This window comes from Streptomyces sp. NBC_00341 (assembly GCF_041435055.1).
Classification (GTDB): domain Bacteria; phylum Actinomycetota; class Actinomycetes; order Streptomycetales; family Streptomycetaceae; genus Streptomyces.
Map to the genome: position 1 here is coordinate 5,079,758 of NZ_CP108002.1, position 55,848 is coordinate 5,135,605.

General features: G+C 70.8%; 54 protein-coding genes (1 of these 54 running past the window's edge). 25 read left to right on the forward strand and 29 right to left on the reverse strand.

The window, feature by feature from the left end; all coding sequences use genetic code 11:
• Positions 1 to 158: 158 nt before the first annotated feature.
• From OG892_RS22870 to OG892_RS22880, 3 genes are all read left to right on the forward strand, one after another.
• Complete coding sequence (locus OG892_RS22870; RefSeq protein ID WP_079193148.1) at positions 159 to 1,085, forward strand: DUF3027 domain-containing protein; 927 nt, start codon at positions 159 to 161, stop codon at positions 1,083 to 1,085.
• A 278-nt stretch (positions 1,086 to 1,363) separates the two neighbouring features.
• On the forward strand, positions 1,364 to 4,570 hold the full coding sequence (locus tag OG892_RS22875; protein WP_371630146.1) for a sacsin N-terminal ATP-binding-like domain-containing protein: 3,207 nt from the start codon (positions 1,364 to 1,366) through the stop codon (positions 4,568 to 4,570).
• A gap of 190 nt (positions 4,571 to 4,760) precedes the next feature.
• On the forward strand, positions 4,761 to 5,504 hold the full coding sequence (locus OG892_RS22880; RefSeq protein WP_371630147.1) for a calcium-binding protein: 744 nt from the start codon (positions 4,761 to 4,763) through the stop codon (positions 5,502 to 5,504).
• A 27-nt stretch (positions 5,505 to 5,531) separates the two neighbouring features.
• Here OG892_RS22880 and OG892_RS22885 read toward each other — a convergent pair whose 3' ends face one another.
• Positions 5,532 to 8,015, reverse strand: coding sequence for a cation-translocating P-type ATPase (locus OG892_RS22885; protein WP_371630148.1), 2,484 nt, complete (start codon positions 8,013 to 8,015; stop codon positions 5,532 to 5,534).
• Positions 8,016 to 8,110: 95 nt separating this feature from the next.
• The gene (locus OG892_RS22890; RefSeq protein WP_073732902.1) at positions 8,111 to 8,389 is read right to left on the reverse strand and encodes a DUF2530 domain-containing protein; all 279 of its coding nucleotides are present in this window, start codon (positions 8,387 to 8,389) and stop codon (positions 8,111 to 8,113) included.
• A gap of 185 nt (positions 8,390 to 8,574) precedes the next feature.
• Between OG892_RS22890 and OG892_RS22895 the strand changes: the two genes are divergently transcribed.
• A complete protein-coding gene (locus OG892_RS22895; RefSeq protein WP_371630149.1) occupies positions 8,575 to 10,029 on the forward strand; it encodes an NCS2 family permease in 1,455 nt (484 codons plus the stop codon).
• A 31-nt stretch (positions 10,030 to 10,060) separates the two neighbouring features.
• On the opposite strand, the gene OG892_RS22900 is transcribed toward OG892_RS22895, so the two are convergent.
• A complete protein-coding gene (locus tag OG892_RS22900; protein ID WP_199884281.1) occupies positions 10,061 to 10,267 on the reverse strand; it encodes a ribbon-helix-helix protein, CopG family in 207 nt (68 codons plus the stop codon).
• A 145-nt stretch (positions 10,268 to 10,412) separates the two neighbouring features.
• Between OG892_RS22900 and OG892_RS22905 the strand changes: the two genes are divergently transcribed.
• The 3 genes from OG892_RS22905 to OG892_RS22915 all read left to right on the forward strand — a co-directional run bounded on the left by OG892_RS22905 (position 10,413) and on the right by OG892_RS22915 (position 12,492).
• Complete coding sequence (locus OG892_RS22905; protein WP_024491321.1) at positions 10,413 to 10,853, forward strand: MarR family winged helix-turn-helix transcriptional regulator; 441 nt, start codon at positions 10,413 to 10,415, stop codon at positions 10,851 to 10,853.
• 96 nt (positions 10,854 to 10,949) lie between these two features.
• Positions 10,950 to 12,284, forward strand: coding sequence for an MFS transporter (locus OG892_RS22910; protein WP_073732900.1), 1,335 nt, complete (start codon positions 10,950 to 10,952; stop codon positions 12,282 to 12,284).
• A 64-nt stretch (positions 12,285 to 12,348) separates the two neighbouring features.
• Complete coding sequence (locus tag OG892_RS22915) at positions 12,349 to 12,492, forward strand: hypothetical protein (RefSeq protein WP_199884280.1); 144 nt, start codon at positions 12,349 to 12,351, stop codon at positions 12,490 to 12,492.
• 35 nt (positions 12,493 to 12,527) lie between these two features.
• On the opposite strand, the gene OG892_RS22920 is transcribed toward OG892_RS22915, so the two are convergent.
• The 3 genes from OG892_RS22920 to pip form a co-directional block, all read right to left on the reverse strand.
• Positions 12,528 to 13,523: an aldo/keto reductase gene (locus OG892_RS22920; RefSeq protein ID WP_073732899.1), complete on the reverse strand. Its 996-nt coding sequence runs from the start codon at positions 13,521 to 13,523 to the stop codon at positions 12,528 to 12,530.
• A gap of 63 nt (positions 13,524 to 13,586) precedes the next feature.
• On the reverse strand, positions 13,587 to 15,353 hold the full coding sequence (locus OG892_RS22925; protein WP_371630150.1) for a protein kinase: 1,767 nt from the start codon (positions 15,351 to 15,353) through the stop codon (positions 13,587 to 13,589).
• Between the two features lie 224 nt (positions 15,354 to 15,577).
• Positions 15,578 to 16,555 carry a prolyl aminopeptidase gene (gene pip / locus OG892_RS22930; protein WP_371630151.1) on the reverse strand — a complete coding sequence of 326 codons (978 nt, stop codon included), beginning with the start codon at positions 16,553 to 16,555 and terminating at the stop codon, positions 15,578 to 15,580.
• 102 nt (positions 16,556 to 16,657) lie between these two features.
• On the opposite strand from pip, the gene OG892_RS22935 reads away from it, so the two are divergent.
• From OG892_RS22935 to OG892_RS22945, 3 genes are all read left to right on the forward strand, one after another.
• Positions 16,658 to 17,149: a hypothetical protein gene (locus tag OG892_RS22935; RefSeq protein WP_328865924.1), complete on the forward strand. Its 492-nt coding sequence runs from the start codon at positions 16,658 to 16,660 to the stop codon at positions 17,147 to 17,149.
• Positions 17,150 to 17,191: 42 nt separating this feature from the next.
• Positions 17,192 to 17,725: a GNAT family N-acetyltransferase gene (locus tag OG892_RS22940; RefSeq protein ID WP_371630152.1), complete on the forward strand. Its 534-nt coding sequence runs from the start codon at positions 17,192 to 17,194 to the stop codon at positions 17,723 to 17,725.
• A gap of 257 nt (positions 17,726 to 17,982) precedes the next feature.
• Positions 17,983 to 18,873 carry an NmrA/HSCARG family protein gene (locus tag OG892_RS22945; protein ID WP_371630153.1) on the forward strand — a complete coding sequence of 297 codons (891 nt, stop codon included), beginning with the start codon at positions 17,983 to 17,985 and terminating at the stop codon, positions 18,871 to 18,873.
• 4 nt (positions 18,874 to 18,877) lie between these two features.
• On the opposite strand, the gene OG892_RS22950 is transcribed toward OG892_RS22945, so the two are convergent.
• Positions 18,878 to 19,834, reverse strand: a complete 957-nt coding sequence (locus OG892_RS22950) for an aldo/keto reductase (protein ID WP_328865921.1) — start codon at positions 19,832 to 19,834, stop codon at positions 18,878 to 18,880.
• 95 nt (positions 19,835 to 19,929) lie between these two features.
• On the opposite strand from OG892_RS22950, the gene OG892_RS22955 reads away from it, so the two are divergent.
• Complete coding sequence (locus OG892_RS22955; RefSeq protein WP_079193147.1) at positions 19,930 to 20,598, forward strand: TetR/AcrR family transcriptional regulator; 669 nt, start codon at positions 19,930 to 19,932, stop codon at positions 20,596 to 20,598.
• 15 nt (positions 20,599 to 20,613) lie between these two features.
• Here the strand turns inward: OG892_RS22955 and OG892_RS22960 are convergent, their stop codons facing one another.
• Positions 20,614 to 21,684 (reverse strand): aldo/keto reductase, encoded by a 1,071-nt coding sequence (locus OG892_RS22960; protein WP_371630154.1) that lies wholly within the window; start codon positions 21,682 to 21,684, stop codon positions 20,614 to 20,616.
• Positions 21,685 to 21,840: 156 nt separating this feature from the next.
• Between OG892_RS22960 and OG892_RS22965 the strand changes: the two genes are divergently transcribed.
• Positions 21,841 to 22,470, forward strand: coding sequence for an ABATE domain-containing protein (locus tag OG892_RS22965; protein ID WP_371630155.1), 630 nt, complete (start codon positions 21,841 to 21,843; stop codon positions 22,468 to 22,470).
• 36 nt (positions 22,471 to 22,506) lie between these two features.
• On the opposite strand, the gene OG892_RS22970 is transcribed toward OG892_RS22965, so the two are convergent.
• Positions 22,507 to 22,944 carry a hypothetical protein gene (locus OG892_RS22970; RefSeq protein WP_371630156.1) on the reverse strand — a complete coding sequence of 146 codons (438 nt, stop codon included), beginning with the start codon at positions 22,942 to 22,944 and terminating at the stop codon, positions 22,507 to 22,509.
• Between the two features lie 79 nt (positions 22,945 to 23,023).
• Here OG892_RS22970 and OG892_RS22975 point away from each other — a divergent pair, with 79 nt between their 5' ends.
• Positions 23,024 to 24,019 (forward strand): endonuclease/exonuclease/phosphatase family protein, encoded by a 996-nt coding sequence (locus tag OG892_RS22975; RefSeq protein WP_371630157.1) that lies wholly within the window; start codon positions 23,024 to 23,026, stop codon positions 24,017 to 24,019.
• 68 nt (positions 24,020 to 24,087) lie between these two features.
• Here OG892_RS22975 and OG892_RS22980 read toward each other — a convergent pair whose 3' ends face one another.
• Positions 24,088 to 24,813, reverse strand: coding sequence for a FadR/GntR family transcriptional regulator (locus OG892_RS22980; protein WP_073732890.1), 726 nt, complete (start codon positions 24,811 to 24,813; stop codon positions 24,088 to 24,090).
• A gap of 579 nt (positions 24,814 to 25,392) precedes the next feature.
• Here OG892_RS22980 and OG892_RS22985 point away from each other — a divergent pair.
• The 3 genes from OG892_RS22985 (at position 25,393) to OG892_RS22995 (ending at position 29,678) form a co-directional block, all read left to right on the forward strand.
• Entirely contained in the window at positions 25,393 to 27,960 is a 2,568-nt protein-coding gene (locus OG892_RS22985; RefSeq protein ID WP_371630158.1) for an RICIN domain-containing protein, read from the forward strand.
• Between the two features lie 192 nt (positions 27,961 to 28,152).
• Positions 28,153 to 28,797: a LysE family translocator gene (locus tag OG892_RS22990; protein WP_199884291.1), complete on the forward strand. Its 645-nt coding sequence runs from the start codon at positions 28,153 to 28,155 to the stop codon at positions 28,795 to 28,797.
• Positions 28,798 to 28,970: 173 nt separating this feature from the next.
• Entirely contained in the window at positions 28,971 to 29,678 is a 708-nt protein-coding gene (locus OG892_RS22995) for a DUF4232 domain-containing protein (RefSeq protein ID WP_371630159.1), read from the forward strand.
• A gap of 7 nt (positions 29,679 to 29,685) precedes the next feature.
• On the opposite strand, the gene OG892_RS23000 is transcribed toward OG892_RS22995, so the two are convergent.
• The 3 genes from OG892_RS23000 to OG892_RS23010 are packed head-to-tail and all read right to left on the reverse strand — an operon-like array spanning position 29,686 to position 31,260.
• Positions 29,686 to 30,303, reverse strand: coding sequence for a hypothetical protein (locus OG892_RS23000; RefSeq protein WP_371630160.1), 618 nt, complete (start codon positions 30,301 to 30,303; stop codon positions 29,686 to 29,688).
• A 4-nt stretch (positions 30,304 to 30,307) separates the two neighbouring features.
• Positions 30,308 to 30,487, reverse strand: coding sequence for a DUF397 domain-containing protein (locus OG892_RS23005; protein WP_371630161.1), 180 nt, complete (start codon positions 30,485 to 30,487; stop codon positions 30,308 to 30,310).
• A complete protein-coding gene (locus tag OG892_RS23010; protein WP_371630162.1) occupies positions 30,484 to 31,260 on the reverse strand; it encodes a helix-turn-helix domain-containing protein in 777 nt (258 codons plus the stop codon). The genes OG892_RS23005 and OG892_RS23010 overlap by 4 nt, the downstream gene beginning before the upstream one ends.
• 117 nt (positions 31,261 to 31,377) lie before the next feature.
• On the opposite strand from OG892_RS23010, the gene OG892_RS23015 reads away from it, so the two are divergent.
• The 4 genes from OG892_RS23015 to OG892_RS23030 all read left to right on the forward strand — a co-directional run bounded on the left by OG892_RS23015 (position 31,378) and on the right by OG892_RS23030 (position 34,438).
• Entirely contained in the window at positions 31,378 to 31,803 is a 426-nt protein-coding gene (locus OG892_RS23015) for a hypothetical protein (RefSeq protein ID WP_328696016.1), read from the forward strand.
• Between the two features lie 107 nt (positions 31,804 to 31,910).
• Positions 31,911 to 32,960, forward strand: a complete 1,050-nt coding sequence (locus OG892_RS23020) for a hypothetical protein (protein WP_371630163.1) — start codon at positions 31,911 to 31,913, stop codon at positions 32,958 to 32,960.
• A gap of 94 nt (positions 32,961 to 33,054) precedes the next feature.
• Positions 33,055 to 33,723 (forward strand): TetR/AcrR family transcriptional regulator, encoded by a 669-nt coding sequence (locus OG892_RS23025; protein WP_073732882.1) that lies wholly within the window; start codon positions 33,055 to 33,057, stop codon positions 33,721 to 33,723.
• Between the two features lie 43 nt (positions 33,724 to 33,766).
• Complete coding sequence (locus OG892_RS23030) at positions 33,767 to 34,438, forward strand: helix-turn-helix domain-containing protein (RefSeq protein WP_371630164.1); 672 nt, start codon at positions 33,767 to 33,769, stop codon at positions 34,436 to 34,438.
• A gap of 48 nt (positions 34,439 to 34,486) precedes the next feature.
• Here OG892_RS23030 and OG892_RS23035 read toward each other — a convergent pair whose 3' ends face one another.
• A complete protein-coding gene (locus OG892_RS23035) occupies positions 34,487 to 35,248 on the reverse strand; it encodes a hypothetical protein (RefSeq protein ID WP_371630165.1) in 762 nt (253 codons plus the stop codon).
• Between the two features lie 199 nt (positions 35,249 to 35,447).
• On the reverse strand, positions 35,448 to 36,272 hold the full coding sequence (locus OG892_RS23040; RefSeq protein WP_371630166.1) for a GDSL-type esterase/lipase family protein: 825 nt from the start codon (positions 36,270 to 36,272) through the stop codon (positions 35,448 to 35,450).
• On the opposite strand from OG892_RS23040, the gene OG892_RS23045 reads away from it, so the two are divergent.
• Entirely contained in the window at positions 36,271 to 37,263 is a 993-nt protein-coding gene (locus OG892_RS23045) for a hypothetical protein (RefSeq protein WP_073732879.1), read from the forward strand. The two genes, OG892_RS23040 and OG892_RS23045, sit on opposite strands and share 2 nt — an antisense overlap.
• A gap of 15 nt (positions 37,264 to 37,278) precedes the next feature.
• Here OG892_RS23045 and OG892_RS23050 read toward each other — a convergent pair whose 3' ends face one another.
• Positions 37,279 to 37,674 (reverse strand): PPOX class F420-dependent oxidoreductase, encoded by a 396-nt coding sequence (locus tag OG892_RS23050; RefSeq protein WP_073732878.1) that lies wholly within the window; start codon positions 37,672 to 37,674, stop codon positions 37,279 to 37,281.
• Positions 37,675 to 37,787: 113 nt separating this feature from the next.
• On the opposite strand from OG892_RS23050, the gene OG892_RS23055 reads away from it, so the two are divergent.
• Positions 37,788 to 38,303, forward strand: coding sequence for a GNAT family N-acetyltransferase (locus tag OG892_RS23055; RefSeq protein WP_371630167.1), 516 nt, complete (start codon positions 37,788 to 37,790; stop codon positions 38,301 to 38,303).
• 65 nt (positions 38,304 to 38,368) lie between these two features.
• Here OG892_RS23055 and OG892_RS23060 read toward each other — a convergent pair whose 3' ends face one another.
• The 3 genes from OG892_RS23060 to OG892_RS23070 all read right to left on the reverse strand — a co-directional run bounded on the left by OG892_RS23060 (position 38,369) and on the right by OG892_RS23070 (position 40,933).
• On the reverse strand, positions 38,369 to 39,082 hold the full coding sequence (locus OG892_RS23060; RefSeq protein WP_371630168.1) for a Uma2 family endonuclease: 714 nt from the start codon (positions 39,080 to 39,082) through the stop codon (positions 38,369 to 38,371).
• A gap of 160 nt (positions 39,083 to 39,242) precedes the next feature.
• A complete protein-coding gene (gene serC, locus OG892_RS23065; protein ID WP_073732875.1) occupies positions 39,243 to 40,361 on the reverse strand; it encodes a phosphoserine transaminase in 1,119 nt (372 codons plus the stop codon).
• A 125-nt stretch (positions 40,362 to 40,486) separates the two neighbouring features.
• Positions 40,487 to 40,933 carry an anthrone oxygenase family protein gene (locus OG892_RS23070; RefSeq protein ID WP_371630169.1) on the reverse strand — a complete coding sequence of 149 codons (447 nt, stop codon included), beginning with the start codon at positions 40,931 to 40,933 and terminating at the stop codon, positions 40,487 to 40,489.
• Positions 40,934 to 41,025: 92 nt separating this feature from the next.
• Between OG892_RS23070 and OG892_RS23075 the strand changes: the two genes are divergently transcribed.
• A complete protein-coding gene (locus OG892_RS23075) occupies positions 41,026 to 41,604 on the forward strand; it encodes a TetR/AcrR family transcriptional regulator (protein WP_328696012.1) in 579 nt (192 codons plus the stop codon).
• 64 nt (positions 41,605 to 41,668) lie between these two features.
• On the opposite strand, the gene OG892_RS23080 is transcribed toward OG892_RS23075, so the two are convergent.
• From OG892_RS23080 to OG892_RS23125, 10 genes are all read right to left on the reverse strand, one after another.
• Positions 41,669 to 43,495, reverse strand: a complete 1,827-nt coding sequence (locus OG892_RS23080) for a tetratricopeptide repeat protein (RefSeq protein WP_371630170.1) — start codon at positions 43,493 to 43,495, stop codon at positions 41,669 to 41,671.
• Positions 43,492 to 43,848: a hypothetical protein gene (locus OG892_RS23085; protein ID WP_079193145.1), complete on the reverse strand. Its 357-nt coding sequence runs from the start codon at positions 43,846 to 43,848 to the stop codon at positions 43,492 to 43,494. Before OG892_RS23085 ends, OG892_RS23080 begins: the two co-directional genes overlap by 4 nt.
• Positions 43,849 to 43,903: 55 nt before the next feature.
• Positions 43,904 to 45,154 carry a cytochrome P450 gene (locus OG892_RS23090; protein WP_371630171.1) on the reverse strand — a complete coding sequence of 417 codons (1,251 nt, stop codon included), beginning with the start codon at positions 45,152 to 45,154 and terminating at the stop codon, positions 43,904 to 43,906.
• Positions 45,151 to 46,404 (reverse strand): cytochrome P450, encoded by a 1,254-nt coding sequence (locus OG892_RS23095; RefSeq protein WP_371630172.1) that lies wholly within the window; start codon positions 46,402 to 46,404, stop codon positions 45,151 to 45,153. Before OG892_RS23095 ends, OG892_RS23090 begins: the two co-directional genes overlap by 4 nt.
• Entirely contained in the window at positions 46,401 to 47,066 is a 666-nt protein-coding gene (locus tag OG892_RS23100) for an ATP/GTP-binding protein (RefSeq protein WP_073732869.1), read from the reverse strand. The genes OG892_RS23095 and OG892_RS23100 overlap by 4 nt, the downstream gene beginning before the upstream one ends.
• Entirely contained in the window at positions 47,047 to 47,412 is a 366-nt protein-coding gene (locus OG892_RS23105) for a DUF742 domain-containing protein (RefSeq protein ID WP_073732868.1), read from the reverse strand. The genes OG892_RS23100 and OG892_RS23105 overlap by 20 nt, the downstream gene beginning before the upstream one ends.
• The gene (locus OG892_RS23110; protein WP_073732867.1) at positions 47,409 to 47,855 is read right to left on the reverse strand and encodes a roadblock/LC7 domain-containing protein; all 447 of its coding nucleotides are present in this window, start codon (positions 47,853 to 47,855) and stop codon (positions 47,409 to 47,411) included. Before OG892_RS23110 ends, OG892_RS23105 begins: the two co-directional genes overlap by 4 nt.
• On the reverse strand, positions 47,852 to 49,408 hold the full coding sequence (locus tag OG892_RS23115; protein WP_371630173.1) for a sensor histidine kinase: 1,557 nt from the start codon (positions 49,406 to 49,408) through the stop codon (positions 47,852 to 47,854). The genes OG892_RS23110 and OG892_RS23115 overlap by 4 nt, the downstream gene beginning before the upstream one ends.
• A gap of 296 nt (positions 49,409 to 49,704) precedes the next feature.
• A complete protein-coding gene (locus OG892_RS23120; RefSeq protein WP_073732865.1) occupies positions 49,705 to 50,643 on the reverse strand; it encodes a MerR family transcriptional regulator in 939 nt (312 codons plus the stop codon).
• A 152-nt stretch (positions 50,644 to 50,795) separates the two neighbouring features.
• A complete protein-coding gene (locus tag OG892_RS23125) occupies positions 50,796 to 52,247 on the reverse strand; it encodes an amidase (protein WP_073732864.1) in 1,452 nt (483 codons plus the stop codon).
• A gap of 122 nt (positions 52,248 to 52,369) precedes the next feature.
• Here OG892_RS23125 and OG892_RS23130 point away from each other — a divergent pair, with 122 nt between their 5' ends.
• A complete protein-coding gene (locus OG892_RS23130) occupies positions 52,370 to 52,993 on the forward strand; it encodes a TetR/AcrR family transcriptional regulator (RefSeq protein WP_073732863.1) in 624 nt (207 codons plus the stop codon).
• 229 nt (positions 52,994 to 53,222) lie between these two features.
• Positions 53,223 to 55,848, forward strand: the 5' portion of a protein-coding gene (locus tag OG892_RS23135) for an FAD-binding and (Fe-S)-binding domain-containing protein (RefSeq protein WP_371630174.1). 275 nt of this gene lie beyond the right edge of the window; 2,626 of the gene's 2,901 nt are visible here — the first part of the coding sequence; its start codon is at positions 53,223 to 53,225; its stop codon lies beyond the right edge, outside the window.

The following is a 55,848-nucleotide window of genomic DNA, read 5'->3' on the forward strand; positions in this document are numbered from 1 at the left end:
ATCCCGCAGAATGGATTGCAGAAGGTGCGCCCGAGGCAGGCACAACGGGTGTGGACGTCGACGCGGCCCCCAGGTCCGCTCCGCCCGCAACCGAATGGCTGAAATCGATGGATGTGCTGGCGCGCTCGTGAGACTGGCGTAGGAGAGAAGCGAGACCTGTGAGTGCTGCGACGACGAGAAGCCGTACGGCCCGTACCCCTGTTCCCGACCGTTTGTGCGCCGAGGCCGTAGACCTCGCCCGCGCGGCGGCCGAGGAGGCAGCCGCGCCAGGGGTCGTGGGTGAGCATGTGGCCGTGGTCCCCGAGGGGGACCGGGTCGTCACGCACTACTTCGAGTGCAAGGACCCTGCCTACCGGGGCTGGCGCTGGGCGGTGACGGTCGCCAGGGCCTCCCGGGCGAAGAACGTCACGCTGGACGAAACGGTGCTGCTGCCGGGCGACGAGGCGCTGCTCGCGCCGGAGTGGGTGCCGTGGAGCGAGCGGCTGCGGCCGGGCGACATGGGGCCGGGCGACCTGCTGCCCACCGAGGCGGACGATCTCCGGCTGGAGCCCGGTTACACCGGTGACGACGAGCCGCCGCCCAACTCCCCGGTCTCCGGTGAGCTGGCCGAGCTCGTCGAGTCGGAGGACGCGGAGCTGACGACGCGCCCGGGGACCCCGCGGCGGGGTTCGATCGCGTCCGTGGCGGACGAGCTCGGGATGCGGCGTGCGCGGGTGCTGTCGCGGTACGGGCTGTACGCGGCGGCCGACCGCTGGGACGAGGGGTTCGGCGCGAAGACGCCGATGGCCCAGGCGGCTCCGGCCACCTGTGTGTCCTGCGCCTTCCTGGTGCCGCTGGCGGGTTCGCTGAAGCAGGCCTTCGGGGTGTGCGCGAACGAGTTCGGTCCGGCGGACGGGCATGTGGTGTCCCTGTCGTACGGCTGCGGTGGGCATTCGGAGGCCGCGGTGATGCCGAAGCCGCCGAAGCCGGCGCCGCACGCGCTGGACACGATGCAGGTGGACGAGTATCCGCTGCGTCCGGCGCGGGATTCCGGCTCCGTGCCGGCGGAACCGGACGAGCCGTCGGAGGACCTCGGCCACTCGTAGGCGGTGGCCGGCGCGCGGTTCCCTGCGGGCGCGGGCTGCCCCGGAGCAACGGTTCCGTCCTCAATCGCCGGACGGGCTTGATCTGGCCGGACGGGCTTCGTCTGTGCGGCCCGCTCCGGCGCAGCGCCTTGTCCTCAATCGCCGGACGGGCTTGATTTGGGCACCCCCAGCCCGTCCGGCGATTGAGGACAAGGCCCCACCCCCGGGGACCCGGTAGCTTCGGGACGCACACTTGGCGGCACGGGGACCCGTAACCGGAAGAGGGAGTCAGCGTGAGCATGAATGCGACCGAGGGGGCCGACCCGTTCGGCACCGCACGGCTGCGGCGCCGCGTGCTCGACGCCTGGGGCGCCGGCCCCGCCCGCTTCCGGGAGGACGCCAACGCCGAGGAGGACCTCGCGCTCGGCGGCTACCGCGACCGCCTCGTCGTCGAGCTCGCCCAGAACGCCGCCGACGCCGCCGCCCGCGCCCAGGCCCCCGGCCGGCTCCGGCTCACCCTGCACCCGGCGACCGCGACCGCCCCGGCGGTCCTCGCCGCCGCGAACACCGGCGCGCCGCTGGACGCTACCGGGGTGGAGTCGCTGTCCACGCTGCGGGCGTCCGCCAAGCGCGAGGGCCACGAGGGGGCCGTCGGCAGGTTCGGCGTCGGGTTCGCCGCCGTGCTCGCGGTGAGCGACGAGCCCGCCGTCATCGGCCGGCACGGCGGCGTGCGCTGGTCCCTGGCCGAGGCCCGTGACCTCGCCCGGGACGCCGCCGTCGGCAGCCCCGGGCTGGGCGACGAGTTGCGCCGCCGCGACGGACACGTACCGCTGCTCCGGCTCCCGCTGCCCGCGGAGGGCACCGCGCCGGACGGCTACGACACCGTCGTCGTGCTGCCGCTGCGCGACGGCGTCGCGGAGGACCTGGTGGGCCGGCTGCTCGCCGCCGTGGACGACGCGCTGCTGCTCACACTGAGCGGACTCGACGAGATCGTCATCGAAACCCCGGACGCCGTAAGGACGTTGAGCCGCTCCCAGCAGGGCCCGTACGTCAACGTCGACGACTCGGCGCACGGTACGAACCGCTGGCGCACCGTCGCCCGGCACGGCCCCGTGGAGCCCGCCCTGCTCGTCGGCCGCCCGCTGGAGGAACGGCTGCGCCCGCACTGGTCGGTGACCTGGGCCGTCCCGGTGGACGCGGAGGGCGCCCCGGTGCGCCCCCGTACCGCACCCGTCGTGCACGCGCCGACGCCCACCGACGAACCGCTCGGCGTCCCCGCGCTGCTCATCGCGTCGCTGCCGCTCGACACCACCCGCCGCCACCCCGCGCCGGGCCCGCTCACCGACTTCCTGGTGCAGCGCGCGGCCGACGCGTACGCCGAACTGCTCGCCGACTGGCAGCCGGTCTCCACCGCCACCATCGCGCTCGTGCCCGGACCGCTCGGCAAGGGCGAGCTGGACGGTGCGCTGCGCGCCGCGATCCTGGAGCGGCTGCCGCGCGTCGCGTTCCTGGAGCCCGCCGCGCCGCGCGACCCGGCGGCCGAGCCCGACCGCTGGGACAGCTGGGACGCCGGGACCGAGGAGGGCCGAAAGGCCACCACCGCGCTGCGGCCGCTGGAGGCCGAGGTGCTGGAGGGGGTCGGCGCCGGGACCGTCGCGGTGCTGGCGGAGGTGCTGCCCTGCCTGCTGCCCGCCGGTCTGGAGCGCCGCGTCGAGCTGCGCACGCTCGGCGTCGCCCGGGTGCCGCTGACCGAGGCCATCGACCGGCTCGCCGGTCTGGAGCGCGACCCGGTCTGGTGGCGGCGGCTCTACGACAGCCTGTCCGGCATCGACCCGGACCGGCTCTCCGGGCTGCCGGTGCCGCTCGCCGGTACGGAATCCCGGGGCGGGGACCCCGACGCCCCGGCCGTCCCCCGCACCACCATCGGCCCCCGGCAGATCCTGCTGCCGCTCCCGGACGCGCTGACCGGGCCGGTCCTGGACCGGCTCGCCCGGCTCGGGCTGAAGGTCGCCCACCCGGACGCCGCGCATCCGCTGCTGGAGAAGCTGGGCGCCCTGCCCGCCACCCCGCGCGCCGTGCTGACGACCCCGCAGGTGCGGGCCGCCGTCGCCGGTTCGCTGGACGCGGGCGAGATCTGGGACGAGGACGCGCTGGACGGCGAAGAGCTGGTGGACACCGTCCTCACGCTCGTCCGGGACGCGGACCTGGTGCCCGGCGACGAGCCCTGGCTCGGCGCGCTGGCCCTGCCCGACGAGGACGGCGAGCCCGCCCCCGCCGGTGAACTCGTGCTGCCCGGAAGCCCGTTCGCCACCGTCATGCGCGAGGGCGAACTCGCCCTGTGCGACGAGGAGCTGGCAGAGCGCTGGGGCGAGCAGCCGCTCACCGCCTGCGGGGTGCTGGCCACGTTCGCACTGGTGCGGGCCACCGATGTGGTGCTGGACCCGGACGAACTGGAGCCCCGCGACGGCGACTTCGCGGAGTCCGACGACGCCGGGCTGCTCGACGCCGTGGACGTCTGGTGCGAGGACATCCTCGACCAGCTCCCGGACACCGTGGTGCCGCCCGTCGCCACCGAGCTCGTCGCCGTCCGCGACCTCGACCTGGTCGACGACGACGCCTGGCCCCAGGCGCTCGCGATGCTGGCCCGCCCCCCGCTGCGCGACGCCCTGACCCAGCCGGTGCGGGTGCTCCTGCCGGACGGCACCACGCAGTCCGTGCGCCCGTACACCGCCTGGTGGCTGCGGGACCATCCGGTGCTGGACGGCCGCCGCCCGGCGGGCCTGCGCGCCGACGGGGGCGATCCCCGGCTGGCGGGCCTGTACGACCCCGCCGACGCCACCGGCTTCGACGACGCCCAGGTGCTGCGCGCCCTCGGGGTGCGGACCTCGGTCGCCGCCCTGCTGGACGAGCCCGGCGGTGCGGCCGAACTCCTGGGCCGGCTCGCGGACGCGGACCGCCAGGTCGGGCCCGTACAACTGCACTCCCTGTACACCGCCCTGGCCGAGCTGGACCCGGAGCAGGTCACGCTGCCGGACGAGCTCCGGGCCGTGGTCGACGGCGAGGTGCGGGTGGTCGACGCGGCGGACGCGGTGATCGCGGACGCCCCCGATCTGCTCCCGCTGACCGGGGGGCTGCCGCTGCTGCCGGTCGCCCCGGCGAACGCGGCGGAGCTGGCCGAGCTGTTCCAGGTGCGGCGGCTCGGCGAGAGCGTCGAGGCGGAGGTGACGTCCGAGGGCGAGGAGCACCGGGTCCCGGAGTCGGTGCGTGTCCTGCTGGGCCCCGGCACCCCGGACACGTACGTCGAGCACGGCGAACTGCGCGCGGGCGGCGTCGAGCTGGACTGGCGCCGCACCCCGGACGGCACCGTGCACGCCGCCACCCTGGAGGGCGTCGCGGCGGGCCTGGCCTGGGCGGCGGGCCAGTGGCCGCGCCGCTTCGAGGTCGCGGCGCTGCTGGAGGACCCGTCCCGCACCGCGGAACTGGCCCGGGACCGCTGGTTCGACTGACCGCCCCGGTCCCGGTCCCGGCTCCCGCCCAAGCCCCGCGATTTCGGGGGCCTTCGCAGAATCTTCATATTCGCAGGCAACCCTTCACATACGTCGGCTGTCTGGTCTGTTGAGCCACTCCGGCTCAACAGACCGATCGGCCCCGCCGGTGCGCCTGCGCGCCAGGGGCCCCTTTCCCACAGGGAAAAACATGCGTATGCGTACCTCTGCGACCGTCGCCGTCGGTGCTCTGGCCCTGCTGGCCCTCGCCGTACCGGCCGCCCAGGCCAACGGCCACTACGGCGACACCGCCATCACCAAGGTGACGGTCAACGGTGGCAAGAACGTGGTGGTCGGCACCAGCGCCGTCAAGAAGTTCACCGTCGCGGTGACCGGCAAGGACAACTCCGGCATCAAGGGGATGGAAATAGAGCTGGTGGGCCCCGGGTTCGGCTACCTGACGCCGGACAGCACCAAGTGCTCCGGGAGCACCTGCACCGCCACGTTCACCGTCGCTCCCAAGGTCGACCTGCCGTACTCCAACGACGTAGCCGGTACCTGGTACGTCGACGCGTGGGTGGACGCCAAGGACGGCGACTACAACTGGAAGGAAAAGGCCGGCACCTTCAAGTTCCAGCGGGCGGCCACGCAGACCGTCGACGCCGCCCCCGAGCCGGTGAAGAAGGGGAAGACCATCACGGTCACCGGCAAGCTGGCGCGGGCCAACTGGGACGACTTCAAGTACCACGGCTACACCAGCCAGTCGGTCAAGCTGCAGTTCCTCAAGAAGGGCAGCAAGACCTGGGGCACGGTGAAGACCGTCAAGACGAACAGCACCGGCACCCTGAAGACCACGGTGAAGGCCTCGGTCGACGGTTACTGGCGCTACAGCTTCGCGGGTACGACCTCCACTCCGGCCGTCAACTCCACGGGTGACTTCGTCGACGTGAAGTAGCCGGCCCGGTGGGCCGCCGCTTCCCCGCTACACCGGGAAGTGGCGGCTCACCAGGCGCCAGGCGTACTCCAGGGCGGCGGAGGCGATCACGGCGATCCCCACCGCCGTCCACGGCATCTGCGCGCCGACCAGCTTCAGCGCGAAGAAGTCCTGGAGCCAGGGCACCACGAGCACGATCAGGAACGCCGCCCCCATCGCCGCGACCAGGCAGATCCGCCACCAGGTGTAGGGGCGGGCGATGATCGCCAGGACCCACATCGAGACCAGGAACAGCGTGAGGGTGGCCGCGCTGGTCTCCGCGTCCAGCGAGCCGGGGCCGGTGTAGACGTGCCGGGCGATCAGGTACGTGGCGAAGGTGGCCGCGGCCGCGATGGTGCCGGACGGGACCGCGTACCGCATGACGCGTCGCACGAAGTGGGGGTGCGCGCGTTCCTTGTTGGGGGCCAGGGCGAGGAAGAACGCCGGGATGCCGATCGTCAGCGTCGACAGCAGGGTCAGGTGCCGGGGCAGGAACGGGTACTCGACCTGGAAGCAGACCACCAGGACGGCCAGCAGCACCGAGTAGACGGTCTTCGTCAGGAACAGGGTGGCGACCCGGGTGATGTTGCCGATGACCCGGCGGCCCTCGGCCACGACGGACGGCAGCGTCGCGAAGCTGTTGTTGAGCAGCACGATCTGGGCGACCGCGCGGGTGGCCTCCGAGCCGGAGCCCATCGAGACGCCGATGTCGGCGTCCTTGAGGGCCAGCACGTCGTTGACGCCGTCGCCCGTCATCGCGACGGTGTGGCCGCGGGACTGGAGGGCGGCGACCATCTCCCGCTTCTGCTGCGGGGTGACGCGGCCGAAGACCGTGTTCTCCTCCATGGCGGTGGCCATCGCGTCCGGGTCTGTGGGCAGCTTGCGCGCGTCCATGGTGTGCTCTGCGCCCGGCAGCCCGAGCTTCGCGGCGACGGCGCCGACCGAGACGGCGTTGTCGCCGGAGATCACCTTGGTGGCGACCCGCTGCTCTGCGAAGTAGGCGAGCGTCTCCCGGGCGTCGGGCCGCAGCCGCTGCTCCAGGACGATCAGGGCGCTCGGGTCCGCCCCGGTCGCGGTCGCCGGGTCGTCGAGCGGCCCGTCCACCCGGGCCAGCAGCAGGACGCGCAGGCCCTGCTGGTTGAGCTGTTCGATCTCGCCGAGCGCCGGGTCGTCCTCGGGCAACAGCACGTCGGGGGCGCCGAGGAGCCAGCCGGAGGGCTGCCCCTGCGCCTCCTCGAAGGCGGCGCCGCTGTACTTGCGGGCCGAGGAGAACGGCAGCGCCTGGGTGACGCGCCAGCCCTCGCCGTCCGGGACCGGGTAGGCGTCGATGATCGCCTGGAGGCTGGCGTTGGGCCGCGGGTCCGAGGCGCCGAAGGCGGCCAGTACGCGGCGCAGGTAGGGCTCGTCGGTGCCGTTCAGCGCGCGGACCTCGGTGACGTCCATACCGCCCTCCGTGAGGGTGCCGGTCTTGTCCAGGCAGACGACGTCGACCCGGGCCAGGCCCTCGATGGCGGGGAGTTCCTGGACCAGGCACTGCTTGCGGCCCAGCCGGACGACGCCGATCGCGAAGGCGACCGAGGTGAGCAGGACCAGTCCCTCCGGGATCATCGGGACGATGCCGCCGACGGTCCTGGCGATGGAGTCCTTGAAGTTGTGGTCCTTCACGACGAGCTGGCTGAGGATCAGCCCGATCGCGGTCGGGATCATCATCCAGGTGACGTACTTGAGGATGGTCGAGATGCCGCTGCGCAGCTCGGACTGGACGAGCGTGAAGCGGGAGGCCTCCTCCGCGAGCTGTGCGGCGTAGGCCTCGCGGCCGACCTTGGTCGCGGCGAAGGCGCCGCCGCCCGCGACGACGAAGCTGCCGGACATCACCGGATCGCCGGCGCGCTTGAGGACCGGGTCCGCCTCGCCGGTGAGCAGGGATTCGTCGATCTCCAGGCTGTCGGCCTCCGCGACCGTGCCGTCCACCACGACCTTGTCGCCGGGGCCGAGCTCGACGAGGTCGCCCAGGACGATCTCGGACGTGGAGATCTCGGCGGCGACCCCGTCCCGCCGCACGGTGGGTTTGGCCTCACCGATGACCGCGAGGCTGTCCAGGGTCTTCTTGGCCCGCCACTCCTGCACGATGCCGATGCCGGTGTTGGCGATGATCACGAAGCCGAAGAGGCTGTCCTGGATCGGCGCGACGAACAGCATGATCACCCAGAGCACGCCGATGATCAGGTTGAACCGGGTGAAGACGTTGGCGCGGACGATCTCGCGAACGGACCGGGACGAGCGGACCGGGACGTCGTTGACCTCGCCCCGGGCGATCCGCTCCGCGACCTCTGCCGCGGTCAGCCCGCGCCCGCCGCCGGGCGCCGGGAGCCCGACCGGGTGTACCGGGTCGAGCTCGCTGCCGGCGTCGATCATCACCGGCCGGTCGGTGCCGGAAGGCACGGAGGATCTGTTCGGCTCATCCCCGGAGGGGCCGACTGCCCGCTGAGTCATGGTTCAGACGGTACGGGTGGAACGTCCGGTTCACCCATCGGGTGGTCCGAAGATCAGACCGGGGGAGGACGGAAATCGTCCCGTGGTTGTACGGATCAGCCGGAGGCAGGCCCCTGACCAGCAGTCTCGGCCGCGGCGGCCCGCTTGAGCGCGGCGTCGCGGCCCCGTACGTACCAGATGCCGATCAGGCCGAGGGCGCCGCCGGCCAGGCACGTCCACACCCACCACAGGTGCCCGTGGTCGTCGAACCAGCCGTAGAACGGGAGCTGGACGAGGAAGAGGACGAACCAGAGGATCGTGCCGCCCGTGATGGTGGCGACGACGGGCCCCTCCAGGGGCTCGGGTGCCTCGTGTGTCGGTGTCCACTTCGCCATGCACTCAGTGTATGCGGCGCGTATATAAGAGCGGACAGGCCAGTCGGCCCAAGGGTCTACGCGCGGAGATAGCGATCTTCGCCTTATGTATTCATACTGAATCTGCTTACGGCTGTCTCGAATTAATCGTGTGAACATCCAAAGCTGACCATATTGAGCCCCTCTAGGTACGACTGAGGTCATACATGCCCCCCTCGGCCCCCGCCCCGGTCGACGCCGTGCCGCCCCCGGCTCCCCAGCCCTCCGGCGGCCTGGACCGTTTCTTCAAGATCTCCGAGCGGGGCTCTTCGGTCGCGCGTGAGGTCCGTGGCGGATTCGCCACCTTCTTCGCGATGGCGTACATCATCGTGCTGAACCCGATCATCCTGGGCAGCGCGAAGGACATGTACGGGCATCAGCTCGACAGCGGCCAGCTGGTCACCGCGACGGTGCTGGTCGCCGCGTTCTCCACGCTCCTCATGGGCGTCATCGGCAATGTGCCGATCGCGCTGGCGGCGGGCCTCGGCGTCAACACCGTCGTCGCCCTCCAGCTCGCCCCCCGGATGAGCTGGCCCGACGCGATGGGCATGGTCGTCCTCGCGGGCATCGTGGTCATGCTGCTGGTCGCGACCGGGCTGCGGGAACGCGTGATGAACGCCGTACCGACCTCGCTCCGCAAGGGCATCGCGATCGGCATCGGCCTCTTCATCCTGCTGATCGGCCTGGTCGACTCGGGCTTCGTCTCCCGCATCCCGGACGTCGCGCACACCACCGTCCCGCTGCAGCTCGGCGGCGACGGCCACCTCAACGGCTGGCCGGTCCTGGTCTTCGTGCTCGGCGCGCTGCTCACCCTCGCGCTGATCGTCCGCAAGGTGCCGGGCGCGATCCTGATCTCCATCGTCGCGATGACGGTGGTCGCGCTGATCATCGACGCGGTCGCGGACCTGCCGGGCGAGGCCTGGGGGCTGACCGTTCCGGAGTGGCCGGGCAATCCGGTCGCCTCGCCGGACTTCGGGCTGATCGGCAAGGTCAGCCTGTTCGGCGGCTTCGACAAGGTCGGTGTGCTCACCGGCGTCCTGTTCGTCTTCACCGTGCTGCTGTCCTGCTTCTTCGACGCGATGGGCACCATCCTCGGCGTCGGCGACGAGGCCAAGCTGATGGACAAGGACGGCAACTTCCCCGGCATCAACAAGGTGCTGTTCGTCGACGGCATCGCGGTCGCGGCGGGCGGCGCGGGCTCCGCCTCGGCGGGCACCTGCTTCGTGGAGTCCACGGCGGGCGTCGGCGAGGGGGCCCGCACCGGCTTCGCGAGCATCGTGACGGGTCTGCTGTTCACGGCGGCGCTGTTCCTGACACCACTGGCGACCATGGTCCCCTCGCAGGCGGCCACTCCGGCCCTGCTGGCGGTGGGCTTCCTGATCATCGCGGGCTCGGTGCGGGACATCGACTGGAGCGACTACACGCTCTCGATGCCGGCCTTCCTCGCCATGGTGATGATGCCGTTCACGTACTCGATCACCAACGGCATCGGCATCGGCTTCATCGCGTTCTGCGTGCTGCGGCTGGCCGCCGGGCGCGGTCGCTCGGTGCCGGTGGCCATGTACGTGGTCTCCGCGGTCTTCGTCTTCTACTACGCGATGCCGGCGCTCGGCCTCACGTAGCCCATTACGGGCGGACGGGCGGCCGAGGGGGTCAGGTGACCTCCTCGGCCGCCCGTCCGTCCGCTCCGTAGAACTTCTCCGTCTCGTCGACGGCCGCCTGGAAGCGTTCGTCGAAGTCATCGCGAATGAGCGTCCGGACCACGTAGTCCTGGACGCTCATTCCGCGTCTGGCGGCGTGCTGTTTGAGCCGGTCGAGCAGCTCACCGTCTATCCGCAGGCTGAGCACTGTCGATCCCATGCCAAGCAGGGTTACGTTTCCCGGGCCCGACACGCGTGACTTTCCGGAACTGACTCACTCGTTTGGGTGATCGATTGGTGATTCGGGTCTCGCGCGTGTACCACCGAGTGGTCTTTAGGGTAGGTAATGAGTTACGCTAACAAACATGCCTGACCTGATCCACGACGGCGACAGTGCCGCCGCCGTGAGCTCCCTTCGTTCCGCCGTCATGCTGCTCGGCCGGCGCCTCAAGCACCAGCGCGTCGACGAGTCGCTGAGCCCCACCGAGATGTCGGTGCTCGGCACGCTCGCCCGCTGCGGTTCGGCCACCCCCGGTGAGCTGGCCCGCAAGGAGCATGTGCAGCCGCCGTCGATGACCCGCATCGTCGCGCTGCTGGAAGCGAAGGGACTTGTCAGACTGGAACCGCACCCCGATGACCGTCGACAGAAGATGGTCAGCCAGACCGAGCAGGCCGAGGCCATGCTCGCCGAGAGCCGCAACAAGCGGAACGCCTGGCTGACCACCCTCGCCGAAGGCCTGGACGAGGACGAGTGGGAGACGCTTCGCAACGCGGCCCCCGTGCTGGAGAAGCTCGCCCACCTGTAGCGGAGCGGGCCGCGCCGGACCATCACCGGCGCACCGCCCCCACCGCCGCATCCCCGTCAGTCAGCACCATGTCCACGCCCGAGGAGGCGAACCCTTTTGAGTACGGGATCCGGAGCAGACTCCGCCCCCGCACCGACTTCCACCCACGAGAGCAAGCCCGGCGGGACCTTCTCGTCGCTGAAGATCCGTAACTACCGCCTGTTCGCAACCGGCGCCGTGATCTCCAACACCGGTACCTGGATGTCCCGCATCACGCAGGACTGGCTCGTCCTGAGCCTCACCGGGTCCGCCACCGCCGTCGGTATCACCACGGCACTGCAGTTCCTCCCCATGCTGCTCTTCGGCCTCTACGGCGGCGTCATCGCCGACCGGCTCCCGAAGCGCAAGCTCCTTCTCTTCAGCCAGGCCGCGCTGGGCCTGTGCGGTGTCGCGCTCGCGGTGCTCACGCTCTCCGGCGTGGTCCAGGTGTGGCACGTCTACCTGATCGCGTTCCTGCTCGGCATGGTCACGGTCGTGGACAACCCGGCCCGCCAGTCGTTCGTCTCCGAGATGGTCGGCCCCGCCCAGCTGCGGAACGCGGTCAGCCTGAACTCGGCGAACTTCCAGTCCGCCCGGCTCATCGGTCCCGCCGTCGCGGGTGTGCTGATCACCTCGGTCGGCAGCGGCTGGGCGTTCATGTTCAACGGCCTGTCGTTCCTCGCGCCGCTCGTCGGCCTGATGATGATGCGCACGAGCGAGCTGCACAAGGCCGTGGTCGTACCGCGCGCCAAGGGCCAGCTGCGCGAAGGGCTGCGTTACGTCTCCGGCCGCCCGGAGCTGGTCTGGCCGATCGTCCTGGTCGGCTTCGTCGGCACGTTCGGGTTCAACTTCCCGATCTGGCTGACGGCCTTCGCGGACGAGGTCTTCCACGGCGGCGCCGGGATGTACTCGTTCTTCAACATCCTGATGGCGGCCGGCTCCCTCGCCGGCGCCCTCCTCGCCGCCCGACGCCGCTCCTCGCGGCTGCGGATGCTGGTGGCGGCGGGTACGTTGTTCGGCGTGCTGGAGGTCATCGCCTCCATGTCGCCGTCCGTCTGGATGTTCTCGATTCTGCTGGTCCCGATCGGCATGATCGGTCTGACGACCAACATCAGCGCGAACACCAGCGTCCAGATGGCCGCGGACCCGGCCATGCGCGGCCGGGTGATGAGCCTGTACATGATGGTCTTCGCCGGCGGTACGCCGGTGGGCGCCCCGATCGTCGGCTGGATCAGCGACACGTACGGCGTCCGGACCGGAATGGCGGTCGGCGGCGCGTTCTCGCTGGTGGCCGCGCTCGGCGTCGGCTTCATGTTGGCCCGCGTCGGCGGCCTGCGCCTCAAGGTCGACCTGCGACCGGGCCGCCCGCACGTACGGTTCGTCCCGCGCGAGCAGCTGGCCACGGCGGCCTGAGGCTCGTCCGTCCACACACGATCACGGCCCCGACCGGGGAGACCCGGTACCGGGGCCGTATCGCGTGGGACGCACGGAGGCCGGGACACGGGGCGACGAGCGGGGCGGTTACGCTCGTCGGGTGGACCCCAAGACCCGAAACCGCATCATGGCGGCCGTGCTCGTGCTCATGTTCGTCGTCGTCGCAGCGGCGGCCGCCCTCGGCTGATGAGCCCGTGAGGACGGCCGCGCCGACGCCGGTTCCTACCAGGCGAAGTTCTCCGGCGACGGGCCCGGACCCGGGAAGATCTCGTCCAGGGCCGTCAGCACCTCGTCCGACAGTTCCAGCTCCACCGCGCGCAGCGCGGAGTCGAGCTGCTCCCGGGTGCGCGGGCCCGAGATCGGGCCGGTGACGCCGGGCCGGGTCAGCAGCCAGGCCAGACCGGCCTCGCCGGGCTCCAGGCCGTGCTTCTCCAGCAGGTCCTCGTACGCCTGGACCTGCGCCCGCACCTTCGGGTCCGCGAGCGCCTCGCCGGAGCGGCCGGAGGTGGACCGGGCGCCGCCGCCGTCGCGCTCCTTGCGGATCGCGCCGCCGAGCAGGCCGCCGTGCAGCGGCGACCACGGGATGACGCCGAGGCCGTACTCCTGGGCGGCCGGGATGACCTCCATCTCGGCCCCCCGCTCCATCAGGTTGTAGATGCACTGCTCGCTGACCAGCCCGTAGCTGCCGCGCTGCTTGGCGACCTCGTTGGCCTGCGCGATCTTGTAACCGGCGAAGTTGGACGAGCCCGCGTAGAGGATCTTGCCCTGCTGGATCAGTACGTCGATGGCCTGCCAGATCTCCTCGATCGGGGTGGACCGGTCGACGTGGTGGAACTGGTACAGGTCGATGTGGTCGGTCTGCAGCCGCTTGAGGCTGGCGTCCACGGCCCGGCGGATGTTGAGCGCCGAGAGCTTGTCGTGGTTGGGCCAGGCCTCGCCCTCTGCGGCCATGTTGCCGTAGACCTTGGTGGCGAGGACGACCTTGTCGCGGCGGCCGCCGCCCTGGGCGAACCAGGTGCCGAGGATCTCCTCGGTGCGGCCCTTGTTCTCGCCCCAGCCGTAGACGTTCGCGGTGTCGAAGAAATTGACACCCGCGTCCAGGGCGGCGTCCATGAGTGCGTGGCTGTCGCTCTCGTTGGTCTGGGGGCCGAAGTTCATCGTCCCCAGGACGAGGCGGCTGACTTTGAGTCCGGTGCGTCCGAGCTGCGTGTACTTCATGGAGCCAAGCCAACGCCTTGGAGTCCGCTCGAAGCAAGGGCGGATCTCGCGGGCCCGGCGTTCTCACCCGGTCCGCGGCGCCGCAGGTGCCATGAGCCGGCCCAGGGCCAGTGCGGTGAGGAGCCAGATGCCGCAGGCGACCGGCAGCGCGCCGGTCTCCTGAAGGGGGCTGGCGTGGGCCAGCACCGCCCAGGTGACGATGCCGTTGGTCCAGCCGCTCATCGAGATGAGCAGGGACGCGCGCGCCGGGACGCGGAACCGGGCGATGACCTGGTTGGCGATGAGCACCCCCGCGGTCAGCGCGGCGGCGCAGGCGCCGAGCGCGTACAGGAAGTACGCGGCGGTGGGTTCGTTCCCGGTGGTCGAGGAGTTGATCCCCGTCCCGGCCGCGCCGAGGGCGATCGTGAAGATGATCACCGAGCCGATCCGGTTGGAGAGGGACTTGCTCAGCGGGTCGAAGACGTTGGTGAACCCCTGGGCGCACGCCATCCCCACCAGGCAGGCGGCGACGCAGAAGATCAGTAACCCCTGCACGGTGACCGGGGTACAGAGGAGGAGCAGCACACCCGTCAGCAGCGCGGTGCCCGCACCGGCCAGCCAGGTGGTGGCGACGGTACGGGTGGCGGCAGCGCCGTAGCGCGTCGCCCGCGCGATGCGCAGCCGCTCCGGCGGGAGGGACGGTGCCGGGTAGGGGTGGACGCCCGGCTGGAACGGCGCGGTGGGCGTGGGCACGGGGGCGGAGGCCGACGGGCCGGCCGGGGGCCGGGGAGCGCCGGTGTGCGGGGCCGGGCCCAGGGCCGTGGCGGCGGCGGGGTCACCGGGGGTGCCGGGAGCGGGCGGCGCGGACGTCGGAGTCGGAGGCGGTGTTGATGTGGATCCGGATGCGAATGAGTGCGTGGGCGTGGGCACAGGTGCGGGCGTTGGTGTCGGCGGCTTCGGGGCGTCGGCCGGTACGACGGCCCCGGCGTGCCCCGCCCCCCTCCCCGTCGCGGCACGCAGCAGCGCGGCCACCTCCGCCGCGTCCTTGGGGCGCTCGTCCGGCTCCTTGGCCAGTAGTCGCAGGACCAGTGCGTCGAGCCCGGGAAGGTCCGCGAGCTCCGGCCGGCGGGCGCTCGGCGGTTCGGGGACGTTGCCGAGGTGCTGGGCCAGCACCGTCGTACCGACGCCGTTGAACGGGGGGACACCGGTGAGCAGCGTGTGGAGCAGGCAGCCGAGGGAGTACAGATCGCTACGGCTGTCCAGCTCGTCGGGCGCCCGGATCTGCTCCGGCGACATGTAGAGCGGGGTGCCGATCACGAACCCGACGGCGGTCAGGTCGGTACGGGTCATCGAGGCGGCCGGGGCCAGCATCCGGGCGATGCCGAAGTCGAGGATCTTTATCGTCCCGGCCGCCGTGAGCAGGATGTTGGCCGGCTTGATGTCGCGGTGCACGATCCCCGCCCGGTGCGCCGTCCCCAGACCCGCACAGATCTCGACGGCCCACGCGATCACCTCGGCGGGCGAGGGCAGTCCGGGACGCCGGCTCTCCAGCACGGCCCCCAGGTCGCGCCCCTGGAGGTGCTCCATGACCAGGTACAGGATGCGTTCCCCCGCCACCCGCGCCTCGCCGAAGTCGTGCAGGGTGACGATGTGCGGGCTCGACAGCCCGCCCACGACCCGGGCCTCGCGCGTGAAACGGGACGTGGAGGTGTCCTCGTCGACGCGGGGCAGGACCTTGACCGCGACTTTGCGGCCGATCCGCTCGTCCTCGGCCCGCCAGACCCGGCCCATACCGCCCGAACCGATCGGTTCGGTCAGCCGGTATCTGCCGTCGAGAATCTCATCACGCATCAGGAAGCCCCCCGCTCCACTCAGTTGCCATGCCCGCTATATGCCTGCCCAAGCGTCGTTTCCCGGCCCTTGGCCGACGGAAACGACGGAACCGCTACCGCAGCCGTCCGTGGCTGAACCGAACCCGTACCGCACTGTCCGCGGACAACCGGCCGTCAGCTCTCCGCAGACAACTGCCCCCCAGTTGTACGTCAGTTGTCCGTTGGCTGCCCGTTAGCTGCCCGTTAGCTGCTCGCGAACCGGTCCAGCGCCGCCAGTACCGCCCGGCTCGTCGCCGCCCCGCCGAGGTGTCCCGCGTCGTCGATCACGGTCAGTTCCGCGTCCGGCCACGCCTTCGTCAGCTCCCACGCGGTGATCAGCGGGCCGCCCAGGTCGAACCGGCCGTGCACCAGGACGCCCGGGATTCCCGCCAGCCGCCCGGCGTCCCGGATCAGCTGCCCCTCCTCCAGCCAGGCGCCGTGCGAGAAGTAGTGCGCGCAGATCCGTACGAGCGCCTGCTGCGCGCGTGCGGGCCGGCCGCTGTATGGGGGCGGTCCGGAGTACGCCTCCTGGGAGAGCACCACGTCCTCCCAGGCGCACCAGTCGGCGGTGGCTCGCGCCCGTACCTCCGGGTCGGGGCTCTCCGTGCGCCGGGCGTAGGCGGCGAGCACGTCGGGTGTCGCGTCGCTCGCGGCCTCCGGGACACCGGCCCGGAAGACGTCCCATGCCTCGGGGAAGATGTTGCCCACGCCCCGGTAGAGCCAGTCGATCTCGGAGCGGCGGGTCGTGGTGACGGCCGGGATCACGATCTCGCTGACCCGCTCCGGGTGCTGCTCGGCGTACGCGAGGATCAGTGTCGAGCCCCAGGAGCCGCCGTACAGCAGCCAGTTGTCGATGCCCAGGCGGACGCGCAGCCGTTCCATGTCCGCGATCAGCCGGTCCGTCGTGTTGAACCGCAGGTCTGTGGCCGGGTCGCTCGCGTGCGGGGTGGAGCGGCCGCAGCCGCGCTGGTCGAAGAGGATCACCCGGTAGCGGTCCGGGTCGAAGTACTGCCGGGGCCGCTCCGTGCACCCCGAGCCCGGTCCGCCGTGCACGACGACGGCGGGCTTGCCGGCCGGGTTGCCGCACGCCTCCCAGTAGATGAGATTGCCCTCCCCGACGTCGAGCATCCCGTGTTCGTACGGCTCGATCGGCGGGTACTTCTCGTCCGGGCGGCGGTGCATGAAGGCGTCTCCCTCGGTCCGGCGGCGTGCGAAGGGGTGCACCGCCTCGAATCCGGAATTCTCACACGGAGGTGGTTCGCGGGCCGGGGTTAGCGTAGGGACGTGAACGCGACTCCCGAGGTACTGGCCGTACTGGATGACCTGCTCGCCGGCGCCGCCCCGGAGGACCGGGGCGCCCTCTGGCAACTGGACCGGCAGGGAAGGGAGCTGGACGCCAACCTGGTGCGTCTGCCGCCGGGCGCGGAGGTCGGGGAGCACCAGGAGGACGTGCTCGACGTCCTCCTGGTGGTCCTCGCGGGCAGCGGCCTGCTCACCCCGGCGGGCGGCGGCGCCCCGCTCCCGCTGACCCCGACCACGGTCACCTGGCTTCCCCGCACCTCGCGGCGCGCGCTGGCCGCGGGCCCGGACGGTCTCGCCTACCTCACGGTCCACCGCCGCCGTCCCGGCCTGGCCATCAAGCCGGCGGTGCCCGCGCACGAGGGCGGCGAGGCGCCGTGCTCCCTGGACCGGGTGTGCCCGGAGTGCGGCCGGATGTCCCAGGAGTCGGCGCCGAAGTACTGCGGCGAGTGCGGGGAGCGCTTCCCGGAGCGCTGAACGGGCTGCTGGGGCCCGGTCCGCCCGTGCGACGATCGGGCGATGGATCGACTGAACCTTCGCCTCGCCACCGACGGCGACCTCACCGCCGTCGCCCGCCTCCGTGACGATGCCGCCCGCTGGATGCTCGGGCAGGGCATCACGGGTCAGTGGCGGCCGGGGGAGCTGACCGAGGAGCACTTCCGCCTGGCCGTGAAGCGCGGCGGCGAGGTGTGGATCGCCGAGAGCGGTGAACGGATGCTCGGGGCCTGGGAGGTGTGGTGGGAGGACGAGGCCGCCTGGGGGCCGCAGCCGCCGGTGGCCGGCTACGTGCACCGGCTGATGGTCGACCGCGAGACGGCCCCGCCCGGGACCGGCCGGCTGCTGCTGCATGCCGCGGAACGCCGGATCGCCTCCGTGGGGCGGGAGTTCGTCCGTCTGGACTGCCTGGCCGACAACGCGCGCCTGAACTCCTACTACCTGGACGAGGGTTACCGGGCCGTGGGGCGGATAGCCGGCAAGCCGCAGCCGGGCGGTGTGCCCAAGTCGTTCACGCTGCTGGAGAAGGCGGTGCGCGAGACCGTCCGGAGCCGCTGAGGCCTGACCCACGGTCACCGGCTCGTGCTCGTGCTCGTGCCCGTGCCCGCGCCCGCGCCTGCGGCCTCGTCCTCGTCCGTCGGCCTCTGCCGGTTCGCGGCCGTCAGCCGCCGATACGAGGGCGGGCTCTGTGATGCGACCTGTGATGTGGGCCATATGCACTGGACCTCAAGCGCAGTTGAGCAAGCAGGCTTGCGCGTATCGCGGGACGGCCCGAGGCGGGCCGGCCCGGAATCCGCACAGTCGAGGAGCCGGCGATGTCTGAGAACCGTGTTGTCGTGGTCACCGGTGCGACCGGCCGGCAGGGCGGTGCCGCCGCTCGTGCGCTGTTGTCCCGGGGCTGGGCGGTGCGCGCCCTGGTCCGTGACCCCGACAAGGGCGAGGCGCTGGCGCTGAAGGAGGCCGGCGCGGTTCTGTTCCGGGGCGATCTCGACGACGACGCCTCGCTGGACGTGGCCCTGGCGGGGGCGTACGGCGTGTTCAGCGTCCAGACGTTCACCGGTCCGGACGGCCTGGTCGGTGAGGTGCGCCAGGGCAAGGCGGTCGCGGAGGCGGCGGCCCGTGCCGGTGTCGCGCACTTCGTCTACAGCTCCGTCGGCGGCGCGGACCGGCCCGGCGAGGTGCGGCACTTCGCGACGAAGGGCGAGGTGGAACGGCACATCGAAGCGCTCGGTCTGCCCGCCACGATTCTGCGGCCCACCTTCTTCATCACCAACTTCGAGGGCCTGGGCCCGCAGTGGGCCCAGGGCTCGCTCGTACTCACGATGGCGGTGCTGGAGCAGACGCGGCTCCAGATGATCACCCCCGCCGACATCGGGAACATCGCGGCCGAGGCCTTCGGCGCTCCGGCCGACTACCTGGGGCGCGTCATCGAGATCGCCGGGGACGAACTGACCGGCCCGCAGATGGCCGAGGTCTTCTCCCGGGCCGCGGGCCGACCGGTGCGCTTCGACTCCCAGCCGATCGAGCAGGTCCGCGCGTTCAGCGAGGAGATGGCCGCGATGTTCGACTGGTTCAACACGGTGGGCTTCGTGGCCGACCTCGCCACCCTGCGCGACCGCCACCCCTACCTGACGACCCTGGAGGGCTGGGTGCGCGACCACTGGTCGGTGCCGGCGGAGCCCGCGTCACCGGCGCCGGGTGAGTGACCGGTCAGCCGAAGGAGATCTCGGCGAGCGGCCGTGACTCGACGCCGTCCAGCGCGGCCATCGCGGCGCCGTCGAGCTCGACCGCCCCGGTGGCGACGTTCGCCTCCAGGTGACCGATGTCCGCCGTGCCCGGGATGAGCAGCGTGTTCGGCGCGTGGTGGAGCAGCCAGGCGAGGCCGACCTGTGCGGGGGTGTGGCCGAGGGTCTCCGCGAGGGCGGTGACGGCCGGCTCCTCCGTCACCTTCGGCAGCCCGGGGAAGGCGCCGCCGAGCGGGAAGAACGGCACCCAGGCGATCTGCTCCTCGGTGCAGAGCCGCAGCATCTCCTCGTCGTCGCGCGTCACCAGGCTGTACAGGTTCTGGACGCAGACGATCCCGGCGGGCAGGGCCCGGCGCACCCCGTCCAACGTGACGGCGCTCAGGCCGATCGCGCCGATCTTGCCCTCGTCCCGCAGCGCGGTCATCTCGGCGAGCTGGTCGTCGAGGTCCACCACCTGGTCGCCCTCGGCCCGCAGCCCCGGCTGGGTGTCCAGTCGGCGCAGGTTCACCACCGGGATGCGGTCGAGGCCGAGGGAGGTGAGGTTGTCCTCGACGCTGGCCCGCAGCTGCTCGGGCCGCTGGGCGGCACGCATCGGGAAGGGGCCGTCCGGGTCGGGGTCCGCGCCGACCTTGCTGACGACCACGACGCCGTCCTCGGGGCGGAGCGCGTCGCGGATGACCCCGTTGACGAATCCGTTGCCGTAGAACTGGGCGGTGTCGACGTGATCGACGCCGAGCTCGACCACGCGGCGCAGGAGTGCGATCGCCGCGTCCCGGTCGTCACGCAGGCGCTCCAGCTGCATCGCGCCGTACCCGATGCGGGAGACGGTGAGGTCCCCGAGCGGTCCGGCGCCTCCGGCGCGCGGGGCGCCGGTGGCCGTGAGCTGCGGGGAGGGGGAGGAGGGGGCGTTGTTCGCAGTCATGGGAGATTCCGTCCTCATGAGACGATGGAGAAGCGGGGAACCGGAGGGGCCTCCGCCTAATCGACTGTAGCACTCTTATCGGAGGGGCCTCCGTTTTGACGTCCACCGACCCGGCATCCCCAAGCCCGACACCTCCCGGCCCCGGCCCCGGGAAGAAGCCGCGTACCCCCCGCGCCGACGCGCTGCGCAACCGGGACAAGCTCGTCCGGGTCGCCGGGGCGGCCTTCGCGGCGGCCGAGGGCCCGGTGTCGCTCGAAGGCATCGCCCGTGATGCCGGGGTCGGCATCGGCACGCTGTACCGCCACTTCCCGACCCGCGAGGCCCTGGTCGAGGCCGTGTACGCGGCCGAACTCGACGATGTCGCCGCCAGCGCCCCCGCCCTGCTCCGGGAGCTCCCGCCGGACGCGGCGCTCCGGGCCTGGATCGAGCGGTACGCCGCGTTCATCGCGACGAAGCGCGGCATGGCGGACACGCTCCGCGCGGGCTGGGCCTCCGGACGGATAGCCACGCCCGCCACCGGTGAGCGCGTCACCGCCGCCATCGCCACGATCCTCGCGGCTGGAGCGGAGGCCGGTGCGGAAGCCGAAGCGGAGGCCGGAGCCGAGGCCGGGGCCGGTGCGCTGCGCGCCGACGTCGAGCCGGGGGACGTCACGGTGATGCTGCTGGGGATCTTCCTCGTGAGCGCCGCCGCCCCCACCTCCGAGCAGACCGGGCGGCTGATCGACCTCGTCATGGACGCCCTGCGGCCGTATCCGCCGCGCTGACCGGCGAGGACGCCTTCAGCTCGCGTAGTAACCGGGGCGCTTGTTCCGCACCTCCGCGTTCAGCCGGGACTGGAGCGAGTCCATGAAGGCGTACGGCACGGCGCGCGGCGGGGCGCTGACCTCGTCCAGCCGGGCGCGGAGCTCGTCGGGCAGGGTGAAGTCGAGCGCGTCCAGGTTGGACCGGATCTGCCCGGCCTTGCTCGCCCCGAGGATCACCGAGCCCACGGCGGGCCGGTTGGCCACCCAGTTCAGCGCGACCTGTGCGGGGGTCCGGCCGATCTCCTGCGCCACCTTGCCCAGTTCGGTGACGATGCGCCAGTTCTGCTCGCTGCGGTTGTCCGCCATGGTCCCGGTGGTGGCGGCGACCTTGAGGCGACCTTCCGGCAGCTCTGCGGCCGTCGCGGCGTCGGCGGAGTACTTGCCGGACAGCAGGCCCTTGGCGAGCGGCCCCCAGGTCATCAGCCCCATACCCAACTCCTGTGCCAGGGAAGGGAATTCGTACTCCAGCCCGCGTTCGGCGAGCGAGTACTCCAACTGGAGCGCGACCAGTGGTTCGTAGCCGCGCCACTCGGCGAGCGTCTGCGCGCGTGCCGCGTACCAGGCCGGTACGTCGGAGAGCGCGACGTAGCGCACCTTCCCGGACGAGACCAGGTCGTCCAGTCCCCGCATGACCTCCTCGGCCGGGGTGAGCGCGTCCCACGCGTGCACGATGTACAGGTCCACGTAATCCGTACCGAGCCTGCGCAGCGAGCCCTCCAGTGAACGCAGCATCGCCTTGCGCCCGTTGCCGCCCGCGTTGGGGTCGCCCGGACGGCCCCCGAGGGTGAACTTGGTGGACAGCACGGTGCGGTCGCGGGCGCCGCGCTCCGCCAGGAGCCTGCCGACGAGCTCCTCACTGGCGCCCTGGCCATAGATGTCGGCGGTGTCGACGAAGTTGCCGCCCGCGTCGAGGTAGGCGTCCAGGATCTCCCCGGAGGTCCGGGCGTCGGAACCCCACTCGGGCTGGCCGAAGGTCATGGTGCCGAGTGCGAGCGGGCTGACCCGCAGTCCGGACCGGCCGAGCGTGTAGTAGGCGTCGAGCGTCATGTGTCCCCGTCTCTGAAGCGACTGCACGAGTGATGGCCGTAGCGGGAACGAACATAACGGCAGGCGGACATGACCAGTCAAGGGTTATCTGCAAAGCGAGTTAAGAAATAATTCCCGGTATGGCGCACACCGCCGCCGTGAGATAGATTTCCCGCCATGGACACGAGCACGGGTACGAGTGCGAGCACGGCCAGGGGTACGAGCACGGGCGTGGCCCCCTCGGAACCGTGCGAGAGCTCCGCCGTGCTCCTCGGATTCGTGAACACGACGCCCCACGGCAGCGGCCCGGTGGAACTGCTGGGCGACAGCGAGAGCCTCGCCGCCTGGCTGACCGGGGCAGGGCTGATGGCGGCCGATACGGCGGTGACCCGGGCCGACGTCGTGGCCGCGCACGAGCTGCGGGCCGCGCTCTGCACGGTCTTCCTCTCCCGCTCCGGCTGCGAGGGCAGCGCGGACCGGCTGCCGGAGGCCGAGCAGTACCTGGCGCGCATCGCGGAGCGCTATCCGCTCACCCTCAGGGTCACCGCGCAGGGCTGCCGCCCGGTGCCCGCGCAGACCGGCGTACTCGGCGCGTTCGCCGGACTCCTCGCCGCCGCGGCGGACCTGGCCGCGCGCGGCGCCTGGCTGCGGATGAAGATCTGCAAGAACCCCACCTGCTACTCGGGCTTCTACGACCGGACCCGCAACACCTCCGGTCTGTACTGCGGCACGGCGTGCGGTTCGCAGGCGGCGCAGCGCGCCTACCGCAACCGCATCAAGGACGCGTCCTGCGCACAGGCGTCCTGACGGCCTCGTGCCAGCCGCCCAAGTGTCGGGTCGGGTTCAGCGCCCAGCCCCGAGGAGCCCGCGCGCTTCCTCCCTGACGCCGGCATCCGGGTCCGAGACCAGAGCCGCGGCCAGTTCCGCGAGGTGCTCGATGTCCTCCTGCGACTGCTCACACATGTTGACGATCGCGCATTGGATCTGGTCGCCGGTTTCAGCGTCCGCCGTGGCGAGCGCGGCCAGGACCAGGCGCAGACCGGGCACGTCCCCGCGCAGGAGCAGCGCTTCCGCCGTCTCCTGGGTGACGAAGGTGTCGTGCGCGTCCAGCAGCAACCGGCTCAGAACGGCGGCCACTTCGGGTACCTCCGCGTCGGCCGCCAGCCGCCGTCCGGCGGCCGCCCGGACGGACCAGGAGTCCGAGGCGGCGTCCCGCACGCTCGCGGACCGGTCGGAGCCGGTGCGATCCGTGCGCGGTCCCGTCCCCACGTCGCTCGTCATGCCCGCACTGTACGGGCGCGCTGAAACTGATGAGGCCGTCCGCTCGTCCTGAAAGGCAGGACCGAGCGGACGGGAACACATGGTGGAGCGGGTGGACAGCGGCAGGACGCCGACGGCGACGGGGGAGGAGACAGCATCCCGGCTGCCGCCCCTCCCGGCGCGCGGGCGGGTGCTCGCCGTGCTCGCGGTGCTGACGGGCGGCCTGCTGGCGTTCCACGGGGCGGTGCCCAACTCCCCCGGACACCTGGGGAGTCTGCTGGAGGCGTTCCTGCCCTGGCTCGGCGTGGTCGTCGTCCTCCTGCTCGTACTGGCGCTGCTGCGCCGCTCCGCCACCGCCCTGCTGGCGCTGCTCCTGCCGGTCGCCGTCTGGACGTACCTCTTCGGCGGGCTGCTCGGGCCCGGGGCGCAGGCCGGTGCGCGGGGTCTGGTGGTGGTGCAGCACAACGTCAGCGACGAGAACGCCGACCCGGCGGGCACGGCACGGACCCTGGCCGGTGCCGGACCCGATCTCATCGCGCTGGAGGAGCTGGTTCCGGCCGCGCTGCCGGAGTACGAGAAGGCCCTCGCCCCGGACTACCCGTTCCACGCGGTCCGGGGCACCGTCGGGCTCTGGTCGAAGTACCCGCTCTCCGGCACCCGGCTGGTGGACATCAGGCCCGACGGGATCGAGGCGGGCTGGAACCGGGGACTGCGCACGGTCGCCCGCACCCCGCACGGTGACGTCGCGGCGTACGTCGCGCACCTGCCCTCGGTCCGCATCCGGACGAGCGGACTGGCCTCCTCCCTGCGGGACGAGAGCGCCGCGCTGCTGGGCCGCGCCCTGGCCGCCGAGAAGACCGAGAAGGTGGTCCTGATGGGAGACCTCAACGGCACGGTCGAGGACCGGGGCCTGTCCCCGCTGACCTCACGGCTGAACGTGGCCGAGCGCGGGTTCGCCTTCAGTTTCCCCGCGTCCCTGCCCATGGCCCGGATCGATCAGGTCATGGCCCGCTCGGCGACGGTCGACGCGATCCGCACCCTGCCGTCCACCGGCAGCGACCATCTGCCGGTGGCCGCACGGATCAGGCTGGACTGAACGGGCGGACTATGAGGCCGTGGTCGGCGAGCTCGGTGCGACGAGAAGCGTCTCCAGGAGCGCGATCTTCATCCGGTGTCCCCTCGGCGTGGACCGGGTGTGCCGTGCTTCAGGCCGTCGAGATCGGCGGCGGCCTGGTCGAGCAGCCGGCGCACGGCCTGCTCGGCCGTCTCGGGGTCGCGGTCGCGTACGGCATCGAGCACGGCCCGGTGTGCTGGTACAGGGTCCGCACACCCCTCGCCGCTGTGGACGAGGTGGTCGCGGACCTGCAACCCGGCCTCGATCACCACCTCCATGCACGTCAGTAGCTCGTTGTGCGCCGCCCCCAACAAGGCTCGGTGGAACGACAGGTCGGCCTCCACGGACGCCTGGGTGTCGCCGCCGGCTTCTGCCATGAGCGCCAATGCCTCGGTCAGGGCCACGAGATCGGCTTCATCGCGGCGTCGTGCAGCGAGTCGCGCGGCGGCGGGTTCCACGATGGAGCGGACCTCGCCGAGGTTCGTCAGGAAGGTGTCGTCGACCGCGCCCGCTCCCTGCCATCGGAGTAGATCGCTGTCCAGGAGATTCCAGTCCGAGCGGGGACGGACGAAGGTGCCGCGTTTCTGCCGGGAGCCGATCAGGCCTTTTGAGGCGAGTACCCGCAGCGCTTCGCGGAGCACGGTCTTGCTGACGCCGAGTTCTTGCTCCATCCGGTCCGGGTAGAGCGACGATCCCGGCTCGTGCGTACCGGTGACGATGCGCTCGCCGATGATGTCGAGAACCTGGCGGTGCAGGTTACGTGTTGGTCGGTTCACGGTCGGCCTCCCCTTCCGGCACCCCTGGCCGAAGGCCGGCGGGGCGAATCGTTGGCCTCAGTCTCGCCCACACCGTATCTAGGCATTAATTATGCAAACATCTTGACAGTAGGCTCCCTCGATCGCAGGATCATCGCCCAGGACCACGAAGAGAAGGCTCGGAGCCGCAGCAGCACACTGCCACCCACCGCGCCTTCAGATCTCCCGGAAACGGTCGGAGTGACGCCAGTGTCCGGACTGATCGAGGTACCGACCGCGCCTGCGGAACACCGCGCCAGGCAGGTACGGCTCGCCCTTCATCCGCTCCCGCGAACATCCGCCCCCTCTGGAGCCGCAATGCCCAGCACCCCCCGCCCCCGCGCAGCGGCCGTCCCTACCGACGTCAACAAGCCGATCGGCGAGGAGGGAATCTCCGTTCGGACCGGCTGCGCACTCCACATATTGTCATGAACGCGACTATTACCTTCATAGGAGATCTTCGTGCAGACCCGTTTCGTGTCGCGGGACAGCGACGTTCCACCGGTACCTGCCCCCACCAGATCACTTCCGCCCAAGAAGGGCGTTCGCAGCCGGGCGTGGATGGCGCTCCTGGCAGCGGCCGTGGGCGTCCTGCTCGCCGCACCGCTGCCCGCAGAGGCCCGGTCCGCCGAGACGGTCGTCGATGTCACGACGTTCGGCGCCGACCCGACAGGCAAGAACGACAGCGCCGCAGCCGTGGCGAAGGCGCTGCGGCAGGCGAAGACTGTGAAGGGGCCGGTGCGGGTGCTGTTCCCGCACGGGACCTACCAGATCTATCCGGAGCAGGCCGAGACGCGGGAGCTGTACCTCTCCAACACCGTCGGTGCCGACCAGAGATACCGGGACAAGCGGATCGGTATCCTCGTCGAGGACATGCATGACGTCACGATCGACGGCGGCGGTTCGCATCTGCAGTTCCACGGACTGATGACCACGTTCGCGGCCATCCGCTCCCAGAACGTGTCCGTCCGCGATTTCAGCTTCGACGTCACCGCCCCCAAGGTCGTTGATGCCGCCGTCAGCGAGACGGGTGTGTCGGACGGCCATGGGTACCGGGTGCTGAGCATCCCGCCCGGCAACGGCTTCACCGTGGCGGACAACCAGGTGACCTGGCTGGGGGAGAAGAGCCCCGCGACCGGTGAGCCGTATTGGTCCGGCGTCAACGGCATGCGCTACACACAGGTTCACGACCCGGCGGCGAAGCGCACCTGGCGCGGCGGCAATCCGCTGTTCACGAATGTCGCCTCGATGACGGACCTCGGCGGCAACAAACTGCGCATCGACTACTCGACCGGAGCAGCGCCGGCCGACCGAGGCCTCGTCTATCAGATGCGTGAGGACACCCGGGACACCGCTTCCGCGTTCTTCTGGGAGTCGAAGGATGTCGTCGTACAGGGCCTGAAGGCCCGCTACCTCCACGGATTCGGCTTCCTCGGCCAGATGAGCGAGAACATCACCCTGGAAGGCAACGAGTTCCGCACCGACCCCGCCACTGGGCGCAGCACGGCAGGTTTCGCGGACTTCGTACAGATGTCCGGCGTCAAGGGTGCGGTGAACATCAGGAACAACATCTTCGACGGCGCCCACGACGACGCGATCAACATCCACGGCACCTACGTCGAGGTCACCGGCCACCCCACGGACAAGACGCTCACCCTCGCGTACAAGCACCCCCAGACCGCCGGCTTCCCCCAGTTCCATCCCGGCAACACCGTGGAGATCGTGGACAAGCGGACCATGGCGCCGGTCCCCGGCATCACCGCCAAGGTCGTCTCGGTGGACGGGCCGACGGGCCGGGACCACGACAAGTCGCTGACCACCATGACGGTCACCTTCGACCAGGCCATCGCTGACTCGGTCACCGCCGGGAACTTCGTCGTGGAGAACACCACCTACACACCCACGGTCGACATCAGCGGCAACACCTTCGTCAACATCCCCACCCGCGGCATCCTGGTCACCACCCGCAAGCCCGTCGTCATCAAGAACAACGTGTTCGACGGCAATCAGATGGCCAGCATCTTCATCTCCTCCGACGCGTACCAGTGGTACGAGTCGGGCCCCGTCCAGGACGTCCTGATCAGCAACAACACCTTCCTGCGCCCCGTCAGCCCGGTGATCTTCATCGAGCCCACCAACCAGGTACTCGACGCCGCCGCGCCCGTGCACCGCAACATCCGCATCCAGGACAACGACTTCAGGATCGGCAACGTCCGGCTCCTCGACGCCAAGAGCGTCAGCGGCATCACCTTCGAGCGCAACGACGTCTCCCGCCTCGACCGCAACACCGCCTTCACCGCCCACGCCGACAGCACCTGCGTCGCCCCGGGTGACACCACCAACGTCCGTACGGCCACCAGCGCGGCACCTTACTCCACCGCCCTGTTCTCCTATCGCGGGTCGACGGGCGCTGTCATCAAGGACAACAACTTCGACAACGGCCTGAACCTCCGCGCCGACCTCGACTCCACCGACCCCGCACAGGTCACGACCGACGAGATCACCACTGACGGCACCGACAAGATCCTGCCGCTGCTGCCCTCGGTCACCTACACGAGCAGCAATCCGGCCGTCGCCACCGTCGACCAGAACGGCAAGGTGACGGCCAAGGCCGCAGGCTCCACCACCATCACGCCCGTCACCACCAGCCAGCACGGACCGACCAAGGGCACACCCGCCACGATCCGCGTCGACTGCCCGGTGGTGCCGGTACCGACCGGCTACCGACGGGTGACCGTCGCCGGGACCAACGACGTGATCGACGTCAGCGGTGGCAGCCTGGCGGACCACGCTCCGGCCATCCGCTGGCCGAGCGGCAACGGTTCGAACCAGCGCTTCGAGTTCAAGTCACTCGGAGACGGCTACGTGCGCATCGTCAACCAGAACAGCGGCAAGGACCTGGTCGTGAGCGACGCGTCCCGGGCTGCGGGAGCGAAGGTCATCCAGTACTCCTACGCCCCTGGCACGTACACCAACGACGAGTGGCTCCTGGAAGACGCCGGTAACGACCGGGTCCGCCTCGCCAACCGCTACAGCGGGCTCTATCTCACCGCGGGCGCCACCCAGGGCAGCCAGTTCGAACAAAGGCCTTACGACGGCGGCAACAGCCAGACGTTCACCATCTCCTAGCACACCACGAGCATGTGCTGTCCGACCTGCGAGTTTCGCGAAACGGTCGGAGTGCAGTGACCACGGAGCACTTGAGGGGCGGTCTCACGGGGCCGCCCCTCGGCTACCGAGGCTGAACTCCTGCACTGCCGCCGCCGGGCGGAGTCTGCGGAGTGCAGGGGCCGCGTCGCATCTGGCATGGTGGCCGATGTGATGATCTCAGCGGCGGCAGCCGGCGGAATGGCCCTGGTCGAACTGGGAATGGCGCTGACGCCGGGCCCGAACATGGTGTACCTGGTGTCCCGGAGCATCAGCCAGGGCCGCACGGCCGGTCTTGTCTCCCTCATCGGCACCGCGTTGGGCTTCCTGGTGTACATGACCTTGGCCAACCTTGGCCTGGCGGTGGTCTTCGTCGCCGTCCCGTGGCTGTACATCGGATTCAAGGCCGCAGGCGCGGCCTACCTCGCCTACCTCGCCTGGCAGACGCTCAAGCCGGGCGGCCGAGGCCTGTTCGAGCCGCGCGGCCTCCAGCGCGACTCGCACGGGAAGCTGCTGCGGATGGGCCTGGTCACCAACCTGCTCAACCCGAAGGTCGCCATCCTGTACCTCGCGCTCATCCCGCAGTTCATCGACCCCGAACGCGGCCACACCACGGCCCAGGGGTTCACTCTGGGCGCGATACAGATCGCGGTGGGGGTCACGGTGAACGGTCTGATCGTGCTCGCGGCCGGATCGGTCGCCGGACTGCTCAAGAGCCGTCCGCGATGGGCCGCCTGGCAACGCCGGATCACCGGCACCCTCCTCGGTGCCGTCGCGGTCGTCCTCGCCCGGGAAGTACCGGCACGCGCAAGGGCCTGAACCGGGGATCGGGCCATCGCCCCCGGTGACCGTGTCACCGGTCCGTGACAGCGGTGTTGTGGAACGACCACACCGGTAACCCCTCGTTCCACGGCCTCGTCCTAGTGATCAAGCAAGTACCGAGGAGCCGAAACCGCTTCGGCTTCGAAGACCGATCACCAAAGGGGCACCTCATGTACGGCAACCGCCGCAAGGCCTTCCTCGTCTCCGCCGTCCTCGTCGGCGGCGCCATGCTGATGACCGCGTGCCAGGACGGTGACGCGGACGCCGCGCAGGGCTCCACGTCCGCCGCCCCGGCAGGTCACACGGACACGGCCACGGGCGGCGACCAGGGCAGCGACCGGAGCGGCGGGAAGGACACGGACACGGCCTCGGGGAGCGGTACCCGCGGGCAGAACACGGCCTCCGTCTCCGACTCCGGGTCCGGCTCCGGCTCCGGCTCCAGCGACAGCGGCAAGGTCGCCAAGTGCCGTACCGACGGGCTGAAGATCACCGCAACGGACAACACCATCGACGGCGATCCCGACCTCACCGTCGTGGTCGCGATGAAGAACACCGGCGCGGAGTGCGCGATGTCCGGGTACGCGGGCGTCGACCTGAAGACCAACGCGGGCCCGCTGTCCGCGACGCGCACCGGGCAGGAGCCCGTCTCCTTCACCCTCAAGACCGGGGAGTCCACGTTCTTCCCCATCAACTACCCGGCCAACGACACGGGCGGCTCCGGTATCCGGATCACCGGCCTGCTGGTGACTCCGCCGAACGAGACGAAGACGGCTGCCGTCCAGTGGCCCGGCGCCGCCTCGCTCCCCATCTCGGAGAACGGTTCCACCCCCGTGAAGATCGGCCCCCTCGGCAGTGCGGGCCAGGGCGGAGCCCAGTGACAGCCGCCTACTTGCGGGCGGGGAACGCCTCGTCGAGCGTGGGCAGCGAGAGGTGGTCGGTCGTCAACGCGTCCAGGACGTCGTCGATGCGCAGATAGCGGCCTTGATGGACCGCCGGTGTGACCTTGCCGATCGTGCCGGCTTCCTTGATGCGGAAGACGGTCCACGGCCGGGGGAAGGCGCCCCCGTCCAGGGGCTCGCCGTTCCGCAGGATCTGACGCGTCTGCGCGGACGCGGTCCGCGTCCCGTCGATCTCCTGGTTGACGGTCTCCACCGCATCGACACCGAAGACCAGACCCGTACCGCCCGGCCGGTACATCACGAGCATCTTGGGGCGGGCCAGCCCGACGTGCTTGCTGTCCAGCGGGCATACGTACGCGCTGTACGCGGCGAGATCGTCCATGGCCTGCTTGCTCGCGGGCACGACCACCGCGTGCTCCTGGAGGGAACGGAACCAGTCGAGCGCGGCTTCCTCCGCCCAGACGAACTTGTTGCGATTGCGGGCCACCGGATCAGCGGCCAGCCCCCTGGACGCCATGAGTTCGATATTGCGCGGCGGCCGCCCCACCAGGGCGCCGAAGTCGGCCCGTGTGATGACCTCGGGCAGATCGTCGAACCAGGACATTGCGCTATGCCTCCGTGTACTTGAGGAAGTCCGACCAGGCGGCGGGGGAGATGCGGAGGGACGGGATGGTCAGATCCTTGGAATCGCGTACGTGAACGCCGTGGGAGGTAGTAGCCACCTCTATGCAGTTGCCGCTCTCCGAGCCGCTGTAGCTGCTCCGAACCCAGTCGAGTTTGCTGTTCATAGATCCTCTAATACCTGTTCGATCAGCTGCTGGGACTCTTCGGCGTTGAGCGCCTGTGTCCGCAGAATGCCATATCGACCGAACAGCGTACCGAGCTGCGGTTCTTCCCGAACCAGGTAGTTGGTGCCCTGGACTTCCAGGTAGGCCAGCCGACGTCGGGCGTCGGTTTCCAGCAGGACGAAGGAACCACTCAGACCAGCATGGGATTCTCGCTGAGGCGACATCACTTGCAGGTGCACGTGGCGCAGTCGGCTGATGTCGAGGATGTGTTGAACCTGCTTTCGGTGCACCTCCCGCCCTCCAATGGGGCGCGTGAGCACGCTGAGTTCCAGGATGAAGCTGATGTCGGGCGGCGGGACGCGGGTCAGGAGTTGCTGACGTGCCATACGGGCCGCGATCCGGCCTTCGATCTCTTCATCGTCGAGGGTTGGGTAGCCACCGTTGAAGATGGCGCGGGCATAGGCCTCTGTTTGCAGCATGCCCGGCATGACATGAGTCTCGTACTCGTACCTTGTCCTGGCCTTGAGCTCTTCCTCGGCGAACGGCTCGAACCAGGAAGCCAGGTGGCTGAACGTGAGCTTGACGGCTGCGGCTGTCAGGGCGCCTTCCGCACCGAGCGCAGCGTCGGCCTGCAGTGTGAAGTCCCCTTTCGGCGGGCGCTCCCCGCGCTCCACCATCGCCACCTGCGACTTGGAGAAGCCGATCCTCAGCCCTAACCCCTCCTGAGAGAGCCCAGCCCGCTCGCGGTAGTGCCGCAACAGTGCGCCGAACATCTCCGCGTTGCTGCCCCCGCCACTACTGGTGTGCACAGCCCACCCCCAAAGTGCACAGCAGTGCACAGACGCCTTGTGTCCCTGGTCACCGTACGTGCGGGCGCCGACGCTTTCCGTATGGAACCGAAAACTTCACCTGACCTGATGCCCGCCTGGATTCCCGCGAGCGGGCACGCCCTGCGCCATGCCGGGATCTACTTCGACGCCGTACGGATCGTCGGCTACCTGGGTGAGCAAGTGGCGTACGAGATCATGCAGTTCACCGGATTTCAGGCGGGGCCCATCATCAGGTCTCGGATCGGGGAGCGGAGCATGTTCTTTCTGCTGCCGCCCGGCACTGCTCGCAGCCACCGGTGGCCCGTCGGGTCCGAGGCGTTGGTGCGGGAGGGGGCGGCGTTCGTCGGGGTGCCCGCGCTGGAGGGGCTGACGTATCCGCTGGACTGGCGTTCGCTGCCCACCGCCGAAGTCCCGTTCGTGGATACGGAACTGCTGTTCGAGCTGCTCAACGGTGTGGTGGAGGCGGAGAATTGTGAGGTAACGTGACCGCGTCATTACGCTCCGTGCGCATCCGCGCATGGGGCGGCCCCCGGTGGTGCTACCAACACCTGTCCGAGGGCCTTCACCCGCGATGGTCTAGAGGCCCACCGAGAATGCTTTTTCATGCTATCCCGCCGTCCTACGGCTATGTGAAGGCGTCCCATGACGTCATCCGGCATCCGCGCCTCGGCAGCGATGCGAAGGTCTTGATCACCTACGTGCAGGGGCTGCCCCCGGGGCGGGCCGAGCGGGCGTTGAGCGATCACGCCAAGTGGATCGGGATCAAGGGGCGTGCGTACCAGAAGGCCAAGGCACAGCTCAAGGAAGACGGGTTCGTGCACGAGTGGCGGCGGCAGAACGACGGAGGGCTGTGGGTGACCGATCAACTCGTCAGCAACGTGTCGCTCTCCGACGAGGAGGCCCGCAGGTTCCGGGACGCGAGAACGGAATCACCGCAGGTGGGACCGAGTGGTCACTATCCGGCGGTCGGTTATCCGGGTACTCGGTCGGCCGGTGGTTACCTACCGGTGGACGAAGAACGTGAGAAGAACTCAACCCACCCACCCTCCGAAGCGGTTCGGGATTCGGTCATGTCCGTGAAGAGCGAACCTGCGAGCGAACCCGATACCGAAGCAGCCGCCCCGGCGCGCGACGCCGAGGTCGTCGAGGCCGAAGGCGTACTGCTCTCCCTGCGGCATGCCAACCCCCAGCTCCACCTGGGGGTCCGTGAGGCCCGGGGCCTGGCCGAGGCGGCTGCCGACTGGCTGCGGCGCGGGGTGAAGGCGGCGGAGCTGCGGCTGGCGCTGGTCAGCGAGTTGCCTGCGGGCGGGGTGCGGTCGGCCGTGGGGTTCCTGCGGTACCGGCTGCTGCAGAAGCTTCCGGAGCCGGTGTGCGCGCAGGCCGCCGCACCCGTCTCCGTACCGTCCCCGGCCCGGCCGCCCGTCCCCTGCGAGGGGTCGAGGCACGAGCACATGTTCCGGCCCAAGGGCGACGAGACGGTCTGCCCGCCGTGCGCCCAGGACGCCGCGTGGCGGGCGCACGTGGCCAAGTGGCCCGCCTACGAGCCCGTTCAGGGCGATGACTTCGAGGCGCCCGAACCGTTGCCCTGGCGGGAGCGGGTCGCGGCCGTCCTCGCGCAGGACGCGTCCGGCGGTGCCGGCTGAGGTGTACGGCCGTTTGCTGGTGTGGCGGTTCCACCGCTGGCGCGGTGGAACGGGGAGAGTGGGCCCAGGGGCCTGGACGGACTGAGGAGGACCGGTGGTGGACGCCATGGTTGACCGATGGGACGGAGTTCGGGCGACGAGGGACCCGGTGCGGTGCCGTGAGCAACTGATGGCGGCCGGACGGACCTTGTTCGCCGTGTACGGGTACGCCCGTACCTCTGTCGAGGATCTCTGCGTCGCGGCGCACGTACAACTGCGTGATTTTTACCGCGAGTTCGAATCACGTGAGGCGCTGCTCTTCGACCTGTACGACGAGGTGGCGATCGGCGGGATGCGTGCGACCGAGCTGGAGCTCGCGTCCGAGGGCATCGAGACCTGTTCGACGCAGGAACGGATCCGCAGGCTCTTCGACGCCTATGTGCGGGTCGTCACCCGGGACCCGCAGGCGGCGAGGGTGGCGTTCGTCGAGGTGCTCGGGGTGAGCCGGGCGATGGACGAACACCTCGCGATGTGGCGGTCGGTCTGGGTCGAGTTCCTGACCCGCGAGGCCGAGCGGGCCGCAGAGCGGGGCCATGGGACGGACGGTGATCTCACGGTCGTCGTGCAGGTGCTGACGCACTCCGTGGACGAGCTCCTCGCCCACCACGGACGCCGCCCGCGCCAGGTGCCCCGGGACTGGCTGACCAGCGAGCTGACCCGGATGTCGCTGGCCATGATGGGCCTGGCGCCGCTCCCGGCGCCTCTGCCTGACCGGACCGCCTGACAAAGCCGGTTGCCGGATCGGCAAGCGGAGGCATCATGGAGGAATGGCAGCACACGAGCACCACGGCGTGGGAGACGGCGGAACGGCGGACGGCGCGGCGGATGACGACGAGTTCTCGTCCGTCCTGACGGGCGTCGGGCCCCGGCTGCGCGCCCTGCGGACGGAGCGCGGCACGACGCTGGCCCAGCTGAGCGAGACCACCGGGATCTCGCTCAGCACGCTGTCGAGGCTGGAGTCCGGCGGCCGCAAGCCGACCCTGGAGCTGCTGCTTCCGTTGGCGAAGGCGTACGGGGTGCAGCTGGACGAGCTCGTCGGAGCGCCGGACACCGGTGATCCGAGGGTCACGTTCCGCCCGTTCAACCGGCACGGCATGACGTTCGTGCCGCTGACCCGGCACATCGGCGGGGTGAACGCCTACAAGCAGGTCATGCCCGGACTGACGGGCCCGCCCGGGCCGGTCGAGCAGCGGGTGCACGAGGGGTACGAGTGGCTGTACGTGCTCTCGGGACGGCTGCGGCTGGTGCTGGGCGAGCACGACCTGGTGCTGAAGGCGGGCGAGGTGGCGGAGTTCGACACGCGTACCCCGCACTGGTGGGGGAACGTCGGGCCGGAACCGGTGGAGTTCCTCAGCCTGTTCGGACCGCAGGGGGAGCGGATGCACGTACGGGCGAAGCCCAGGGGGAGCGGCGGCGGTGCCGATGGCGCGCGCGCGTGAGCGCGTGAGGCCGAGGGCGACAGCCCCCGGCGCACGGCTGCGCCACGTCTAGGACTTCGAGACCTTGGGGTCGACTGTCTGGTCGGCGGGCGGCGTCTTGGCGTCGACCTTCTTTCCGTAGTCGGTGAGAGTGACCTCTCCCGGCTGTTTTCCGCCCTCTGTGACCGACTTCAGGATGTAGGGCTTTCCCTCGGCGGCGACGTATGTGGTGATCTTCTCGCCCCCCGGCTGCTTCTTCTCCAGGGCCACCGCCTTCATTCCGTCGACTTCGCCGGTGTCGCCCTTGGTCATGCCTTTTCGTTCGGACTTGTCGCTGTCCATCGACGCGAGGAATGCCTGCTTGTCGCACATTCCCTCGATGCCGGCCTGCCCGGGCTGGGACTTCACCCACTTGCCCTGGACCTTGGGGATCGTCTTCTCCGCGCCGGGCTGCCCCTTCAGCGCGTTCTGCCAGAACTTCTCGTCGCCCCGCACATACGCTGCCTGGCCCACCTGGATCACGTCGGCCTTGGCGCCCTGGCCGGTCATCGTGCCCGTACAGCGGTCCTGATCGTCCACCTGGAAGTCGACGCGGATCTCGTTGCCGCCCGGCTGCCGGACATTGCCCTTGACCCGGACCGACGGCGCATCGCGCGTCGCCTTCACCGCGTCCGCCGCGATCTCGTCCGCACTCTTCCCGTCGAACGCTTTCTCCGAACCCTTGCCCGCATTCTTGTCCGAGCCCTTGTCCGAGTCATTTCCGCACCCCGCGAGCACCGTGACACCCAGGCATACGGAGACCGCCGCGACTAAAGCCTTCTGCGCCTTCATCAACTGGCCCTTTCCCTAAAGGATCCGTGAGGATTTACAAAGACCCACCTGCCCCGAAAAATCGGAGAAACCCTGAGGCGGACGGAGATGAACCGGATGGGCGGCTTCCGCGTGGCACGGCGGCTTCCGCGTGGCATGGACGGGGAGGGGAAATCGGAATCGCCGGGTGATGAGCTCGTGCGATGCCGTTGGGCGGCCTCTATGGACGAGCGGCCTGAGCGGTCGTCCTGGCCCGGTCGGGCTGGGCGGCACCGCCCAGCTGCGAGGGCACGGGTGCCGCAGCGATTCCCCGGTAGACCCCGCCCAGCCCCCACGCCTGGTGCATCGCGTCGGCGTAGGCGGCCGCGAGCCGGTGCTCGCCGGACGGGCCGGGATGCGTGCCGTCGTAGGTGTCCGCGTGGATGTCGTACCCCGGCGGCCGGGAGGCCAGCAGGAGCGGGGACGACGGCTCGTCGAGGTCGGCCACGGCCTTGGCGAGGAGTTCGTTGAAGCGGGCGCACTCGGCGGCGAAGGGGGCGTCGGACTCGGCCCGGATGTTCGGTATGACGGGCAGCAGCACGCACCTGATGTGCGGGTTCGCGGTGCGGGCCGCGGTGAGGAAGGCGCGGGCGTTGCGGGCGGTCTGCTCGCTGTCCGTGTAGAAACCGAGGTCTATCAGGCCGAGCGAGACGAGCAGGATGTCCGCGCGGTGTGCGGTGACCGTGTCCGCGATCACCGGGGCCATGTGCAGCCAGCCCTCGCCCCAGCCGGCCAGGTGCGCGCGGGCCCCGGCGGGGAAGGCGGGGGCGCCGTACGCGTGGGAGACCGGGGTGCCCGTGCCGGTGTCGTACAGCTCGGTGCGGGGGCCGACGATCGCGTACGGGGCGTCGAAGGAGGCTTCGAGGTGCTGCCACATGCGGTAGCGCCAGGTGAAGTCGCCGGCGCGCCCGATGGTCATGGAATCGCCGACGAACATGAAACGCATGGCGTCATCATGGCCGATCATGGCTTCGGCCTGCGACGTGACGATGGACACTTGTGCCATGCGCTCGTATCGACTGACTGCCTTCGGCGCCGCCGCGCTCCTTTCCCTCGCGGCGGCGGTGCCCGCCGTGGCCGACGGCGGCGGGGCCGACCGCAGCTTCACGATCAAGGACCCGAGGATCACCGAGTCCAGCGGACTGGCCGCCAGCCGCGCCCATCCGGGGATCTACTGGACGCACAACGACAGCGACGACGGGCCGTACGTCTACGCCGTCGACTCCCGGACCGGGAAGACCGTCGCGACGATCACCATGAAGGGCGTCGGTGAGCCGCGCGACGTGGAGGCGATCTCGCTCGGACCGGACGGGAATCTGTACGTCGGTGACATCGGGGACAACCTCAACGGCAGCTGGGACCACGTCTGGATCTACCGCTTCCCCGAGCCGAAGGTGCTGCGGGACGCGACGGTCCGCGCGACGCAGTTCGACGTGAAGTACGCGGACGGGCCGCGCAACGCGGAGGCCCTGATGGTCCACCCGAAGACCGGGCGGGTGTACATCGCCTCGAAGAAGGAGGGCGGCGGCGGGCTCTACGAGGGCCCGGCGAAGCTCACGGCCGGTTCGGACAACATCTTCCGGCGGGTCGGCGAGGTGCCGTGGGTGACGGACGGGGCGTTCTCGCCGGACGGGAAGGAGCTGGTGCTGCGCTCGTACTTCAGCGCGCGCGGCTACGTGTTCGCGAACGGCAGGCTCGGCAAGGACTATTCGGTCGAGTCGCCGCTGCTGGGTCAGGCCGAGTCGGTCACGTACACGGCCGACGGTTCGGCACTGATGTACGGCTCCGAGGGTGAGCAGAGCGATGTGGTGCGGGTGGACCTGAAGAACGGCGGCGAGTCGGGCCGTACCGGGGTGAAGTCCCCCTCGTCGGCCGGTGCGGGCGGTGACGGGGGCGGCGACGGCGTGCCGGTGAAGGGCACCACGCTGACCGGGGTCGCCGTGCTCGCCGGGATCGGGCTGCTGCTGTTCCTGGGCCGGCGCCGCCGCAAGAGCTGATCCGCGGGACGGGCCCTACGCCTCCAGCGGGCGGAGCTCGTAGTGCAGGGTCCGGTCGCGCTTGATCCGGTGCGCGAGCGGGACGAGCACGCCCTGCACGATCGGGTGCTTGCGCGACAGCATCCGGGCGGCGTGCGTGTTCTCCTTCGAGCCCGCCTGGAGGAGCCGCGCGTGGGCGGTGATCTGCGGACCGGTCGGGCTGCCGCGTACCGTGCACGGGCCGACGAGCACGGTGGGGTGGTTGCGCATCCGCTCCACCTTCCAGGCGGAGGAGAACGTACGGATGTACGCGTGATCGCCCTCGACGGCGATGTTGACCGGAGTGTCGACGTGCGTACCGTCCTGCCGCCGGGTGCTGAGCAGGACGGCGTACTGCTTCACGAACGGCTTGAGCTCGGCAATCGTGTCCATACCTTCCATGATCCGCAGGCCCGCCGCCGTGTCATCCCCGGGCGGACCGGCGAACGCGCGTTTCCCGGCCGCACCCGGACCGCTGACCGGGCCCGCGATATGATCATCCGCTGATGACGACGAACAACGGGCCGACGCCCTTCTCCACGCCCCGCCTGGACGCCCTGCCGCTGCGGGTGGACCACGCGGACGAGATGGCGGCCGTGCTCGCCGACCCGGCCCTGCACACCTTCACGGGTGGCGCCCCGCAGGACGCGGAAGCGCTGCGGTCCCGCTACGCACGGCAGACCGCAGGCTCCCCGGACCCGGCCGAGCGGTGGTGGAACTGGGTGCTCCGCGTGCGCGGTGACGACTGCCTGGCGGGCTATGTGCAGGCGACGGTGGACGTGACCGGTGCGCGCGCGGAGATCGCCTGGGTGATCGGGACCGGGTGCCAGGGCCGGGGCTACGCCAAGGAGGCGGCGGCCGGCCTGGTGGCGCACCTGCTGGACGGGGGAGCGGTGCGCACGGTCGTCGCCCACATCCACCCGGACCACGCGGCGTCGGAGGCGGTGGCCGCCTCTGCGGGGCTGGCGCGGACCGGGGAGTGGGAGGACGGCGAGGTGCGGTGGAGGCTGGACGCGCGATGAGGGGGCGTCCTCAGGCTCCGGACGGGACCGGGCGCGCGTGGTCGCCCGTTGATCCGTCGATGAGTTCAGCTCTCGGACGGCTCGGGCGACTGCTCGGTCCCCGGCTCGGCGGAGGGCTCCGGTGACGGCTCCGGCTTCGGGCGGGGGCGGCCCGCTGCCACCAGGGCGGCGACGTCGAGTGTGACCTCGGCGCCGATCGAGCCGGGGAGCGTGACCTTGTGGCCGGGCGCGTACACCTGGTGGTTGTCGTACCCACCGGTGAAGGGTTCCGTGAGGACGTGGACGCGGCCGTGCCTGCGGTCCAGGATGACGTAGACGGGGATCTTGGCGGCGGCGTACGCCACGACCTTGTTCCGCAGGTCGTTCTGGTAGTTGCCGGAGGTGACCTCAAGGACGAGGCGGAAGGCACCGGGGTCGTAGCAGTTGTTCCTGGCCTCGCCCTTGTCGAAATCGGCGTCCACGACCGCGAGGTCCGGGATGGCGTAGTCGGAGGGGCCGCCGGGCAGCCAGACGCCGACTCCCTGGATGACCGCTGACTCCCCGTCGTCGAGTCCGGCTTCGATCAAAGGGCGCATGAGTTTGGTCAGGGCGCGGCCGTGCGCGCCGTCCGGCGATGGGGCCACGGTGATGACGCCTCCGATGATCTCGACGCGGTGACCCGGAAGCTGCTCCGAGAGCCGCTCGGCGCTGTCGAGCAGCGATTCGGGCTCCTTGCGCTCCTGCCGCTTCGGCCGCTCCGGCTCACCGTCACAGGGGTGCTCGACTGCTGCTGCAGACATTGAGGGCCTCCTGAAAGGGCTGGTGTCGAGAAACATCATCGTAGGACTGTGAGCCCGTTCGCGGCCCGCACGCCCCGCTTCACCCCGCCGAGTGAAGCAGAAACGGCCCCGCGCACGTGGTCACGTGTGCAGGGCCGTTCCGGAGGTGTCAGCGGTGGAGCTACAGCTTCTCGATGACGTAGTCGATGCACGCCGTCAGTGCCTGGACGTCCGACGGGTCGATCGCCGGGAACATCGCCACGCGCAGCTGGTTGCGGCCCAGCTTGCGGTACGGCTCCGTGTCGACGATGCCGTTGGCGCGCAGGGCCTTGGCGACGGCGGTGGCGTCGATCTCGTCCGCGAAGTCGATCGTGCCGATGACCTGCGAGCGCTTGGCCGGGTCCGTGACGAACGGGGTGGCGTACTTGGACTCCTCGGCCCAGCCGTACAGGTGGCCGGAGGAGGCGGCCGTGCGGCCGGTCGTGAAGTCCAGGCCGCCCTGGGTGTTCATCCAGGTCAGCTGCTCGTTCAGGAGGAACAGCGTGGCCAGGGCCGGGGTGTTGTACGTCTGGTTCTTCAGGGAGTTGTCGATCGCGGTCGGCAGCGAGAAGAACTCCGGGACGTGCCGGCCGGACGCGTGGATACGGGCCGCGCGCTCCAGGGCCGCCGGGGAGAAGATCCCGATCCAGAGGCCGCCGTCGGAGGCGAAGGACTTCTGCGGAGCGAAGTAGTAGACGTCCGTCTCGGTCACGTCGACCGGCAGGCCGCCCGCGCCGGAGGTGGCGTCCACCAGGACCAGGGAGCCCGCGTCGGCGCCCGTGACGCGCTTGATGGGCGCGGCGACACCGGTCGAGGTCTCGTTGTGGGTGAGGGCGTACACGTCGACGCCCGCCTCGGCCTTCGGATCCGGGTGGGTGCCCGGGTCGGAGGCGATGACGGTCGGGTCGGCGAGCCACGGGGCGAGCTTGGCGGCCTTCGCGAACTTCGAGGAGAACTCACCGAAGTTGAGGTGCTGGGACTTCGACTCGATCAGACCGTGCGTCGCGATGTCCCAGAAGGCGGTGGAGCCGCCGTTGCCGAGGATCACCTCGTACCCCTCGGGGAGGGAGAAGAGGTCGCGCACTCCGTCCCGTACCGCGCCGACCAGGTTCTTCACCGGGGCCTGGCGGTGGGACGTGCCGAGGAGCGATGTTCCGGTAGCGGCCAGCGCGTCGAGCGCCTCCGTCCGCACCTTTGAAGGACCGGCGCCGAAGCGTCCGTCTGCGGGCTTGATGTCAGCGGGAATCTCGATATCGGCCACGACTCGGAGGGTAGCGGCTCCGCACGGCGGCTACCGAATGCGTCCGTCCGGTGAGACACCGGATCCGGCCGGTGGACGGTATCGCCAGGTGGGGCGGGGTCGGGGCTTCCCCGCCCTTGGCGGGCTCAGACCAGGGAGGTGACGAGCAGGGTGAGGGCGGCGATGAGGACGGTGACGCGGACGTAGTGGAAGCGGTCCCAGCGGTTGCTCTGCTCCTTCCAGTCGGCGGGCCGGTTCTCGGGGGTCCAGGTCTTGCCCCGGTTGTTGATCGGGACGAGCAGCAGGATCGACATGAGCACGCTCACGATCAGCAGCGCGCCGGCGATGACGGCGAGGCCGGTGCCGGGGTGGTGCCATCCGGCGACGACCCGGATCGCGACGAGGACGACCGAGCTGATGTACCAGACCGGCATGACGGCGCCGAGCATCCGGCCCCCGTGGGCGCGGGCCAGCTGGTCGCTGTCCTCGGGGAGCGCGTTGAAGATCCGGTTCATGACGAAGGCGACGGAGAACTCCACCCCCACCATCAGCCCGAAGGAGACGGTGGTGACGACCTCAAGTGCGTTGATCATGGCGACCCTTCTCATTTCCTAGCGGCGCTAGGTGATGGGCCCAACGCTAGCGCTACTGCCGCTTGATTGTCTAGCGGTGATAGGATCGAGTCATGTCGGTAAAGGAACGCAAGCAGCGCGAACGGGCGGAACGCGAGCGCCTCATCGTGGCGACGGCCCGTGAACTCGCCGAGAAGCAGGGCTGGGACGCGGTCACCACCCGTCGGCTCTCCGAGCGCATCGAGTACAGCCAGCCCGTTCTCTACAGCCACTTCCGCGGCAAACGGGAGATCATCGGCGCCGTCGCCCTTGAGGGCGCCGCGGAGATGGCCGCGGCGGTGCGCGCCGCGACCGCCGCCGCGGACGGCCCGCGCGAGCGGGTGTACGCCCTGGCCCGCGCCTACCTCGACTTCGCCGCCCGCAACCCGGCGGTCTACGACGCCATCTTCCAGCTCGACGGCGGTCTCCCGTACGCACAGGAGGACACCCCGGCACCCCTCAAGGACGCCTTCGCCGCGCTGTTGGAGAGCCTCGGCTCGGTCGCCGGGGACGGCGTCCACCCGGCCCTGTTCACCGAGGTGTTCTGGGCGTCCCTGCACGGGGTGGCGACCCTGACCCGGTCGGGGCGGCTGCTGCCGGAGGAGACCGAGCAGCGGGTGGAGCTGCTGGTGGAGCGGCTCGCCGTGGTGTGACACGGCGTCCTGTCGTCCAGGTACCGCTCCCGGCGTCACCCGTGCCCGCGCATGTCTCCGTCAGTCAGCTCGTCCCGACGCGTGCGCGGGCGTCCGCCGCCCGTTTCTCCGTGGCCTGCGCCTCCCGGTCGCGTCCCAGGGCGCTGTAGAAGTCGGCCAGCAGGTCGAGGGCTTCGAGGGTTTCGGGGTCCTCCGGCCCCAGCAAACGGGTGCGCGCCTCTACCACCCGCTCGCCCAGAGCCACCGCATCCTGATCGCGGCCCACACGGCTGTAGAAGTCGGCCAGATCGTGCAGGGTTTCCAGGGTGTCGGGGTCTTCCGGCCCCAGCACACGGGAGCGCGCCGCCGCCACCCACTCCTCCAGGTCGACCGCCTGCCGGTCTCGTCCCAAGGAGCTGTAGGAAGCGGCGAGGTCGTGGAAGGTCGCGAGGGTGTCGGGATTCTCGGCTCCCAGGACGCGGGTACGTGCTTGGGCCACCCGCTCCCGCATGGCGGCCGCCTCCTTGTGCAGTCCCAGGAGGCTGTAGGTGATGGCGTGGTTGTGGACGCTTGCGAGGGTGTCGGGATTCTCGGGCCCCAGGACGCGGGTACGTGCCTGGATCCCCCGCTCTTCCAGCTCTGCCGCATCGAACAGACGCCCCATCGCACCGTAGGAGGCGGCGATGATGTCGAGCATTTCGAGAGTGTCGGGATGGTCGGGCCCCAGCACACGCGTACGCGCCTCGGCCAGCCACTCCCGCAGGCGCAGCGCCTCCTGGGTTCGTCCCACGTCATCGTAGGAGGCGGCGAGGTTGTCGAGGGTTTCGAGGGTGTGCGGATGCTCCGGCCCCAGGACGCGGGTACGCGCCTCGGCCACCCGCTCCCCCAGGCGCAGCGCCTCCTGGGCACGCCCCGCGTCACCGTAGGCGGCGGCGAGGTCGTCGAGGGCGACGAGAGTGTCGGGATGGTCGGGTCCCAGCACACGGGCGCGCGCCTCGGCCACCTCTTTGTACACGGCGGTCGCTTCGTCGGCGCGGCCGTCCGCGTGGAGCTCGACGGCCTGTTCGTACCGGCGGGCCAGGGATTCGGCGCTGGGGTCCGGCGGGTGAGGGGGGAGAGGCGGGAGCGGAGGGAGGTCCCGGCCGGTGGGGGGCTCGCCGGTGGCCGCCGTGCGGTTGAGGACGAGTCCGAGCTGGTCGGCGTTCTCGGTGCCCCGCTGCTGCGGCAGCGGCAGCCGTTCCGCCGTGAACCGGCTCCACAGGGTCCGGTAGATGTCCTGCATGGTGATCAACGGGCCGGTGTGCGGGGCCCCTTCGCGCAGGAGGGCCAGGAGGCGCCCGGTGAACGCGGTGTGCGCCTCGTCGGGGAGGACCAACGCCGTGCTGTTGGGCGGGGCCGAGGCGAGGGTGTACGTGCCCCGGATGTCGAGCTGCCCGAGGACCTCCTGCTGACCGGCGCTCAGGGTGGTGCCGATGGCGCGCCCGCTGAAGCAGCTGTCGAGGATGATCACGCGGTTCCTGGCCCTGCTGCCGAGGAACGTCCCGCGCACGGTGTCGAACCGCAGCGCGCTGTACTCCACGGCGTCCATGGCGGTGTCGTGGAGGGCGAGATAGAGCTCGTGGGAGCGGCCGAGCGGAATTCCATGACCGGCGAAGTAGAACAGCAGCAGGTCCTCGGCCTCATCGGCTGCCCGGTGCAGCACCTGGCCGATCTCCCGGCCGGTCGCCCCGGGCGGGACGGTGACGCAGACCTCGGCGGGGAACCCGCCGAGGCCCGGATCGGTGAGGACGGCCGCCAGGTCGCGCAGATTGGCCGTGATCTGCGGCACGTCCGCCAGTTGCTCGTCCTCGTACGCGGCAGAGCCGAGAAGGACGATGCGGGAGCGCGCCGGGTCGATACCGCGACCGCTCACCGGCGTTCCTCCGCCTGCCCCAGGGCGATCTTCAGGAGACGCTCGGCGTCGTCGACGGACTGCGCGTCCAGTTCCACTTCCTGGCCCTGCGGCCCTTTCATCTTGATGCGTACGGCCCGGCGCCGCGGCTGCGACAGGTACGCGCCCAGGGAGGTGGCCAGCGCGCTGGCCACCCCGCCCGCGCCCAGCGTCGCGATGAGGACCTCGGGGAGTCCGCCGAGCTCACCCGCCGCCGGGATCGCCGGAGCCGGTTTCACCCGCCCCCGGAGTTCGGATTCCTGGCTCAGCCAGTCGTCCAGGTCCTCCAGTTCCTCGACCGGATCGGCTCCATCGACCCACAGACGCAGCTCCACTGCTGTGCTCCCCCCACACGTGATCGGTGTTGACCGCTTTACCTCGACCCCTGGGTCACCGCAGGGTGACCGGGAGCGAGACAAGGTCATTCTGGGTGACGATCGGCTTGTTGCGCAGCTCGTCCGCCGGGACGGCGAGGGCCAGCTCCGGGAACCGCTCGTACAGCGCGGGCAGGGCGACGGCCGCCTCCAGCCGGGAGAGCGCGGCGCCGGGGCAGACGTGCGGGCCGTGGCCGAAGGAGATGTGGCGGTTGGGGGAGCGGGTGACGTCGAACTCCGTCGCCGTCGGGCCCCACTGCTTCTCGTCGCGGCTGAGGGCGGCGAACGAGATCATGATGCCCTCGCCCTGCGGCAGGACCCGGTCACCGACCTCGATGTCCTCGGTGGCGAACCGGATCAGGACGTGCGAGGTGGGCGCCGCCCAGCGCAGCGTCTCCTCGATCACCCCGTCCCAGCTCACTTCGCCGGCGAGCACCGCGCGGCGCTGCTCGGGGTGGCTCTGGAGGGCGACGACGGCGTTCACGATGAGGCTGATCGTCGTCTCGTGCCCGGCGGCGATGATCACCTTCAGGGTGTTGAGGATCTCCTCGTCGGTGAGGTGGTCGCCGTCCTCGGACGCCACGAGCAGGGCGCCGGTCAGGTCATCGGCCGGGGACGCCTTCTTCTCGTCGAGGATGCGGGAGAACAGGGTGTGGATGTCCGCCATCATCTGCGGCACCTCTGCGGGCGGCGTCATGTTGGAGAAGAACTTGTCGAACAGTTCCTTCATCCGGGGCAGATCGGCGGAGTCGATGCCCATCAGCTCGCTGATGACGTTCATCGGCAGCGGGTAGGCGAACTCGGCCTTCAGGTCGACGCTCTCGCCCGCCGGGCGCTCCGCCAGCCGGTCCAGCAGCACCTTCGTACGCGCCTCAATACCTTCCCGCAGCCGCTCCACCCGCCGCACGGTGAGTGCCTGGGCGACCAGTCCGCGGAGCCTGCGGTGCTCGGCGCCGTCCGCCGTCAGCATGGTGCGGCCCGGGTTGACCAGGCCGATCAGCGGCCAGTCGAGCGGGATCTCGCCGCGCTGCCAGGCCCCCCAGACGTTGATGTCCTTGACCAGGCGGCTGTCGGTGAGCAGCAATTTGGCCTCGGCGTGGTGGGTGACCGTGTAGACGCGGACCCCGCCGGGCAGTTCCACCCGGGCGAGCGGGCCCGCCGCGTGCAGCCGGGCGCTCTCGCCGTCGAGGTCGGTGACGAACGGGTCCAGGACGATGGGTTCCTGTTCGTCGCTGGTGCCCGGCGCTTCGGTCGTCGTCGCGGTCATCTCTGGCCTCCAAGGGCGGGGGTGGGCGTGAAGCGTGCCGGCAGGTCCGTCAGTCCGCGCAGCCACGGGGAGGGGCGCCGGGTCAGCTGCTCTTCGGGGACCGCGAGGTCGACGTCGGGCAGCCGGTCGAGGATGACCTCGATCGCCGTACGGGCGATGACCTCCGCCGTCTCCTGGGCGGGGAACGGGCAGCGGTGGTCGCCGTGGCTGAAGGAGAAGAAGGCGTTGTTGCCGCCGGTGAGCGTGGATCCGTCGGTGCGGACCTGGGGGTCGGCGTTCGCACCGGCCAGGCTGAGGACCAGCAGATCGCCGGCCTTGATGTGGCGGCCGCCGAGGTGGGTGTCGCGGCTGGCCCAGCGGCCGGCGATGTTCTGGCTGGGGGTGTCCTCCCAGAGGACCTCGTTCATCGCCTCGCCCACGCTGTGCCGGCCGCCGGAGAGCGAGGCGGCGAAGCGGTCGTCGGTGAGCATGAGGCGCAGCGAGTTGCCGATCCAGTCGGCGGTGGGCTGGTGGCCGGCCGCCATCATGACCATGAGGTCGCGGGAGACGTCCTCGTCCGTGAATCCGCGGGTGTTGGCGAGCATCCGGGAGACGACGTCGTCGCCGGGGGTGGTCTGCCGGTCTGCCACCAGTTCGTACACCGATGCGGCGATGTGCCGCTGGCCGGTCTGTGCGGTCGGCCCGCCGTTGATCATGTCGTTCATCGCGGTGACGAGGGCGGGGCCCTTCTCGTCGGAGAAGCCGAGGAGCTTCGCCAGTACCCGTACGGGCATCAGCATCGCGTAGTCCGCGACGAGGTCCGCGGTGCCGGCCGAGCAGAAGGAGTCGATCAGCTCGTCCGCGAACTCGGCCGTGCTCTCCTTGAGTTCGAACGGGTTCACCGCCTCCAGCGCGTCACTGATGACGGCGGAGCGGCGGCTGTGGCGTTCGCCGACGGTGTAGAGGATGGACGGCTGGTCCCGGCTGATCATCGGCATCAGGGGCCAGTCGTCGGGGATGGCCGGCCACTGGTTCCACAGCTGCGAATCGCGGCTGAAGAGCACCGGGTCGCCGGTGAGTTGGTGCAGCTCGCGGTAGCCGAGGACGAGCCAGGCGGGGATGTCGCCGGGCAGCACGATCGGGGCGACCGGCCCGTGGTCGCGCCGCATCTCCCGGTAGAGCCGGGCGGGTTCGTCCTGGAACCGGCCGCCGTACAGATGCACGGCTTCGGTTCCGGTGCCGGTGGCGGCCGCGTGGGGGCACTGGGTCACGGGGCGGACTCCGGGGTCAGGGCGGCGAGGGTCTGGCCGTCGCCCGTGGAGGCGGTGGACGGAGCGCTGTCCGCGGCGCGGGCGGCGGACAGCGCGTGCAGGTGCTCCACCAGCGTGATCAGTACGTACTTGCTGGAGGACCGGTCCCGGGCGTCGCACTCCACGAGCGGTACGTCGTCCGAGAGGGCGAGCGCCTCGCGGATCTGCTGCTCGGTGTGGAGCGGGCCGCCGAAGTAGTTGCACGCCACGATGAACGGTGTGCCGTGGTGCTCCAGCCGGTCGATGGCGTACCAGGAGTCGGCGAGGCGCCGGGTGTCGACGAGCACGACGGCACCGAGCGTCCCGGAGAACAGCCGGTCCCACAGGAACCAGAAGCGCTCCTGGCCGGGCGCGCCGAACAGGTAGAGCACCGAGCGTTCGTCGAGCGTGATCCGGCCGAAGTCGAAGGCGACGGTGGTGGACGTCTTGGAGTGAACGCCGTCGAGGTGGTCGACGGCCTCGCCCGCGCGGGTCATCGTCTCCTCCGTGTTGAGCGGACGGATCTCGCTCACGGATCGGACCATGGTGGTCTTGCCTACGCCGAAGCCGCCGACGACGACTATTTTCAGTCCGTTGTCGGCCGTGGCCCGAAGGGCGGCACGGTCAGAGGTTGCGGAGTCCAACGAGCACCTGTTCCAGGATGTCGGGGTCGGGGAGCCGGTCCGCGACGCGTGCGGTACGAGGGTGGCGGGCGCTGATCCGACCGGTGTCGAGCAGATCGCACAGCAGGATGCGCACGATGCTGACGGGCAGGTCGAGGCTCGCGGCGATCTCGACGACCGCGGTGGGCCGTTCGCACATGCGCAGGATCGCGACGTGCTCCGACTGCATACCGGGGGCCGGTTCGCATTCCGAGACGACGAGTGTCACCAGGTCGAAGACGTCCGAGTCGGAGCGGCTGCGGCCACCGGTGAGGGTGTAGAGCCGGTCCGGGTCGTCGTCCCGGCCCGGACGCGGGCGGGGCGTCATACGGCCGCGTTCTCCGAGGCTCCGGAGGCCCCCGGCGGTCCGGAGGGTTCGCGCGGCGGGGCCACGAGGTGCTCGCCGAGCTGCTCGACGAGCTCGCTCATGTTGTGCCCGACGAGGCCGACGTCGGCGGCCTCGGAGGCGACGACGGCGAGGTGGGCGCCCGCGCCCGCCTCCACGATGAACAGCACGCCGCCGTAGAACTCGGCCATCGCGGACCGTACGCCGCCGGTGCCGTCACCGAACTCGATGGACGCGCCGTGCGACAGGCTCTGGATGCCGGCCGAGATGGCGGCCAGCTGGTCGGCCTGGTCGACGGAGAGCTCGGGGGTGCGGCACAGCTTGAGGCCGTCCCTCGACAGCACGAGGGCGTGGCGGGTGCCGGGGGTGCGCTCAAGGAGCCCCTCCAGCAGCCAGTTGAGCTTCTCGTCCGTGGTCGCGGTCATCGGGTGTTGCCTTCCGGGTGCGGTGAGTTGGGCCGTACGGCCTGGCGGAAGCTGCTGAAGCGGGCTGCCTGGGCCTTGGGGTCGGACGTACGGGGCCGGGGGGCCGACCCGTCGCTTGCGTCGCCGTCGCCGTCGCCGTCGGTGCCGCTGTCGGCCGAGGCCTTGGCGCGGGACTCGGCGGCGGCCAGGGTGCGGCCCCGGGAGCGCTTGGGCAGTCCGCTCTCGCCGAACCGGGGGAGGCCGCCGGTGGTGTCCGACGTGGTGTCCGACGTGCCGTCGGAGGCGGAGTTCGGCAGCGAGTCGGAGCGCAGGAACTCCAGGGTGCTGGAGCTGTCCGGGGCGGCCGAATCCGCGGCCTCGGCGGTACGGCCGGTTCCCGCCGGCTCGTCGGCCACCGGGGCGTGGACGGGTTCGGGCTCGCTCGGCGCCGGGGCTTCCGGGGCAGGTGCGACGGCCGGTGCCGGGGCCCTGGTGATGACCTCCTGCGGGAGCATCATCAGCGCGCCCGTACCACCGCGCGCAGAGGGCCGGAAGGAGACCGTCAGCCCGTGCTTGCGGGCCAGCCGCCCCACGACGGCGAGGCCGAGCCGGGTGCCGGAGAGGCCGGTCAGGTCCTGGCTCTCCGCGGAGACGGCGCGCTCGGCGCGGCGCAGCTGCACATCGCTCATGACCAGTCCGCTGTCCTCGACGGTCAGCACGATGCCGGCCGGCACCTCCTCCACGTACACGTGGACCTCGGCCGTGGGGGGTGAGAAGTTCGCGGCGTTGTCCAGGAGTTCGGCCAGCGCGTGCATGATGCCCTCCGCCGCGTGCCCGGCGACGGCGACGTCGCTGGTGGAGTGCAGGCGTATTCGCTGGTAGCCGCTGATCCGGCCCATCGCGCCGCGCAGGATCGACTCCATGACGATGGGCTTGGCCCAGCGGCGTCCGGAGCGCGCACCGGTCAGCACGGCGATGGAGTCGGCCAGCCGGCCCGCCTGGGCGGTGCGGTGGTCCAGGTGCAGCAGGTCGCCCAGTACGTCTTCCGAGGCGTGCCGGTGCTCCATCTCGCGCAGGTCGGCGAGCATGCTCGTGGCGAGTGCCTGCATCCGGCCCGCGGCGTTGGCGCAGGCGGCGACGGCGGCGGCGCGCTCGGTCTCGCTGCGGGAGGCGCGGGCCTTGAGCGCGGCGTTCTGCGCGGTGAGGCGCTCGGCGTCGGCCGCGGCCTGTTCGGCGATCCGGGCGGTTTCCGCGGCGGCGGCCGATTTCGCCTTTGCCGTCTCTGCGGTGAACCGCTGGGCCTCGTAGGCGGAGGCGGAGACCAACCGGGAGGTCTCGGCGGTGAACCGGCCGGTCTCGGCCGCGTGCTCCGCCCGCAGCCGCCGCACCGTGGCACGGGCGTGGACGGCGGTGGCGACGGCGGCGGACAGCAGCACGGCCGCGGCACCGGCCCCCCACGCCACAGCGGTCCTGGCCGAGTCGGGGGCGGCGAGGACCGCCCAGAGACACAGGGACCCGGTGATGACGACCGTGGCCAGCAGGGCAAGTGCGGTCGGCCTTGTTGAGGGGCGCAAGCGGAGTCCTTGGGGCGGACGGTGACGGACGGGACGGTTCGGGCAAGTCGGTAAGGCGGTAGGTAAGTGAGACAACTGGAACAGAAGATTCCCAGACAAGTCCCAGTCACTATATGAGAATTGACGATCTGTTTGGGAAGAACTTGTGGTGCTCTCTGTTGCGTATGTGTCCGGTTACCCGTCAATTCCCGTCAAATTCCTCGTGCGCGCAGAAGCGAGAGGGGAGAGTGCGGCGGCGTTCTCACCCGACACCGGCCGCGTCCGCCCTCTGCCGCCTTGCGATCACCCCGCCCCCGTCATCGCTGTGTCCGGATGCGCAGAGCCCGGACGGACCAGTCGAGTACGGGAGCCAGACTCTCCGGGGCCGGCCAGCCGTTGACCACGGCGAGCACCTGGAGGTATCGCTCCCTGCGGGGGTCGTTCACGCTCTCCAGCCGCGTCGCCAGCCGGCGGCGAAGCCCGGCGTCGTCGGGGCGGCCGAGGAGGCGCGCGTAGTGCGCCATGAACGCCTCGACGATCGGATCGGCCTGAGGCGAGGCCGGGTCGATGCCGGCGGTCAGGGCCGGGCCGGCCTGGTCACGGACGGCTGCGGCAATGTCGCGGACCGGGCCCGTCATGTCGCTGAGGGGCTGCTCGGCCGCCTGGTCCTGGACCATCTGCCGCACGACGGCGCGGAATCCCGGGTCCAGGGCCATCTCGGCCAGCTCCACCCATGCCTGGACCTGCTCGGCCTCCGGGTTGTCGGGCAACTCGGGGGTCATCGAGCGCATGGCTCCCGCGAATGCGGGGGCGGCGTCAAGACCGCCGAATACGGCGTCGAGGAAATCGTCGGTCAGACGTTGGCGTTCGTCCTGGGAAAGCTGGGCCAGCCGGTGCATGAGTTCCGTCTCCTCAGGTGTGGACCCGCGCTCGGCCACCGCCGTCAGCACCGCACGCCGCAGGCGCAGGACGCGGATCTGCACTGCCAGTGCTTCGGCGTGCGCCGCGGCGACCTCGGGAAGCGAGAGCTCGCGGTCCACGACCTTGCGGATCGTGGGAAGGTCCAGTCCCAGCTCGCGCAGGGTCCGCACAAGCTCCAGGCGTGCGGCCGCGTCGATGCCGTAGAGGCGGTAGCCGGCCGGGCTGCGGTCCGTCGGCGCCACGAGTCCGCGATCGGAGTAGAACCGAATGGTCTTGACCGTCAGACCGGTCCGTCGAGCGAGTTCACCGATCGAGTAGAGCGTGTCGCCGTCCATGCCCCCACCTTGACGTCTCCCTCTACGGGAGACTCAAGTCCGTTCGCCACTCCACGCTCGGCATCGCACGGTCGGGGCTACGTCGTCGCCCTCGGCCCTGAGGACCGACAGGAATCCGTCGATGTCCCTCTGCGGCGTGCCCGGAGCGTTCTTCAGCGGACTGGGTGGTTCCCTGCCCATACCGTGGGGGTTCGGCCTGACCACGGACTTGCCTGTTCGAGTTGTCCGGCGAGGCGGAAGAGCCGGCCTTCGAGGCCGTATCCGGCGGCGAACTGCATGCCGATCGGGAGCCCCGTCCCTGCGTCGGCCGTCACGGGTACGGACATGGCGGGCGTGCCCGCCACGTTGAACGGCAGGGTGAACGGCGACAGGTCATTGATGCGCTCGATCCAGCCGAGACCGTCCAGTGTCTCCGCACCTTCGGTATGAGTGCCCAGCAGCACGGGAGGCTCCGGCAGGGTCGGCGTGAGGAGGATGTCGTACGCGTCGAAGTACCGCGCCAGGCTTCGCGCCACCCGGTTCCGCATCGCGAGAGCGTTGAGGAACTGCGCGCCGCCGACCCGCTGCCCGTAGTGGTAGCCGGCGAGGGTCGTCGGCTCAAGGGTCGAGGAGTCGACGGGACGGCCGAAGGCGGCGGCCAGCCCGTCGACCAGGGTGGTGAGGTTCACCGTCATGAGCCGGGCGTTGGCCAGGACGAATTCCTCCCAGTCGGCGCCGAGGTCGACCTCGGCCTCCTCCACCTGGTGACCGAGGGATTCAAGCAACCGCACGGTGCGGGAGAGGGCGCCGGTCGCCGGTGCGGTAGTGCGGCGTCCGCCCCACGCCTGGGTGAGGACACCGATCCGCAACGAGCCCGGATGACGGGTGACTTCCTCCGCGTACGGCCGTGACGGCTGCTGGGCGAAGTAGGGGTCGCCCGATTCCGGGCCGTGTATCCGGTCGAGCAGTACCGCACTGTCCCGTACGGTGCGGCTGACGCTGCCGTGCACGGCCAGCCCGTTGAAGACCTCGTCGACGTCGGGCCCCATGGAGACCCGGCCACGGGTGGGCTTGATCCCGAAGAGGCCGTTGCAGGCGGCGGGGATACGGAGCGATCCGGCGGCGTCGGTGCCATGGGCGACCGGAACCACTCCGGCGGCGACAGCGGCGGCCGCGCCTCCACTGGATCCGCCCGCGCTCCGCTCCAGGTCCCACGGGTTGCGGGTCGCGCCGTACAACGCTGATTCCGTGGAGATGCCATAGGCCATCTCCGGTGTCGCGGTGCGCCCGAACGTCACGAGGCCCGCGCGCCGGAAGCGCCGCATCAGCGAGGAGTCGGCGCCGGCGACGTTGCCGGCCGCCAGACGGCTTCCCAGCTCCATCCGCCTCCCGGCCATGGCCACCGCGATGTCCTTGATCAGGAAAGGGACGCCGGCCAGTGGTGTGCTGCCGGGGACGGGTTCGTCGTCGGTCTGCCACGTCTCCACGACGGCGTTGATCTGCGGATCAACTGCCTGTACGGCCTCGCGCGCGGCTGCCTCCAGTTCGGCGGGGAGTACCTCGCCCTTGGCCACCAGCTCCGCCAGCCCGACTGCGTCGAAGCTCACGTACTCAGAAACTCTCACTGCCGCTCCCTGACAAGAACGATACCGTCGAGTCCTGAACGATACCCGACGGTATCGAAGGGGCCTGACTGGTACCGTGAGAGGTGGTGAACCGCACGATCGACCGGAGTGACGGAGTAGTCATGGCATCGACCCTCAGCAGGCCGAGCAGAGTGGCGAAGCTGCCGCCTCGTGAGCGCATTCTCGACGCGGCCGAGGAGCTCTTCCAGAGGGAAGGGATCCGGCAGGTGGGGGTCCAGGCGATCGCCGACAAGGCCGAGACCACCAAAATGGCGATCTACCGGCACTTCGAGACCAAGGACGCCCTGGTCGCGGAGTGGCTGCGGATCGTCGCCGCGGACTACCAGGCGGCCTTCGACCGCGTGGAAACCGAATACCCCGACCGGCCCGAGGAGCAGATTCTGGGCCTGGCCCGCTTCATCGCCGAGGGGCTGCCGGCGATCTCCTACAGGGGTTGCCCGTTCATCAACTCCCTCGCCGAGCTGCCCGACCGCCTTCATCCGGCACGGCAGGTGATCGAGGACCACAAGGCCCACCAGGCCCGCAGGCTGATCGGCATGTGCACCCAAGCCCAGATGCCCGACCCCGGACAGGCCGCGGCCGAGATCACCTTCGTACTCGAAGGGGCGCAGGTCAGCACACAGAACGGAAGCATCGATCGGACGGGAGACCGCCTGATGAAGATCGTCGAGGGAATCGTGGACCGGCACCGCTCCCACCTCGGCGCATACGGGGCGGCTGACTGACCGCCCGCGCCCCCCGCCACAGCGGCCGGATGGGCCTCCAGAGCCTTCGGCTTCCCGTCGACCCGCTGACCGGCATCGTGTGCGCCCCGCACTCGCAGCTGCGCCGCCCTGGATCACTGCCAATCACTCGGACGCCCCGGGCTCAGGCCAGGGGCGCCCTCCCGACATATTCGGCGGAAACGCGAGCAGGCGGGCGCGCACCGCCCCTGACCGGCGGCATCCTGGCCGGATGGCACCTCGTGAGGCAACAACCGGCCCCGACCGCACCGGCCCCGACGGCACCGCCCCCGACCGCACCGCACTCGCCGGAGCACTGCGCTCAGCGGTGCGCGGCGAGGTCGCGTTCGACGCCACCGCACGGGCCCTGACGACGATGGACGCGTCCAACTACCGCCGGGTGCCGCTCGGTGTCGTCGCCCCGCGCGACGCCGACGACATCGCCGCCGCGCTCGCCGTCTGCCGCGCGCACGGGGTGCCCGTCGTGCCGCGTGGCGGTGGCACGTCCATCGCCGGGCAGGCCACCGGCACCGGGGTCGTCCTCGACCTCACCCGTCACCTGCGCTCGGTCGTCGAGCTGGACCCCGGCTCCCGTACGGCGGTGGTTCAGCCGGGCGTCGTCCTGGACGAGCTGCGGGCCGCAGCCGCCCCGCACGGGCTCACCTTCGGACCGGACCCCTCCACACACAGCCGCTGCACCATCGGCGGGATGATCGGCAACAACTCCTGCGGCGCGCACTCGGTCGCCTGGGGCACCACGGCCGACAACGTCCACGCGCTGACCGTCGCCCGCTACGGCGGCGACACCCTGCGCCTGGAACGCGGCGGGCCCGGACCCGCCGGGGTCCCGGAGCTGGTCGCCGCGCACCTCGCCCTGCTGCGCACCGGATTCCCCGAACTCCCGCGCCGCATCTCCGGATACGCGCTGGACGCCCTGCTGCCCGAGCGCGGACCGGACCCCGCCCGCGCGTTCTGCGGCAGTGAGGGCACGCTCGGCGTGGTGACGGAGGCGACGGTGCGGCTCGTCGAGGCTCCGGCGGCCCGCGCGCTCGCCGTACTCGGGTACGCCGACGAGTCCGCCGCCGCGGAGGCCGCGCCCGGCCTCCTCCCGTACCACCCGCTCACCGTCGAGGGCATGGCCGCCGACCTCGTACGCGAACCGGCCGGGCTGCCGCGCGGCGCCGCCTGGCTCTTCGTCGAGACGGGCGGCGCCACCGCGGCAGAGGCGCGGGCGCACGCGGAGCGGATCGCGCGGGCGGCGTCCCCGGACGCCGTGGACACCGCCGTCGTCACGGACCCGGCCGGGCAGCGGGCGCTGTGGCGGATCAGGGAGGACGCGTCAGGCACCGCGACCAGGATCTGGGGGTCCCCCCTGGACGGAGTCCTTGGGGGCGGCAGCGAGGCCTGGCCCGGCTGGGAGGACTGCGCTGTGCCGCCCGCCCGGCTCGGCCCCTACCTGCGCGACTTCCGCGCCCTGCTCGCCGAACACGGCCTGCGCGGCACCCCGTACGGGCACTTCGGCGACGGCTGCATCCACGTGCGGATCGACTTCGACCTGCTGAGCGCCGACGGCGTGGCCCGCTTCCGCCGCTTCTCGGAGGAGCAGGCCGCACTCGTCGTCGCACACGGCGGATCGCTCTCCGGCGAACACGGCGACGGACAGGCCCGCGCCGAACTCCTGCCGAAGATGTACGGGGACGAACTGGTCGGCCTCTTCGCCCGGTTCAAGGACCTCTGGGACCCGGACGGCGGCATGAACCCGGGCATCCTCGCCCGCCCGGCCCGCCTCGACGAGAACCTCCGCTTCGACGTACTACCGCGCGGACCGGTCGACGTCGCCTTCGGCTACCCGCACGACGGCGGCGACTTCTCGGCAGCGGTGCGCAGGTGCGTCGGAGTCGCCAAGTGCCGTACGAAGGAGGCCTCCGGCCCGGCCGTCATGTGCCCGTCCTTCCGCGCGACCGGCGAGGAGGCCCACTCGACCCGGGGCCGGGCCCGGCTGCTGCACGAGATGCTGGCCGGCCCGGCGGGCGGGGTGATCACGGACGGCTGGCGCTCGACGGAGGTACGGGACGCGCTCGACCTGTGCCTGTCCTGCAAGGGCTGTCGCAGCGACTGCCCGGTGGGCGTGGACATGGCCACGTACAAGGCGGAGTTCCTGCACCACCACTACCGGCACCGGCTGCGCCCCGCCTCCCACTACGCGCTGGGACGGCTTCCGCAGTGGCTGCGCCTGGCGGCCCCGTTCGCGGGCGTGCTGAACGCCCTGGCCCGGGTGCGGCCGCTCGCCGCGCTCGCCAAGCGGCTGGCGGGCATCGCACCGGAGCGCTCCATCCCGGTGCTGGCGCGGGAGACGTACACGCGGTGGCTGAACCGGCGCTGGGGCAAAGGGACGTTCCTCTTCTCCAACGACGAGGTGGCCACCGTCTGGCCCGACACCTTCACCGAGTACCTCTCGCCAGAGGTGGGCCGGGCGGCGGTGAAGGTCGTGGAGGCTGCGACGGGCCGCCGGGTGCTGTCACCGGGCCCCGGCGTTTGCTGCGGCCTCACCTACGTCTCCACGGGCCAGCTGGACCGGGCCCGCAAGGTGATGCGCCGCACCCTGGACCGGTTCACCGGCACCCATGACTCCCCGGTGATCGTCCTGGAACCGAGCTGCGCGGCCACCCTGCGCACGGACCTCCCGGAGCTGCTCCCGGACGACCCGCGCGCCGCCGAACTCGCCGCCTCCGTGCACACCCTGGCCGAGTACCTGGAGGAGTACGCCCCCGACTGGCAGCCCCCGCACCTGGACCGCCCGGTCACCGGCCAGACCCACTGCCACCAGCACGCGGTCCTGGGCGACGCCCCGGACCGCC

Bases quoted from the DNA above. Each gene is read 5' to 3' on its own strand.
- OG892_RS22875 (WP_371630146.1), top strand. From the start codon at position 1,364: ATGAATGCGACCGAGGGGGCCGACCCGTTCGGCACCGCACGGCTGCGG.
- OG892_RS22880 (WP_371630147.1), top strand. From the start codon at position 4,761: ATGCGTATGCGTACCTCTGCGACCGTCGCCGTCGGTGCTCTGGCCCTG.
- OG892_RS22885 (WP_371630148.1), bottom strand. From the start codon at position 8,015: ATGACTCAGCGGGCAGTCGGCCCCTCCGGGGATGAGCCGAACAGATCC.
- OG892_RS22890 (WP_073732902.1), bottom strand. From the start codon at position 8,389: ATGGCGAAGTGGACACCGACACACGAGGCACCCGAGCCCCTGGAGGGG.
- OG892_RS22895 (WP_371630149.1), top strand. From the start codon at position 8,575: ATGCCCCCCTCGGCCCCCGCCCCGGTCGACGCCGTGCCGCCCCCGGCT.
- OG892_RS22900 (WP_199884281.1), bottom strand. From the start codon at position 10,267: ATGGGATCGACAGTGCTCAGCCTGCGGATAGACGGTGAGCTGCTCGAC.
- OG892_RS22905 (WP_024491321.1), top strand. From the start codon at position 10,413: ATGCCTGACCTGATCCACGACGGCGACAGTGCCGCCGCCGTGAGCTCC.
- OG892_RS22920 (WP_073732899.1), bottom strand. From the start codon at position 13,523: ATGAAGTACACGCAGCTCGGACGCACCGGACTCAAAGTCAGCCGCCTC.
- OG892_RS22925 (WP_371630150.1), bottom strand. From the start codon at position 15,353: ATGCGTGATGAGATTCTCGACGGCAGATACCGGCTGACCGAACCGATC.
- pip (WP_371630151.1), bottom strand. From the start codon at position 16,555: ATGCACCGCCGCCCGGACGAGAAGTACCCGCCGATCGAGCCGTACGAA.
- OG892_RS22940 (WP_371630152.1), top strand. From the start codon at position 17,192: ATGGATCGACTGAACCTTCGCCTCGCCACCGACGGCGACCTCACCGCC.
- OG892_RS22945 (WP_371630153.1), top strand. From the start codon at position 17,983: ATGTCTGAGAACCGTGTTGTCGTGGTCACCGGTGCGACCGGCCGGCAG.
- OG892_RS22950 (WP_328865921.1), bottom strand. From the start codon at position 19,834: ATGACTGCGAACAACGCCCCCTCCTCCCCCTCCCCGCAGCTCACGGCC.
- OG892_RS22960 (WP_371630154.1), bottom strand. From the start codon at position 21,684: ATGACGCTCGACGCCTACTACACGCTCGGCCGGTCCGGACTGCGGGTC.
- OG892_RS22965 (WP_371630155.1), top strand. From the start codon at position 21,841: ATGGACACGAGCACGGGTACGAGTGCGAGCACGGCCAGGGGTACGAGC.
- OG892_RS22970 (WP_371630156.1), bottom strand. From the start codon at position 22,944: ATGACGAGCGACGTGGGGACGGGACCGCGCACGGATCGCACCGGCTCC.
- OG892_RS22975 (WP_371630157.1), top strand. From the start codon at position 23,024: ATGGTGGAGCGGGTGGACAGCGGCAGGACGCCGACGGCGACGGGGGAG.
- OG892_RS22985 (WP_371630158.1), top strand. From the start codon at position 25,393: ATGGCGCTCCTGGCAGCGGCCGTGGGCGTCCTGCTCGCCGCACCGCTG.
- OG892_RS22990 (WP_199884291.1), top strand. From the start codon at position 28,153: ATGATCTCAGCGGCGGCAGCCGGCGGAATGGCCCTGGTCGAACTGGGA.
- OG892_RS22995 (WP_371630159.1), top strand. From the start codon at position 28,971: ATGTACGGCAACCGCCGCAAGGCCTTCCTCGTCTCCGCCGTCCTCGTC.
- OG892_RS23000 (WP_371630160.1), bottom strand. From the start codon at position 30,303: ATGTCCTGGTTCGACGATCTGCCCGAGGTCATCACACGGGCCGACTTC.
- OG892_RS23005 (WP_371630161.1), bottom strand. From the start codon at position 30,487: ATGAACAGCAAACTCGACTGGGTTCGGAGCAGCTACAGCGGCTCGGAG.
- OG892_RS23010 (WP_371630162.1), bottom strand. From the start codon at position 31,260: ATGTTCGGCGCACTGTTGCGGCACTACCGCGAGCGGGCTGGGCTCTCT.
- OG892_RS23015 (WP_328696016.1), top strand. From the start codon at position 31,378: ATGGAACCGAAAACTTCACCTGACCTGATGCCCGCCTGGATTCCCGCG.
- OG892_RS23020 (WP_371630163.1), top strand. From the start codon at position 31,911: ATGCTTTTTCATGCTATCCCGCCGTCCTACGGCTATGTGAAGGCGTCC.
- OG892_RS23030 (WP_371630164.1), top strand. From the start codon at position 33,767: ATGGCAGCACACGAGCACCACGGCGTGGGAGACGGCGGAACGGCGGAC.
- OG892_RS23035 (WP_371630165.1), bottom strand. From the start codon at position 35,248: ATGAAGGCGCAGAAGGCTTTAGTCGCGGCGGTCTCCGTATGCCTGGGT.
- OG892_RS23045 (WP_073732879.1), top strand. From the start codon at position 36,271: ATGCGCTCGTATCGACTGACTGCCTTCGGCGCCGCCGCGCTCCTTTCC.
- OG892_RS23040 (WP_371630166.1), bottom strand. From the start codon at position 36,272: ATGGCACAAGTGTCCATCGTCACGTCGCAGGCCGAAGCCATGATCGGC.
- OG892_RS23050 (WP_073732878.1), bottom strand. From the start codon at position 37,674: ATGGACACGATTGCCGAGCTCAAGCCGTTCGTGAAGCAGTACGCCGTC.
- OG892_RS23055 (WP_371630167.1), top strand. From the start codon at position 37,788: ATGACGACGAACAACGGGCCGACGCCCTTCTCCACGCCCCGCCTGGAC.
- OG892_RS23060 (WP_371630168.1), bottom strand. From the start codon at position 39,082: ATGTCTGCAGCAGCAGTCGAGCACCCCTGTGACGGTGAGCCGGAGCGG.
- OG892_RS23070 (WP_371630169.1), bottom strand. From the start codon at position 40,933: ATGATCAACGCACTTGAGGTCGTCACCACCGTCTCCTTCGGGCTGATG.
- OG892_RS23075 (WP_328696012.1), top strand. From the start codon at position 41,026: ATGTCGGTAAAGGAACGCAAGCAGCGCGAACGGGCGGAACGCGAGCGC.
- OG892_RS23090 (WP_371630171.1), bottom strand. From the start codon at position 45,154: ATGACCGCGACGACGACCGAAGCGCCGGGCACCAGCGACGAACAGGAA.
- OG892_RS23105 (WP_073732868.1), bottom strand. From the start codon at position 47,412: ATGACGCCCCGCCCGCGTCCGGGCCGGGACGACGACCCGGACCGGCTC.
- OG892_RS23110 (WP_073732867.1), bottom strand. From the start codon at position 47,855: ATGACCGCGACCACGGACGAGAAGCTCAACTGGCTGCTGGAGGGGCTC.
- OG892_RS23120 (WP_073732865.1), bottom strand. From the start codon at position 50,643: ATGGACGGCGACACGCTCTACTCGATCGGTGAACTCGCTCGACGGACC.
- OG892_RS23130 (WP_073732863.1), top strand. From the start codon at position 52,370: ATGGCATCGACCCTCAGCAGGCCGAGCAGAGTGGCGAAGCTGCCGCCT.